The 57,671-nt window shown below is 72.4% G+C and carries 49 protein-coding genes and 2 pseudogenes; 37 read left to right on the forward strand and 14 right to left on the reverse strand.

From position 1 onward, the window contains the following. The 12 genes from BU198_RS35080 to BU198_RS35135 form a co-directional block, all read left to right on the forward strand. The coding region (locus tag BU198_RS35080; protein ID WP_188300885.1) for a hypothetical protein at positions 1-1,209 on the forward strand (1,209 nt) is incomplete at its 5' end. Next, a complete protein-coding gene (locus BU198_RS35085; RefSeq protein WP_188298159.1) occupies positions 1,206-2,075 on the forward strand; it encodes a Scr1 family TA system antitoxin-like transcriptional regulator in 870 nt (289 codons plus the stop codon). The genes BU198_RS35080 and BU198_RS35085, both read left to right, overlap by 4 nt. Positions 2,076-2,668: 593 nt before the next feature. Beyond that, complete coding sequence (locus BU198_RS35090; RefSeq protein WP_223244642.1) at positions 2,669-4,576, forward strand: glycoside hydrolase family 15 protein; 1,908 nt, start codon at positions 2,669-2,671, stop codon at positions 4,574-4,576. Then, on the forward strand, positions 4,573-5,625 hold the full coding sequence (locus BU198_RS35095; protein ID WP_188298157.1) for an SAM-dependent methyltransferase: 1,053 nt from the start codon (positions 4,573-4,575) through the stop codon (positions 5,623-5,625). The genes BU198_RS35090 and BU198_RS35095 overlap by 4 nt, the downstream gene beginning before the upstream one ends. Further along, positions 5,622-6,605, forward strand: coding sequence for a hypothetical protein (locus BU198_RS35100; protein WP_188298156.1), 984 nt, complete (start codon positions 5,622-5,624; stop codon positions 6,603-6,605). Before BU198_RS35095 ends, BU198_RS35100 begins: the two co-directional genes overlap by 4 nt. After that, positions 6,602-6,742, forward strand: a complete 141-nt coding sequence (locus BU198_RS35105) for a hypothetical protein (protein ID WP_188298155.1) — start codon at positions 6,602-6,604, stop codon at positions 6,740-6,742. The genes BU198_RS35100 and BU198_RS35105 overlap by 4 nt, the downstream gene beginning before the upstream one ends. Then, entirely contained in the window at positions 6,739-7,494 is a 756-nt protein-coding gene (locus BU198_RS44050) for a response regulator transcription factor (protein ID WP_188298154.1), read from the forward strand. The genes BU198_RS35105 and BU198_RS44050 overlap by 4 nt, the downstream gene beginning before the upstream one ends. Next, a complete protein-coding gene (locus BU198_RS35115; protein ID WP_188298153.1) occupies positions 7,491-8,333 on the forward strand; it encodes an SAM-dependent methyltransferase in 843 nt (280 codons plus the stop codon). Before BU198_RS44050 ends, BU198_RS35115 begins: the two co-directional genes overlap by 4 nt. 104 nt (positions 8,334-8,437) lie before the next feature. After that, positions 8,438-9,286, forward strand: a complete 849-nt coding sequence (locus BU198_RS35120) for an SAM-dependent methyltransferase (protein ID WP_188298152.1) — start codon at positions 8,438-8,440, stop codon at positions 9,284-9,286. 205 nt (positions 9,287-9,491) lie between these two features. Next, positions 9,492-11,027 (forward strand): hypothetical protein, encoded by a 1,536-nt coding sequence (locus BU198_RS35125; protein WP_188298151.1) that lies wholly within the window; start codon positions 9,492-9,494, stop codon positions 11,025-11,027. Between the two features lie 186 nt (positions 11,028-11,213). After that, complete coding sequence (locus BU198_RS35130; RefSeq protein WP_188298150.1) at positions 11,214-11,801, forward strand: Scr1 family TA system antitoxin-like transcriptional regulator; 588 nt, start codon at positions 11,214-11,216, stop codon at positions 11,799-11,801. A 381-nt stretch (positions 11,802-12,182) separates the two neighbouring features. Beyond that, positions 12,183-13,535 (forward strand): hypothetical protein, encoded by a 1,353-nt coding sequence (locus BU198_RS35135; RefSeq protein WP_188298149.1) that lies wholly within the window; start codon positions 12,183-12,185, stop codon positions 13,533-13,535. Positions 13,536-13,604: 69 nt separating this feature from the next. Here BU198_RS35135 and BU198_RS35140 read toward each other — a convergent pair whose 3' ends face one another. Both BU198_RS35140 and BU198_RS42950 read right to left on the reverse strand, forming a co-directional pair. Next, on the reverse strand, positions 13,605-14,639 hold the full coding sequence (locus tag BU198_RS35140) for a transcriptional regulator (protein WP_223244640.1): 1,035 nt from the start codon (positions 14,637-14,639) through the stop codon (positions 13,605-13,607). Positions 14,640-14,759: 120 nt separating this feature from the next. Further along, positions 14,760-14,945 (reverse strand): annotated as a pseudogene (locus tag BU198_RS42950) (helix-turn-helix domain-containing protein); the annotation flags it as partial. Between the two features lie 450 nt (positions 14,946-15,395). Between BU198_RS42950 and BU198_RS35145 the strand changes: the two are divergent. The 15 genes from BU198_RS35145 (at position 15,396) to BU198_RS35215 (ending at position 31,110) form a co-directional block, all read left to right on the forward strand. After that, on the forward strand, positions 15,396-16,256 hold the full coding sequence (locus tag BU198_RS35145; protein ID WP_188298147.1) for a 2-keto-4-pentenoate hydratase: 861 nt from the start codon (positions 15,396-15,398) through the stop codon (positions 16,254-16,256). A gap of 77 nt (positions 16,257-16,333) precedes the next feature. Continuing rightward, complete coding sequence (locus BU198_RS35150) at positions 16,334-17,209, forward strand: acetaldehyde dehydrogenase (acetylating) (RefSeq protein ID WP_317620205.1); 876 nt, start codon at positions 16,334-16,336, stop codon at positions 17,207-17,209. Between the two features lie 8 nt (positions 17,210-17,217). Next, a complete protein-coding gene (dmpG, locus tag BU198_RS35155) occupies positions 17,218-18,273 on the forward strand; it encodes a 4-hydroxy-2-oxovalerate aldolase (protein ID WP_188298146.1) in 1,056 nt (351 codons plus the stop codon). A 2-nt stretch (positions 18,274-18,275) separates the two neighbouring features. Further along, positions 18,276-19,124 (forward strand): CoA ester lyase, encoded by an 849-nt coding sequence (locus tag BU198_RS35160; RefSeq protein ID WP_317620204.1) that lies wholly within the window; start codon positions 18,276-18,278, stop codon positions 19,122-19,124. A 34-nt stretch (positions 19,125-19,158) separates the two neighbouring features. Further along, positions 19,159-19,692: a MaoC family dehydratase gene (locus tag BU198_RS35165; protein ID WP_188298145.1), complete on the forward strand. Its 534-nt coding sequence runs from the start codon at positions 19,159-19,161 to the stop codon at positions 19,690-19,692. Positions 19,693-19,832: 140 nt separating this feature from the next. Continuing rightward, positions 19,833-21,014, forward strand: coding sequence for an enhanced intracellular survival protein Eis (eis, locus tag BU198_RS35170; RefSeq protein ID WP_188298144.1), 1,182 nt, complete (start codon positions 19,833-19,835; stop codon positions 21,012-21,014). A 225-nt stretch (positions 21,015-21,239) separates the two neighbouring features. Next, positions 21,240-22,139, forward strand: a complete 900-nt coding sequence (locus BU198_RS35175) for an aminoglycoside phosphotransferase family protein (protein ID WP_188298143.1) — start codon at positions 21,240-21,242, stop codon at positions 22,137-22,139. 369 nt (positions 22,140-22,508) lie between these two features. Next, positions 22,509-23,309: an aminoglycoside phosphotransferase gene (locus BU198_RS35180; protein WP_188298142.1), complete on the forward strand. Its 801-nt coding sequence runs from the start codon at positions 22,509-22,511 to the stop codon at positions 23,307-23,309. A 73-nt stretch (positions 23,310-23,382) separates the two neighbouring features. Further along, entirely contained in the window at positions 23,383-24,435 is a 1,053-nt protein-coding gene (locus tag BU198_RS35185; RefSeq protein WP_188298141.1) for an Ldh family oxidoreductase, read from the forward strand. Between the two features lie 23 nt (positions 24,436-24,458). Then, positions 24,459-25,601, forward strand: a complete 1,143-nt coding sequence (locus BU198_RS35190; RefSeq protein ID WP_188298140.1) for an LLM class flavin-dependent oxidoreductase — start codon at positions 24,459-24,461, stop codon at positions 25,599-25,601. After that, positions 25,598-27,130 carry a Gfo/Idh/MocA family oxidoreductase gene (locus BU198_RS35195; RefSeq protein ID WP_188298139.1) on the forward strand — a complete coding sequence of 511 codons (1,533 nt, stop codon included), beginning with the start codon at positions 25,598-25,600 and terminating at the stop codon, positions 27,128-27,130. Before BU198_RS35190 ends, BU198_RS35195 begins: the two co-directional genes overlap by 4 nt. Next, positions 27,130-28,128 carry a phosphotransferase gene (locus tag BU198_RS35200; protein ID WP_188298138.1) on the forward strand — a complete coding sequence of 333 codons (999 nt, stop codon included), beginning with the start codon at positions 27,130-27,132 and terminating at the stop codon, positions 28,126-28,128. The genes BU198_RS35195 and BU198_RS35200 overlap by 1 nt, the downstream gene beginning before the upstream one ends. Next, entirely contained in the window at positions 28,125-29,426 is a 1,302-nt protein-coding gene (locus BU198_RS35205) for a hypothetical protein (RefSeq protein ID WP_188298137.1), read from the forward strand. The genes BU198_RS35200 and BU198_RS35205 overlap by 4 nt, the downstream gene beginning before the upstream one ends. After that, positions 29,423-30,175 (forward strand): PIG-L family deacetylase, encoded by a 753-nt coding sequence (locus BU198_RS35210; RefSeq protein WP_317620203.1) that lies wholly within the window; start codon positions 29,423-29,425, stop codon positions 30,173-30,175. The genes BU198_RS35205 and BU198_RS35210 overlap by 4 nt, the downstream gene beginning before the upstream one ends. 545 nt (positions 30,176-30,720) lie before the next feature. Further along, positions 30,721-31,110 (forward strand): NUDIX hydrolase, encoded by a 390-nt coding sequence (locus BU198_RS35215; RefSeq protein WP_188298136.1) that lies wholly within the window; start codon positions 30,721-30,723, stop codon positions 31,108-31,110. Positions 31,111-31,227: 117 nt separating this feature from the next. Here the strand turns inward: BU198_RS35215 and BU198_RS35220 are convergent, their stop codons facing one another. Continuing rightward, positions 31,228-31,533 (reverse strand): DNA-binding protein, encoded by a 306-nt coding sequence (locus BU198_RS35220; protein WP_188298135.1) that lies wholly within the window; start codon positions 31,531-31,533, stop codon positions 31,228-31,230. 1,088 nt (positions 31,534-32,621) lie between these two features. On the opposite strand from BU198_RS35220, the gene BU198_RS35225 reads away from it, so the two are divergent. Both BU198_RS35225 and BU198_RS35230 read left to right on the forward strand, forming a co-directional pair. Further along, positions 32,622-33,992 (forward strand): integrase, encoded by a 1,371-nt coding sequence (locus BU198_RS35225; RefSeq protein ID WP_188298134.1) that lies wholly within the window; start codon positions 32,622-32,624, stop codon positions 33,990-33,992. Then, the gene (locus BU198_RS35230) at positions 33,992-34,603 is read left to right on the forward strand and encodes a hypothetical protein (protein ID WP_188300886.1); all 612 of its coding nucleotides are present in this window, start codon (positions 33,992-33,994) and stop codon (positions 34,601-34,603) included. Before BU198_RS35225 ends, BU198_RS35230 begins: the two co-directional genes overlap by 1 nt. 19 nt (positions 34,604-34,622) lie before the next feature. Here BU198_RS35230 and sigJ read toward each other — a convergent pair whose 3' ends face one another. After that, the gene (gene sigJ / locus BU198_RS35235; RefSeq protein WP_188300887.1) at positions 34,623-35,546 is read right to left on the reverse strand and encodes an RNA polymerase sigma factor SigJ; all 924 of its coding nucleotides are present in this window, start codon (positions 35,544-35,546) and stop codon (positions 34,623-34,625) included. 175 nt (positions 35,547-35,721) lie between these two features. Between sigJ and BU198_RS35240 the strand changes: the two genes are divergently transcribed. Beyond that, positions 35,722-36,165 carry a hypothetical protein gene (locus BU198_RS35240; protein WP_223245368.1) on the forward strand — a complete coding sequence of 148 codons (444 nt, stop codon included), beginning with the start codon at positions 35,722-35,724 and terminating at the stop codon, positions 36,163-36,165. 80 nt (positions 36,166-36,245) lie between these two features. On the opposite strand, the gene BU198_RS35245 is transcribed toward BU198_RS35240, so the two are convergent. The 6 genes from BU198_RS35245 to BU198_RS35270 form a co-directional block, all read right to left on the reverse strand. After that, complete coding sequence (locus BU198_RS35245; RefSeq protein WP_188300888.1) at positions 36,246-37,190, reverse strand: LLM class flavin-dependent oxidoreductase; 945 nt, start codon at positions 37,188-37,190, stop codon at positions 36,246-36,248. Positions 37,191-37,355: 165 nt separating this feature from the next. Beyond that, positions 37,356-39,407 (reverse strand): alpha-galactosidase, encoded by a 2,052-nt coding sequence (locus tag BU198_RS35250; RefSeq protein WP_188300889.1) that lies wholly within the window; start codon positions 39,405-39,407, stop codon positions 37,356-37,358. Between the two features lie 110 nt (positions 39,408-39,517). Next, positions 39,518-41,884 (reverse strand): RICIN domain-containing protein, encoded by a 2,367-nt coding sequence (locus BU198_RS35255; RefSeq protein ID WP_188300890.1) that lies wholly within the window; start codon positions 41,882-41,884, stop codon positions 39,518-39,520. A 332-nt stretch (positions 41,885-42,216) separates the two neighbouring features. Then, positions 42,217-42,783 (reverse strand): rhodanese-like domain-containing protein, encoded by a 567-nt coding sequence (locus BU198_RS35260; RefSeq protein WP_188300891.1) that lies wholly within the window; start codon positions 42,781-42,783, stop codon positions 42,217-42,219. An 84-nt stretch (positions 42,784-42,867) separates the two neighbouring features. After that, complete coding sequence (locus BU198_RS35265) at positions 42,868-43,617, reverse strand: sulfite exporter TauE/SafE family protein (RefSeq protein ID WP_188300892.1); 750 nt, start codon at positions 43,615-43,617, stop codon at positions 42,868-42,870. After that, positions 43,614-44,003 (reverse strand): rhodanese-like domain-containing protein, encoded by a 390-nt coding sequence (locus tag BU198_RS35270; protein ID WP_188300893.1) that lies wholly within the window; start codon positions 44,001-44,003, stop codon positions 43,614-43,616. Before BU198_RS35270 ends, BU198_RS35265 begins: the two co-directional genes overlap by 4 nt. 314 nt (positions 44,004-44,317) lie before the next feature. On the opposite strand from BU198_RS35270, the gene BU198_RS35275 reads away from it, so the two are divergent. Then, positions 44,318-45,703, forward strand: a complete 1,386-nt coding sequence (locus BU198_RS35275) for a rhodanese-like domain-containing protein (protein ID WP_188300894.1) — start codon at positions 44,318-44,320, stop codon at positions 45,701-45,703. Between the two features lie 333 nt (positions 45,704-46,036). Further along, entirely contained in the window at positions 46,037-47,350 is a 1,314-nt protein-coding gene (locus BU198_RS35280; protein ID WP_188300895.1) for a helix-turn-helix transcriptional regulator, read from the forward strand. Here BU198_RS35280 and BU198_RS35285 read toward each other — a convergent pair. The 3 genes from BU198_RS35285 to BU198_RS35290 form a co-directional block, all read right to left on the reverse strand. Continuing rightward, positions 47,328-49,118, reverse strand: a complete 1,791-nt coding sequence (locus tag BU198_RS35285) for a prolyl oligopeptidase family serine peptidase (protein WP_188300896.1) — start codon at positions 49,116-49,118, stop codon at positions 47,328-47,330. The genes BU198_RS35280 and BU198_RS35285 overlap by 23 nt on opposite strands. Before the next feature lie 129 nt (positions 49,119-49,247). Further along, a complete protein-coding gene (locus tag BU198_RS43570) occupies positions 49,248-49,379 on the reverse strand; it encodes a hypothetical protein (protein ID WP_262987092.1) in 132 nt (43 codons plus the stop codon). A 12-nt stretch (positions 49,380-49,391) separates the two neighbouring features. Further along, positions 49,392-50,102 (reverse strand): IclR family transcriptional regulator C-terminal domain-containing protein, encoded by a 711-nt coding sequence (locus tag BU198_RS35290; RefSeq protein WP_188300897.1) that lies wholly within the window; start codon positions 50,100-50,102, stop codon positions 49,392-49,394. A 398-nt stretch (positions 50,103-50,500) separates the two neighbouring features. On the opposite strand from BU198_RS35290, the pseudogene BU198_RS35295 reads away from it, so the two are divergent. Next, positions 50,501-51,097: pseudogene (locus BU198_RS35295) on the forward strand (NUDIX domain-containing protein); the annotation flags it as partial. A gap of 395 nt (positions 51,098-51,492) precedes the next feature. Continuing rightward, positions 51,493-51,756, forward strand: coding sequence for a hypothetical protein (locus BU198_RS35300; RefSeq protein WP_188300898.1), 264 nt, complete (start codon positions 51,493-51,495; stop codon positions 51,754-51,756). A gap of 232 nt (positions 51,757-51,988) precedes the next feature. Here the strand turns inward: BU198_RS35300 and BU198_RS35305 are convergent, their stop codons facing one another. Next, the gene (locus BU198_RS35305) at positions 51,989-53,392 is read right to left on the reverse strand and encodes a short-chain fatty acyl-CoA regulator family protein (RefSeq protein WP_188300899.1); all 1,404 of its coding nucleotides are present in this window, start codon (positions 53,390-53,392) and stop codon (positions 51,989-51,991) included. Positions 53,393-53,737: 345 nt separating this feature from the next. Here BU198_RS35305 and aceA point away from each other — a divergent pair, with 345 nt between their 5' ends. The 3 genes from aceA to BU198_RS35320 all read left to right on the forward strand — a co-directional run bounded on the left by aceA (position 53,738) and on the right by BU198_RS35320 (position 57,668). After that, positions 53,738-55,030: an isocitrate lyase gene (aceA, locus tag BU198_RS35310; protein ID WP_188300900.1), complete on the forward strand. Its 1,293-nt coding sequence runs from the start codon at positions 53,738-53,740 to the stop codon at positions 55,028-55,030. 118 nt (positions 55,031-55,148) lie between these two features. Next, positions 55,149-56,762, forward strand: coding sequence for a malate synthase A (gene aceB / locus BU198_RS35315; RefSeq protein ID WP_188300901.1), 1,614 nt, complete (start codon positions 55,149-55,151; stop codon positions 56,760-56,762). A gap of 39 nt (positions 56,763-56,801) precedes the next feature. Further along, complete coding sequence (locus BU198_RS35320) at positions 56,802-57,668, forward strand: 3-hydroxybutyryl-CoA dehydrogenase (protein WP_188300902.1); 867 nt, start codon at positions 56,802-56,804, stop codon at positions 57,666-57,668. Positions 57,669-57,671: the final 3 nt, after the last annotated feature.

Consider the following 57,671-nt stretch of genomic DNA (forward strand, 5'->3'; position numbering starts at 1 on the left):
CTCGCACCGGCCGCGGCGGCGCAGATCCCGCGCCCCGAGCAGCACACCGTGGCCGCCGCCGTGGCCCACGCCCTCGCCGGCCACGGCTCACGCGTGCTGGTGATCGCCGCCGACGGCCCGGCGTGGGACAGCGCGATGGACACCTGGACCCGCGCCCGCGCCCACGAAGGCGCCGTGGTGGGCCTGTTGTCGCGTCCCCGCAGCGTTCCGGCCCCGCAGGACGACGGTCAGCGGGCCCTGGCCTGGACACCGCGTGGCCTGGTCGACCTGGCCGGCACCCGGCAGCCGGCCACCGTCGTGGTCACACCTCAGGCCCTGGACACGCTGACCGAGCTGCACCGCGCCGCCGGCGACCGGCCCCTCGCCCCGTGGGACCTGATCGTCACCGCCTCCTCCGGGCCGGAACACTTGGGGGCGCCGCACGACGGCCAGGGGCTGCCCACCGCGGCCCGCCTCACCCTCACCTCCACCCATCCGCGTCGTCTCCCCCGGCAGGCCGGCCCCGTAGTGGTACGGCGCAGCGCGTTACTCGCCGCGCAGCAAGGCCTGATGCGCGGTCACCGGCTGCTGGCCGTCCCCCACGCGGGCGCCGCCGGGACTCCGGACAGCCTGGCGGCCCTGATCCTGGAGGTGGCCCGCCGTCACGGGCTGCGGCGCGTGCAGGTGGTGTGCGCCTCCGCGCCGGCGTGCCGTCGGCTGACGGAGGCCGTCGGCAGGGCCGCCCGGGCCCTGCCCGCATGGCTGCGCCCGGCGTCCCTGTGGACCGGCACACTCACCCCCACCCTGCCCGCCGGGAGGCGGGACGACGTGGTGTGGCAGTTCGCCCAGGGCCACGAGGACCTGCTGGTGCTGGCCGCCCACGGTCCGCACCGGGCCACCGGCGCGGACGCCCTGCTGGTCGCCGCCCCGTACGACGAACACACGGCGGGCGAGGCCGTCGAATGGGCCCTGGAGACCCGCGGGCGGCACGACGGCCTGCGCACGCTCGTCGTCCTGGTACCCCTCGCCGCCGACGGCACCGGCCGCACCGGGACCGAGGCGCTCGTGCGGGCGTGCGCCGCCCTGGACCCCGCTCTCGTCGACCGCGCCGCACAGCACCCGGCCACATCCCGGTGGCCGTGGATCGAAGGGGGACCGTACCTGGACACCGGGCAGCACCGGCATCTCGACGCAGCAGCCCGGGCCCTGACCGCGGGACAGGCGTCGTGAGCGCCGACCGGGACCCCGACGACGTCCAGGAGCCCGCCCTGCTGGTGCCGAGCGGGCCGGTCGTCGCCGGGCTGCGCCTGGCCGCGCTGCGCGAGGCGGGCAACCTCACCCTGCGGGAAACCGCCGGCGCGGCGAAGATCACCCTGCGGCAGCTCGCCGCCGTCGAAGCCGGCCGGGCGCCGGCCCCGCCGGCGCAGCGGCTGAGCCGGCTGCTGCGTGCGCTCGGCGCCGCGCAGGACCTGCCGGTCCTGGACACCCTCATCCGCCGGACCTGGACCGAGAGCACCGTCGACGACCAGACAGGCTGGGCCGGCCGCCTGGAGAGCGTCCTGTCGCAGGCCACCGCGTGGCGGACGGCAGGCGGCGGCATCATGCCAGCGGGCGTCAGGACCGCCGCCTACCACCACGCCCTCACCGCCGGCCCGGACCCGGACACAGGTGAGGCCGGGGACGAGGCCGTGTTCACGCGGCTCGCGACGACGGCACCGCCCGTACGCGTCCAGGTGTACCTCGACGAGCAGGTCCTCGACCGGGCCTGCGGCGGCCCGGCAGCCGCCGCCGCACAGTTCGACCACCTCGCGGAGCTGACCCGGCACGGCTGGGTGACGGTGGCCCTCGTCCCGGCCGTCGCCTCCCCCGGCGGCCCCGCGCTGATCCACCTCACCACCGCGGCCGGGCCGCTCGTCGTCGAGGCGGATCCAACCGGCGTCCGCTACCACACCGGAACGACGGCGCACCGCGCGATCGACACCGTCGACTCGGTCCACCACCGCGCGGGCCGGACGAACGACGCCCCCGCGTACCTGCGCGTCGCGGCCCAGTGGATGCGCGCCCGCACCACCACCCCCGCGGGGGCGACACCGTGACCGAGGCCGACACCCTGACCGTTCCCGCCGCCGGGCCACACCACGCCGTCACCACCGCCCGCGCCGCCGGCCTCCGCACGATCAGGCCCCACCCCGGCTCCCGGGGACCTGCCTGCGGGCCGAACGAAGGGCCACCGACCTGCGGCTGCGCCAGACCGCGTCCTCGATCGGCGCCACCGCCCGGAACCTGGCCGCCATCGAGCCCGGCCACCATGGCCGTGCAGTTCGGCGTGCCGGGTCTGGCCGACCAGCCCGACCCCCTCATGCGCCTGCGCGAGGAGCAGGTGATCGGCCATCGGCCGGCCACCCGGCCCGGACACCGAACCCGTCGAACTCCACCGGCTCGACGGCTCGAGGCACACGCTGCCGGCCGAGGTCACGACGAACGGCGCCATCTGCCGCGGCGGGGAGGCCGCCACCGCGCGCAGTCGCCTCACAGACGCCCGCCTCGCCCGATCCCGGCCCTGCTCCACGAGCCGGGTCCTGCTGTCCCAGGTCAGCACGCACCTGGCCACGACCCCCTGACCACACCCCCGGCTCCACATCCCTGGCCGGTCACCACCCTTGCGAACGGACGCCTTCCCTTGAGCACCATGACCATGCCCCGCTCCGCGACCAGAGCCGCCACTGCCCTCGAAGACCTCGTGCCACTGGGCGACACCCGCACCGCTGTACTGCTGTCCACCTCCGGCGTCGTCGAGTGGGGCTGCGACACCCTCGACGGCAGCGCCCACTTCGCGGCGCTGCTCGGCGGCCCCGAGCACGGACACTGGACGCTCGCACCCCAGGGCACCGGTCGGGCAACGCGCAGCGCCTGGGACGGCGACGCGCTCGTTTTGGTCCAGGAGTGGGACACCGACGACGGCAGCGTGCGGGTGACGTCGTTCATGCCGCCCCAGCCCGCGGGCTCTCGCCTCAGCCGCCTCCACCAGATCGTCGAGGGTCTGACCGGCACTGTCGCGATGGCCTCGCACTACGCGCCGGCATTCGGGTACGGACGCCTGCCCGGTCACGTGCGGTGGGTGGCCCGCCAGGGCGGCACGGACGCCCTGGCGCTGACCGCCGGGTCCGTCACGCTGCTGCTCGACGGCCCCGGGCACGAGCCGGCCGCCGCCCCCGGGCGCGGATGGAGCGCGGAGTTCACCGTCGCTGCGGGGGAGCAGCACCCGCTGACCCTGACCGTCGGCGGATCCGGCACCACGGCATGGCCCGCCCCGACGCCGAGCGTCGACCTGACCGCCACCCGCCGGGACTGGAAGTCCTGGGCCTCCCATCTGACCTACCAGGGCCCCTACCGGGAGGCGGTCCTGCGCGCCGCCGCACTGCTGCGGCTGCTGACGGTCCGCGAAACCGGCGCGGTGGCCGCGGCCCTGACCACCTCCGTGCCGGAGTGGATCGGCGGCGCCCGCAACTGGGACTACCGCTACTGCTGGCTGCGCGACTCCGCGCTCACCGTCGAGGCACTGGTGCGCCTGGGCTTCCTGGAGGAGGCCGCGCGGTGGCGGCAGTGGCTGGTGCGGGCAGTCGGCGGTGACCTGGAACAGGCCGCCATCATGTACACGCTCGACGGCGGCCGTGACCTGACGGAACGAGAGCTGGACTGGCTGCCCGGGTACGCGGGCTCCACGCCGGTGCGGGTCGGCAACGGCGCAGCCGGACAGGCGCAGCACGACGTCTACGGGGAGCTGATCCAGGCGCTCGTGGCCTGTGAGCGAGCCGGGATGCCGGCGGACCCCGACGTGGATGCGCTGATGGTCGCCCTCGGCGAGCGGATCTGCACGGTGTGGCGGCTGGAGGACGCCGGGATCTGGGAAGTCCGCGGCCCCTGGCGCCACTTCGTCCACAGCAAACTGCTGTGCTGGCAGGGCCTGGACCTGCTGGTCGGCTGGGCCAGCGACCGGGCCGCGGCCGGTGTGCCCGTCACCGCCCCCGACGCGGTCGGGCGGTGGACGCAGGCGCGCGAGGCGATCAAGGCATCCGTGTGCCGGAACGGCTACAGCGAGCAGGCCGGTGTGTTCACCCAGTACTACGGCGGGCGTGAACTGGACGCCGCCGTCCTGCTGATGGCGCCGGCCGGAGTCCTGCCCCCGGACGACAAGCGGCTGGTCTCCACTGTAGAGGCCGTCATGCGGGACCTGGTCGACGCCAACGGGTTCGTCCGCCGTTACCGGCCGCGCCCGGACGGCGCGGTCGACGGCCTGACCGACGACGAGGGTGCCTTCATCGCCTGCAGCTTCCACGCGGTCGAGGCCCTCGCGGCGCTCGGCCACACCCGGGAGGCCCGCACCCTGTTCGAACGCCTGCTGGCCCTTCGGACCCCGCACGGGGTGCTGTCGGAGATGTGGGACGCCGACCGTCAGCAGCTCACCGGGAACCTCCCTCAGGGCTTCTCCTTGTGGGCGCTGGTCTCCGCAGCGCTCGCCCTGGACCCCACGGCACCCAGCCCGCTGGTCCGCGTCCCCCGCCACCGGCGCCCCCTGGACGCGGAGGCTTCCGCATGACGCCCCCGGCCCCCGCCACCACGGCCGGCACACCGGACCGCACCACAGTGGACCAGGTCATCGAGGGCCTCCTCACCCAGGCCAGGTCCTGCCGCGTCACCGACTACTTCATCGGCGGCTCCGACTCCTTCCGGGTCGACCGCGCCACCGCACTCGCGTTCATGAGGCTGGTCTCCAACGCACCCGATCTCGCCTTCCACGCCAGGGCGTTCACTGAGCACAGCGTCGGCGCCCTCGTCCGCGAGCACGGCATCCGCCAGTTCGTCGACCTCGGCTGCGGCCTGCCCCTGCACAGCCGCCGCAACGTCCACGAGATCGCGCAGGCCATCGCCGCCGACAGCACGACGGTCTACGTCGACAACGACCCCCTGGTCCTCAATCACGCCCGCCTCTACCTGCGCACCGACCAGACGGCGGTCGTCGAAGCCGACCTCGCCGACGGGCTGCACCCGATCCTCGAACACCCGAAGGCCCGGGCGCTCCTCGACCCGGACCGGCCGGTCGCGGTCCTGCTGTGCTCCACCCTGGAGACGCTGCCCGACGAGGCACTGCCCGCCGCGCTGCTGGCCGACCTGCCCTCCCTCATGCCCGCCGGCAGCTTCGTCGTGCTCACCCACCTGGCGAGCGCCGACGAACATGCCGCCGACCGGGCCTCGGCCCTCATGCGACAGCAGATCCTGGGCGGCTGGGGACGTATCCGCTCCCACAACGAGGTGGCGGCGCTCGTGGCCGGCCTGTCCCTCCTGGAACCGGGCCTGACCGACCTGAGCACCCTGCCCCCGCCCGCACCCGCGGTCCGCACGGCCCTGCGCGAAACCGGCCCAAGCCCGGTCACCGTGCTGGGCGCCGTCGCCCGCCTCGATCCGTCACCCGCCACGCGACGGCGCGCCGCCGCTCGCGCGTTCGGCGCCCACAACGCCGCGCAGCTGGGCTATGCCGCCGTCGCCACCGGCACCGTCCAGCTCGACGCGATCCACCCCGCATGCCCCCGCCTGACCCTGCCCGATGCCCTCATCAAGACCGCGCCCCCCGCCGGAGACCCCCGATGAGCACTGCCAGAATCCCCGCGCTGTCCGCCTCACCGGCCACGCACGCCGAGCTGCTGCTGACCGACCTGCGGGGCCGAGTGCTGCTCGCCCCCGGTCCGGACGGCACGGACCCGGACCTGCCGCGAGGTCCCGTGCCGCCCGGTGAGGCGCCCTACGCGGCCGCCCGGCGAGGCGCCGAAGCCGTGACCGGACTGGCCCATCTGCTCCCCGGACGGCTGCTCGCCATGGACTGGCACCCCGCCGGCGCCCAGACCCTCGTCACCTACGACCACCCGCCCCTGACCGACGCCCAGACCGGCACGCTTGACGACGGCCGCCGCGGCGCACCGCTCCTGGTCGCCCCCGCCGATCTCGCGGCCCACGCACCGGGCGCCGCCAGGCGCATCCTGGCTCTACTTCACGCCCGGGTCGAAGGCCGCACAGCCGAACTCGTCCAGGGCAGCCTGCGCCACCCCGGTGTGCTGGACGTGCACGGGGTGCTCGCCCGCACCCGGGCCCCCGTCCCTGCCTCGTGGGAGCGGGACGGCCGCGGCGGCGAGGCGGAGGCCGGGACGGAGGTCCACGGCTGGCTCTGGCACACGGCCGGCCTCGTCCTGCTCTGCCACGACCTGGAGACCGGTCAGACCGCGTTGCCCGGCGGCCCCCTCGAGCCCGGCGAGGCGGACGTCCCGGAAGCGGCCCTGCGCCGCGTGTGCGCCGGCGGCGTCCACGCCTTCGTCAAGGGCGTCACGGTCATCGGCCGCCGCGGCGCCGGCGTCCGCGCAGTCGGCTTCCTGCCCGGGCCCGCTCTCGCGATGGCGCCCGGCTCGCGGATCCAGCGGCTGCTGGTGACCCCCGAGCAGGTCCTGGACCTGTGCGCGGGCCAGGTCTGCCGCAGGGAACTGGAGGAGGCGTGCCGGACGGTCGACCTGCCCGGGGCCGCGCAACTGCCCGACCGCCGGCCCGTCGTCGCCGTGCCCGCCGAAGGGATGCCCTGGTGACCATCGACCCGGGAGAGGGCGCGGAGCGCGCCGTGGCGGACGGGCCGGGCCTCGTGAACCGCCTGCGATGGGCCGTCAACGGCCTGATGATCGACCTGAGTGACGGTCTGACCGCGTCGCCCGGAGCCGTCCTGTGACCGTCACGGCCGCCCGGCCCTCCGGTGGCTACGTGTACCGCGAACAGCTCCCGCCGACGACCGGACGCCGATCAGGGTACACGCTCCTCGCCAGGGCGCGTCCCGCCCGCCCCGGGCCTCGCATCGCCATCGCGGCGCCGCTCCTGCAGGCAGAATCCCTGACCGTCGCGCTGCGCCTCCACGGCTGGATCGCCGGCCCGGCCCGGCCCGGCGACCGGGCCGACGTCCTGGTACTCGCCGTCGACGGCCAGACATCGTGCGAGGCACGGATCCAGCACCTGAAGCGGGCGCTGCCGGCGGCTGCGGCCCTCGCCGTCGGACCGCACGACGGCACGGTGGCCTTCGGTGCCCTGCTGGCGGGGGCGGACGGATATCTGCCCCACGACGCGGGCGTGGACGAGGCCCACGAAGCGCTCACGCTGCTCCTGTCCGGCCATGCGGCGATCGGCTCCGCTCTGCTGCACCAGGCGCTGGAGGCGGCTGACAGCCGTCCCGGGGCAGACGAGGGCACGCGGTTCGCCGTCCTGCTCACCAAACGGGAACGGCAGGCGCTGCAAGGCGCGGCCGACGGGCTGGACACCGACGGCATCTCCCGGCGTCTCGGTATCAGCCCGACCACGACCCGCAGCCACATCCAGCGGGTCATCACCAAACTCGATGCCGACAGCCGCCCGCACGCGGTCGCGATCGCCCGCCGACACCGTCTCCTGAACCCCGACTCCTCCCCGCCTCTTGAAGGGCCCCGCCCATGACCGCCACACCCGCCGAACGTCCGGACGTCTCGGTGCCCTGCGCCTTCCGCATGGCGGACTCCTGGACCTCCGGCACCGCCAGCTTCGCGCCGGACCGCCTCGCCGCGCAGGCCATCGAGGCCGCTGTACCCGGCACCGCCCGCGCGTCCCTCGCGGGCGCCGACTTCGAGTTCCGGGTGCTGGAGCATCTCGCCGACGCGGGCATCACGCAGGTCCTGCACCTGGGACACGGATACCCCTACGCCCCGGCGATCCGGGGCGTCCTCGGTTGGGAGACGGTCCAGCAGCACAACGCCGGTGCTCCCGTGGTGCTGGTCTGCACGGACCGGACCGTCTACACCCGGACCGAGATGCTGGTGCACGCCGACGCGCCGGTCGTGACCCTGTTCCGGGAGCAGCTGGGTCCGGAGATCCTCGACGATCCGAGGGTGCGGGATGTCATCGATCTCGCGCAGCCGGTCGCGGTGCTGCTCACCGGCCTCCATCACCAGCATCCCGCACCCGACCTGTCGGCGCTCGTGGGGGGTATCACCGCCTGTATGGCGCCGGGGAGCTTGCTGGCGTTGTCCCACCTGGCCGCACCCGCCCGTCGGCACCGCAGGCGGCTGACCCGGCTGATGCACGAGGCTACGGACGGCCGCTGGGGCAGGGTCCGCGCGCCCGGCGACCTGGCCAAGGCGTTGCTGGGCTTGGAGAGGGTCGGTCCCCGGCCCGGGGACGTCACCGCGTGGTCGGCGGTCGGACGTACCCTGCCCACCCACGCGAACCTTCCCATGGCGGGCCCGGCCCCGGCGGTCTTCGAGTACGGGGCCCTGGTCCGCGTCCGGGCCTGGGCCTGATGCCCGCCGTGCGTCCTGCCCGTGCCCCACTGACCTGCGCACCATCGGTCGCCGCACCGAGCGGCCAGCACGTCGAAGGAACCGTCCGTGAAGAGGCCCTGTCCATGAGCAGAATGCACGCCGGAACCTGTACCTGGGACAACCAGATACCGAACGGGCTGAGGATGACCAATCGCCTCGCCGGTCAGGAACTGAACCACTCCGCCGACCAGGTCTTGGCCGACGAGCTCTCCGGACTCGTGGACGGCGTGCGCGCCGCCGTATGCGACGCCGTCGAGTTCAAGGTCGAGGTCGCCAGGGCGGCCGTGGACAGGGGAATCCGGCAGATTGTCGACCTCGGCTGCGGGGTTCCCCAAAACCCCTATCTGTACAGGACCGTGCAGTCCCACGATCCCGACGCGCTGGTGGTGTCCGTGGAGCACGACGAGTGGGCGCTCGCATATGCCCGGACCTCACTCGACGTCAGCGATCGCACCCCGGTGATCGCGGCGTCGTACCTCTGCGCTGACGTACTCGACCACCCGGATCTGCGCTGCCGTGTCACCTGGGAACGGCCGGTGTGCGCGCTCCTCGTCTCTGCCGCGCACACCGCGCCCCTCCACGACCTCGCGGCTCTGGTCTCCGACCTCGTCGGGCGCCTTCCCCGGGGGAGCGTGCTCGCCGTCTCCCAGTGGACGCTCGACGACGAGCTCCTGCGAGGGACCGTCAACGATTTGTTGACCGAGCGCACCCGCGGCCGGTGGGGGCTGGTGCGCAGCAGCGCCGAGATCACCGCCGCGCTCGCCCCGCACCCGCTGCTCGGCCCGCCCAGCCCTGTGGCCGGGCATGCGTGGCCGGCCACAGGGCGGGTCCCGGCACCTGCCGGTGGACAGCGGGCCGCACTGGTCGAGTTCGGCGGCATCATCCACGTTGGCAACCCGCTGCTGCCGGTCGATCACCAGGACATGCCATGACCGCATCCGCACTCCGGTCTGCCGGTTCCAGGAACGCCACCCGCCCGGGGCATGGCACGGCGAGCTCTCACGGACTCCCCGCCGAACAGCCGGACCTGAAGGCCGCGACAGCCCATGAGGGCGCACGCCGCGCACCGTCCGGTGGGTGCCGACCCTCGGCCGTTCCGATGCCGAAATCCTGCGCCGACAAGGAGCACCGTCCACGATGACCAGCACGAACACCGACCCGTCGACCCGGCGCAGAGGCCGGCGACGGCTCACACAGGACGAGGTCGCGGCCCGTCTACGGGCGGCCGGGCTCGAACTCACCAAGCCGTACGAGGGTTCCACCGTTCCCGTGCACGTCCGCCACATGACGTGCGGCCATCACGACCGGGGCCTCCTCGCCGATCTCTCCGTTCTCCGGCGGCCGTGCCGTGTCTGCCACCCGCGCTCCGCCAACCGCAAGGCCCCCACCACGCGGACCTACGACCTGACACCAGACGAAGCCGTCAAACGTCTGAACACCGACGGATGGGAGCCCCTCACCCCCTACCCCGGCTCAACCGACCGACCATGGCGTATGCGGCACCGAACCTGCGGATCGGTCGAACACCACGCCCTACGAGGATTCCTCGGCCACTGCACCAGCTGTGACCCGGCTGCCAGAGCCGCCCAGGCCGAGCTGACCGGCCTCGGCTATACCCCGGTTCACCCCTACCCCAACAGCCGAACCGCGCCCTGGCACGTGCGCCACACAGCGTGCGGCCACATCGTCGCCAAGCCGCTCGACGAACTCACCCACGACAGGTGCCCCGGCTGTGCACCCCGGGGAAACGGCCCTGGCAGCCGCCCCGGGGCTCGGCCGAACAGCCGCGTCCCGCTCAGTGAGACGGCTGCCGTGGACCGGCTGCGAGCCTACGGCTACGAGCCCGCTGAGCCCTACCCCGGCGGCGTCACCCTCGCCTGGAGAGTCCGGCACATCGCGTGCGGCCACGTCTGCGTCCGAACACTGGACAAACTGCGTGCGGCCCACCGTTCCAACCGTGCCCGCAGAGAACAGGGCATCGAGAAGAAGGAAACTCTCTGCCCCGGCTGCCGGACCGCGGCCAGGACGACCACCGTTGACACCTCCGGCAGGCGCGCCTCGGTCGGTCGGCCCCGCCTCGACCACTCCGTCGTCGAGGACCGCCTCCGCGCCGCCGGCTACGAGCTCCTCCACCCGTTCGAGACGACCCGGATACCGGTCCGGGTCCGCCGCAAGGCCTGCGGACACACGGCCACCGCCAGACTCTTCCTCCTTCTCAGAGGAACACGCCCGTGTGCCGGCTGCGCCCCCTCCGCCGTCCGGACCCCGGTCAACGCCGAGGACGCCATACAACGCATCCGGGCCGCGGGCTACACGCCGATGCAGCCCTACCCCGGTAGTACCGAGAAGCCGTGGTCCATGCGGCATCTGGCCTGTGGGACGGTCGTCAGCCGGCCACTCAAGGCGGCTGCGGGCTGTGCGCACTGCCGTGTGAAGGAAGCGGTGGAAGTGATGCGTGCGGCCGGCCTGGAGCCGCTGGAGCCATACCCGGGCGTCACCATCAGGCCGTGGCGCTGCCGCTGCGGCGGGTGCGGAAGCGTCGTCACACCGAACCTGCGCAACGTGCGCCGCACCGGAAAAGGCTGCCGTCCGTGCGGCTACGAACGGCGCGACCGGGCCCGCAGGGACACGAAGCAGGTGGACCTTCCGGCGACGTCATGCCGGGCATCGTGACCTCGCCGATGACCAGCCCGCGCTACGGCATCCCAGGCCCGGACACGTGCCCTTGCCGGTCCGGTCGGCAGCCGCCGCACTCGCCGGACGTACCGCCCGGCTCGCGGTCGGGCCCCTCCCACTGCGGAACCTCACAGGGCCGGCCACGACCGAACAACGACAGCACCGAGTGAAAGCAGACCGTGAATGAGCACCACCACGACCAACGTGATCGGAGTGCCGGGTGCCAACTCCGGCCCCGCGCTCGAGGTTCCACAGCCGGCCGATTCATGGATGGCATCCCCGCCCCCTGAGGGTGCTCTGCGTGCCGACCAGATCGAGGCCGCCACGGCCATCGTGCGCGTGCTGGAGGACGAGGACCGCACCATCCTGACGAAGGCGTGCGGGACCGGGAAGACACGCACGCCCCGGCTGGCGCGGCCGGACAGTCGCGTCGTCCTGCTGCTCAACGAGACCCTGCTCCACGCCTGCGCCCAAGCTGGCACACAGCCATGGAGCGGACAGCTGCAGCACCTCACCGCGCTGGCTGAGGGCACCGGGTTGAGGGTTCGCATCGTTCCCCTGTGCAGCAGCCAGAGGATCCTCGTCGACCGCGTCGGCCTTCGCCTCGGCCGACGCCGGACCGTCACTGTCACCCCGAGCGGCGCCGAGACGTTCTACGAGGACCTGGCCGACGATCGCCTGACGGCGCAAGGCCGGGTGGCACTGGGCCACCGGGCGAGCCTGGACCTCCTGCGATGGGCCGCCGCAGGAATGCTGGAGTCACCGTGGTGACGCGTATTCGGCCCAGGTGCTGGGACATCTCGGCGCAAGGTGTGTCCGGCAGCGTGCTGAGGGACGGGACAGTACCTCGGTCACCGGCCGCTACCCTCCAGTGTCCCTTGCCCGGCTGGTGTTCGCAGTCGGCATGCGCGAGGAGTCGGTCCTCTGTGGGTCCGGCGTCTGGGCTGCACTATCACGCGTACCAACAGGCCGGGGCGCTTCGTCAGCCCCGCTCTCGTTCCTGCCCATTCGCCCACAGTGGCTGACACGACGAGGTGACTCATGTCTGCGAGGGATCAAGGTGCAACCGCACCGCCGTCCACCAGGGTCGACGACGGTCAAGCCACAGGCTCGTCCACTGCCCGGCATGGTGGTTCGTCGAAGCTCCACAAGGTGAACACCGCCCTGGGAAGCCTGATCGCGGCGGCTGATGTGAAACGGGCGTGGCTCGCGCGCGAGATCAACAGGCTGTCCCAGAACGATAGCAAGCCCACCGCCTACACCCATACCCATGTGCAGCGCTGGCTCGACGGGGCAAAGCCTGGCGAAATGACCTCCAAGCGGATTGTTCGGTTGCTTGGCGAACGTTTGAACCGGGTTGTCACTCTTGAGGATGCTGGGTTCGGGGAGTTGGCGCCGCTCGACCCCGCGGTCGGGTTGGATTTCCCCCGCGACCGTGAGACCGCTCTCGGGAACGCCATCACCTGCTGGAGGACCGTGCACCGCCGTGATGTCCTGCGCCTGCCCAGTGCCGCACCCGCCGTCCTCGGCGCGGCGACCATGCGGTGGATGGCAGTCCCAGCCGACGTCCCCGCCCCGCGTCACGGAGAACGGCGCGTCGGCAGGACCGACGTCGAGGAGGTGTGGGCGGCCGCTGCTCAGGCTCAGCTTGTGGACTCCCGGTATGGGGGTGGCGACTGGCGCGACAGCAACGTCCTGGTCTGCCTGCGGTCGGCGGCGCCGCTGCTGGCCGGCAACTACTCCGCCGAGACCGGGCAGGCGCTGCACAGCGCCGTCGCTGAGCTGTCGCGGGTCGTAGGTTGGGCGGCCATGGACGCGGGGCACCACGGCGCGGCTGACCGGCTGCTGATCCAGGCCCTGCGCCTGGCCCGGTCCGCCGGCGATGTGGGGCTGGGCAGCTATGTGCTGGCCACGCTTGCGCTGAAGACGTTCCTGGCCGGCTGGCCGTCGCAGGCCGCGGACATGGCGGAGGCGGCATACGAGCGGGGCAAGGGCCACGCCGCGCCTCGGGTGTTGGCGTTCTGCAAGCTTGCCTTGGCCAGGGCGTTGGCCAAGGACGGCGATGGTGTGGGCGCCGCCGCCGCGCTGGTTCGCTGCGAGAACCTGCTGTCCGGTATCCACCAAGGTACCTACGACCCCTCGTGGATCTCGTACATGACCCCTGAGCGGCTGGCCACCGACAGCGTCGAGGTGCACAGGGACCTCGGGCTCACGGCAGCGGCCCGGCGCTGGGCCGAGCGCGCCGGTGCGATGCCGGTGGGCCGCTACACGCGCGCGGTCGGCATCCGTCATGCTGTCCTCGGCAGCACGCATGCGATCGACCGGGACCTCGAGCAGGCGGTGACCGTTGGCTACCGGGCACTGGACATCCTCGCCGGGGTGCGATCTTCGAGGGCACACAGCTACCTCCATGACCTGGTCGGCAGGCTCGACCCATGGAGTGGTGATCCGCGGGTGCGTGAACTTGCACACCAGGTCGGTTCCGGCCTCCCACCGTCGGCTTGAGTCGCTGAGCGCCCGGGGGGATGTCACCTCCGGGCGGCGGATGCTGGTGAAGAGGCGGCCGGGAAGCGTTCAGGTGAGGACCCCGGTCCGGCGTGCGAAGTCGCGCACGCCGGCCGCGGGCATCGCTGTGTAGAGCAGTTCGGACGTGAGCGCCTGCAGTGCGGGTCGGCGGGCCTCCTCGGGGGCGACTCGGTCGACGAACCGCAGTGCGGCCAAAGTCCGCTGCTGGTCGCCGAGGCGCATCCACATGCGGGCGGTGTCGGTGCCCCAGCGCGCCTGGCGCTCCGCCGTGGGCAGAGCAGCCGGGTTGATCCGCGTCGCGTGGGGGACGGCCTGGTCCGGCTCGCCGAGCACCGTGTGCACGCCGACCCGGTACAGGTCGACCTGGGTCGGCGTAGCTTCCACAGTGAACAGCCGCTGCCGGGGGAGGCCGACCGGCAGCCGGTCGACGGCCTCGGCGGCTCCTGTCAGCAGGTCGTGGGCGCTGCCGGCGTCGTGGGCGCATGCCGCGGTGTAGGCGGCGGTCATCCATAGGCTGGCCGCGACGGCCCGCGCGGCGGGGCCGTGGTCGTCGAGGTCGCGGGCCGTGCGCTCAAGGAGCGCGACGGCCGCACCAGGACGGCCGGCACGGCGCATGGTGATGGCGAGGACGCGGACAGCCTCGCCGATGACGACCGGGTCTCCGCTCTGGCGAGCGGCCTGTACGGCCCTGTCGGCCGTGGCCCAGGCGAGGTCCGAGTGGTGCTTCGCCGCCAACTCCGTGGCCAGGACGTAGCCTCGCGCGGCAAGGGTGTGGGCCCGCTCGCGGGCGCCGCCGCTGGAGGAGTCTCGGTGGGCCTCGGCGGTCGCGATCAGGCCCGGCAGGGCGGCGCCGAGATCCCGGTAGTGCGAGGCGGTGAATTGCGCCCGGGTCGCGGCGAGCAGCCGGTCCAACTGCGGGAGCGAGGTTCCGGACACGGGCGCAGGCGGCGTGTAGAGGAGTCCTACCAGGTTGTCGGCCGGGTCGGCGGAACCGGCCTGCGCCGAGCCTGCCGCCGCGGCCTGTGGGACCGCCAGGGAAGCGGTCGCGGCGACGCCAAGCAGCAGCAAGTTCCGACGGCGCATGGGATCCTCCGGGTCCGACGTCCTGGTCGCCACGATAGCGCCGGAAGTGGCCCCGGATGGCTGTTGTGGCCTCAACGCCGCTGCCGAGACCTCGAGTTTGTACGCACCGAGGTCGATCTCCAGTACGTCCTCGAAACGCAGGAGCGAGTGGGGCGACGGCCGCATCTCACCGTTCTCGATCCTGCTCACCGCCGAAGCCGAGTAGCCGGTTTCCTTTCCCAGCTGGGCCTGCGTCATCCGCCTGGCAGCGCGAGCGCCGCGGATGACCGCTCCGAGATCACGGCTTCCTTTGGATGAAGTAGCCATTCGACTCCCCAACTCGCCTCACCTGTAAGGGTAGTGGGGTTGGCTTCCCCAGCCGGTTCACAGGATGTGCGGATCCCGCACGCCGTGTGCGGGTCATGGCCGAAGGGCTTCCCCGCCGCACACGGCTGCGGTGTGCTGAATCCCGCGCCCGGTGGGCCGAACATCGAGCAGACATGACGCGAACATGCCCAATATGTCGAAAAGTGCCCCCCTGAAAGTGCCTTCCGCCGTCCTGCGATGTGGTGTCTCCTGGGTCTCCACCCGGAACGCTCGCCCGCAGGTAGCCGCCACACGCCGCCGGCCTACATCCAGTGCGATCCAGCCTTCCCGGACCGCCACAGCCCCGCCCTGCGCGCCGCCACTTCTCCCCTCAACAGGACCTCGGTCGGCCCGACGGGCCCCGGGGCGGCGGTCGCCGCATCAGTGTTCTGTACGAAGGAGTGCCACGAGATGATCCCCTTGGATCCGCTGGGTCCCGCGACCGCGACCACGCAATCCGGGTACCGGCTTCCCGTCCCCGCCGAGGTGGGGAACGCCCAGGGCTGGGTGGAGGACGAGGCCGGCCTGCTGCGCGAGGCCGAGCGGTCCCGCCGTCCGGTCGCCCCGTTGACGAAGCGGCACCCGATGGCCGATCTGGGTGACGCCTACCGGATCCAGTGGGCCGGGGTGCAGCAGCGGTTGGGTGGGGGCGCCCGGGTCGTCGGACACAAGGTGGGGCTGACCTCGGCCGCGATGCGTGAGCAGATGGGCATCGACGAGCCGGACTTCGGAGTTCTGCTGGACGACATGGTCGTGCCCATCCGGGGCGAGCTGGCCTTGGATGGGCTGATCAGCCCCCGCATCGAGGCGGAGTTCGCATTCCGGCTCTGCCGGGACCTGGCCGGAGAATCCGTCGGGGTGCGCGAGGCTCGGGCCGCGGTGGGAGAGGTGCTGCTCGCCCTGGAGGTGATCGACACCCGCTACCAGGACTGGAACCTGGCCCTGGTCGACAGCATCGCGGACAACGCGGCGTGCGCCCGGATCGTCGCCGGCCCCGCAGTCCCGTTCCTTCCGGACCTGAACCTGCCGTCCGAGGTGCTGACGGTGACCGTGGACGGGACCGCGGTGGCCTCCGGTGCCGGGAGCGAGATCCTCGACGACCCGATCGAGTCCGTGGCGTGGCTGGCCCGCCGGCTGGCCGCCTTCGGCCTGGGCCTGAAGGCCGGTGAGGTGGTGCTGGCCGGAGCGGTGCACGCCAGCCTCCCGCTGACGCCCGGCCAGGTGAGCGTCTCGTCTGCGCACCTGCCCCCGGTGAGCGTGCAGGTCCGCTGACCCGCCGCGCACCGGCGCCGACTCCGGTCGGCTTCACCTCACCCCAAGGCACCAAGACGAACGGAAGGAGAACCATCGTGGCTGAGCCCACGAGGCGACTGAGGGCCGCGGTCCTCGGGACAGGCAAGATCGGACTGGACCTAGCCGAGAGGATCGGCAAGTCCGGCGTGCTGGAGTGCGCACTGGTCGTCGGCCGCGACCGCTCATCGAGGGGGCTGCGCGAAGCGGCCGCGATGGGGCTGGCGACCGCCGCCGACGGGATCGACTCCCTGGCCCGCAGCGGTGAGCACTTCGACGTGGTCTTCGACGCCTCCCACGCGGCGGCCCATACCGCCCACCAGGTCCAGCTGGCCGCGACCGGCGCCGTGCTGGTCGACCTCACCCCGAGCGGCGCCGGCACCAGGGTGGTGCCGAGTGTCAACGGGACCCGGGCCCTGCCGTCGCGGCACTTCAACCTGATCAGCTGCGGCGGGCAGACGGCGATCCCCGTGCTCCACGCCCTCGCCCAGGTCTGCGGGCCCACCTACATGGAGGTCGTGGCCACGGCCGCCACGGCCAGCACCGGCCGGGGCACGCGCCTGAACATCGACGAGTACATCTCGACGACCCAGGTCGCGGTGCAGGAACTTGCCTGCCAGGCGCCGGTGAAGGCGCTGCTCAACCTGACCCCGGCCGACCCGGCACCGCCGTTTCGCGTGGCGGTCGCGGCGCTCGCGCCCACCGCAGAGACCGACGCAGTGCAGGCCGCGGTGCACGCCGCGGCGGAGCGGGTCCGGGACTACGCGCCCGGCTACGCCGTCACCTCCTGCACCGTCACCGGGCAGCGGATTGACGTGGCCCTGGAAGTCACAGCCCGTTCCGGGCACATCCCGTGGTACGCGGGCAATTTGGACATCATCAACGCGGCCGCGGTGCACATGGCTGAGCAGCACGCCGCCGCCCTGACCCGGTGAGGACCCCCATGACCCAGTTGCTGGACCGCCCGCCCTCCGCACCCGAGGTGGTGCTGCATGATCCGACGCTTCGCGACGGCCACCACGCGGTGCGCCACCAACTGGACGCCGACCAGCTGCGCGCGTACGCCCGCGCGGCCGACCGAGCCGGCGTCCCCGTGGTCGAGGTCGGCCACGGGAACGGCTTGGGGGCCTCCTCTCTCCAGCTCGGCCGGGCCCGGCTCAGCGACGACGAGATGCTCACCGCGGTGCGCGAGGAGCTGCGGAACTCCCGCATGGCGGTGTTCATGGCGCCGGGCTGGGGCACGGGCAAGGATCTGCGCAACGCGGTGAAGCGCGGCGCCGACGTCGTGCGGATCGCCGCGCACTGCTCGCAGGCCGACGTCGCCGAGCGCCACCTCGGCCTCCTGGGCGACCTCGGGGTGGAGGCCCAGGCCGTGCTGCTGATGAGCCACATGGTCAGCCCCGAGATGCTCGCCGAGCAGTGCGCGCTGCTGGTCGCCTACGGCGCACACGCCGTGGGCATCATGGACTCCGCTGGCCACTACCTGCCCGCCGACGTGACCGCGCGGATCACCGCCATCGTGGACGCGGTCGGCGAGGTGCCGGTGATCTTCCACGGCCACAACAACCTGGGGATGGCGGTGGCCAATTCGGTGGCCGCCGTCGAAGCCGGGGCACGGGTCATCGACGGGTGTGCCCGCGGGTTCGGCGCCGGGGCCGGCAACACCCAGCTGGAGGTGCTGGCCGCCGTGCTGGAACGCACGGGTCACCCGACCGGGATCGACCTGTCCGCCCTGCTGAACGCCGCCGACATCGCGCAGGCCCAGCTGATGCCAGCCCCGCCGACCATCGACTCGATCAGCGTGGTGAGCGGACTGGCCGGCGTTTTCAGCGGGTTCAGGCTGCCGGTCCTGGAAGCCTCGCAGGACGCGGGCGTTGACCCTGTCGAGGTGTTCTTCGAGCTCGGCCGACGCCAGGTGATCGCCGGTCAGGAGGACCAGATCCAGGCCGTCGTCCGCGACCTGCAGAAGGCTGCGCCCCGGACACGGGGCGGTGAGTAGTGGTGAGCCCGACCACGCTGCCCGTCAGCGGGGCCTGGATGGTCACCCCGGCCGTGGCCACCGGCCGGTTCCACCGCGCCCGCACCTGCGGCGCCGCCATCACCCTCGTCGACCTTGAGGACTCCGTCGCCCTGCACGACAAGGACACCGCCCGCACGCTGGCCGCCGACTTCTTCACCACCGCCCCATCGGACGGCCCGCTGGCTGGGGTGCGGATGAACTCCCTGCTCACCCGGGACGGAATTCGGGACCTGCTCGCCATGGCCGACTACCCCAGCAGGCCCCCGCTCGTCCTGGTCCCCAAGGTCGAGTCCGCCCGCGACATCGAGATCGCCGCCACCGCCCTGGACCGCGACGGCTATACCCCGCAGATCTGGGCGCTGATCGAGACCCCGCGCGCCATCGAGGACGCGGCCTCGATCCTGCGCGCACCGCGACTGGCCGGCGCGCTGTTCGGCGCGGCGGACTACGCCCTGCTCACCGGCGGCGCCCGGACCTGGGAGGCGTTGCTGCACGCCCGCTCGGTCCTGGCCAACAGCGCCGCGGCCGCCGGCGTGGCGGTGGTCGACTCCCCGTTCTTCGAGCTGGACGACCTGGAGGGCCTTCGGCGCGAGGCCGAGCTGGCCAGGGCGCTCGGCTACGTCGGCAAGACGGCCGTCCACCCCCGCCAGGTGCCCGTCATCACCGAGGCGTTCAGGCCCAGCGAGGAGGAACTGGCCCACGCCCGGGCCATTGTCGCCGCCCGCCGGCGCAGCGGGGCCTCGATCACCTCGGTGGACGGCCAGATGGTCGGCGCGCCGTTCTATGCCGCCGCCGTGGCCCTCGCCGAGCGGGCCGACCAGCACCCGTGACCAGCAACCACACCGCATCCGAAGGAGTACATCTATGACCACCATCACCGCCTTGCAGGGCCTGCGGCCCGTCGGGGAGAACACCGTGCGGGAGAATGTCGGTGTGGGGCTCGACGAGCTCACCGTCGGCCTGGTGATCGAGCACCGGCCCGGACGGACCGTCACCGCCACCGACCACACCCTGATGCTCGCCCTGACCGGCAACCCCGCACCGGTCCACTCCGACACCCAGTTCTGCGCGGCGACCGGCCGCGAGAAGGTGCTGGTGTGCGGGATTGTCACGCTCGGCCTCGTCATCGGCATGACGGTACGCGCCACCAGTGGGCTCACCTCAGCGAACCTCGCGCTGGACGACGTGCGCTTCGAGCACCCCGTCCACGAGGGGGACACCCTCTACGCCACGACCGAGGTACTGGAGGCCCGCCCGTCCACGAGCCGACCCCACGAGGGAGTCGTGACCTGCCGCGCCAACGGCTACAACCAGGACAGCCAGCGGGTCCTCACCTTCACGCGGACCTTCCTCGTCCCCGCCGACGCCGCCACCGTCCGCAGTGCGACCAACTACTAGAAGCCCGAACGCACTTGGCACCGGAACCCCAGCGCGCCCGGCCCCGGGGCCGGGAGCTTGAGCGTCACCTCCCGGCCGCCAGCGCAGTTGGGCTCGTGAAGGCCCTGACGCAACCGAAAAGGAGAGGAAGGAGTATCACTATGGCCGCCTCGACCGTGTCGATCATGGAAGCCGACGACGAGCTGTGGAACGAGTACGACCTCCTTGCCACGCGCGCCTTCGGGCAGCCGGTTCAGGACGTGCGGCTCCTGGGCGCCCACGCGGACCGCCGCGTCGCCGTGCGCGACGGGCGGGTCATCGCCGGGGGCCTGGGCCTGCTGGTTCCACAGTACTTCGGAGGCCAGGCAGTGCCGGCAGCCAGCATGGGCTGCGGCTGCGTGGCGGTCGAAGAGCGCGGCGATCGGCTCGCCGACAAGCTCCTGACCGAGCGGCTCCGCGTACTCCAGGACCAGGGCGCGGTCCTGGCAACCCTGTGGACCGCGTCCAACGGCTACGCCCGCCGCATGGGCTGGGAGGCCCCCGCCCAGGTGTACTCCTACTCCCTGCCCACCGACGCCCTCACCCGCCTGCGCTTCGACGACCCGGGATTCGAGATCACCCAGGGCGCCGGCGAGCAGCTCCACCGACTGCAGGACGACCTGGCCCGACAGTGGAACGGGCCGTGGCAGCGCCCCGCGTGGTGGCAGGACTGGCAGCAACACCAGCACCCCGACGTGACCACCTACCGCTTCAACCCGCCCGGCGGCGAGGTGACCGGGTCGCTGTCGGTGGCCGTCGAGAACCACCCCAGCCAAGGCCGGCAGGTGAGCGTGTACGACATGTGGGCCGCCGACCACCGCACCGGTATCGCGATGCTGGCCTTCCTCGGCCGGTACAACAGCCGCGTGTCCACCGTCGCCTTCCAACGCACCGCCCTGCCGCCCGCACCGCTGCTGGCGAACCTGCTCTACCGGGGCGGCGACCTGTCGGCGCGCTCCTGGCACCCGTGGATGCTGCGCATCCTGGACCTGCGCCGAGCCGTCGAACTACGCGGCTGGCCCGCCGACATCGACCTCGTGCTGCCGCTTTCGGTCGTCACCGACGACGCCACCGCCACCGAGCAGTACACGCTGCGCATCCGCGCCGGCCACGGCGAACTGGCACCCGGCACCCGTGAAGGGCACCTCACACTGACCCGCAGACAGTTCACCCTCTGGTACGCCGGGGGCTACCGCAGCACCGCCGCAGCCACGCTGGCCGGCGTGAACGCGGACCCCGACACCGTGGCCCGGCTCCTCGCGGCCACGGCCGAGCGAGAACCCTGGCTGGCCGACTACTTCTGACCCCGCCCGCCCCATCCCCGCGCAGACCGGCTGTCCCAGCCGACGAGAGCGGAAGGCGCCTCTCGGTAATCCGGCAGGTCCGGCGGTGCACCAGCACCCGCCACCGCTCCATCGTCCGCACCCCGCCCACCCGGCGGGTATCGTCGGTGCACCGCCGCTACCCGCCGCGCAGCGCCCCGGCCGCCGGGCCACCGCTGTACCCACGCGAATCGGAGAGCACCTCACATGACCCGGAACACCCCTATCCCCTCCGACCTGCGGCGGTGGGTCACCGAGAACCTGGCGGGCGGGGACCTGGCCGCCGCCGACGTGTCCTGGCCCAAAGCGAAGTCCCAGGTGTGGCGCGTGAGCGTCGGCGACCGGATCGCCTACGTGAAGATCAGCCCGAGCGCTCCGGGCTATCAGCGCGAGATCACCGGCTACCGGCACGCCGAGCACGCCCTGGACCCCGACGGCGCGCCCCGGCTCCTGGCCGCCGACCCCGGCCTGCAAGCCATCCTGAGCTCGCCCCAGCCCGGCCGCGTCGTACGCGACCTGCCCCTGGACCCCCGCGACGAGCAGCGGGTGTACGAGCTCGCCGGCCGCTCGCTCCGCCTCTGGCACGACGCGTCCGCCCCGGTCCCGGACCGGGACCGGGAGCGCGACGCCATCGGCGCGTCCATGGCGCAGCAGGCCGCAGAGGCCGCCGCGTGCCTGGACAGCGTCGGCGACCAGCTGGACGCCGCCCAGCGCGCGCTGGTGCGGTGCGTGGCCGACGAGCTGCCGCAACTGGCCCGCCAGGTGCCCGCGGTCTACCGGCACGGCGACTTCGCCACCCGCAACTGGCTGTGGGACGACTCGACCGGTGTCCTGGGGCTGATCGACTTCGAGATGGCCGCCCACGGGCTCGCCGTCGAGGAGTACACATGGCTGTACGCCGCGGTGTGGGTGAAGCGCTCCGACCTCAAGAAGGCGTTCTTCGACGGGTACGGCCGCCCGCTGACGGCCGAGGAGGACCGGCTGCTGCGCCTGCTGACCACCCGGCTCGGCGTCTCGTACCTGAACGGCGGCTTCATCAAGAACAACTCCGTCCTCATCGACCGGGGCCGGTTCGTCCTGGCCCGTATGGCCGACCAGGACCAGTAGCCGTCCGAGGGGCCGGCCCGGGCGACGAGTTCGCGCGGCTGTCCGGCCCCGTCCGGCCACTGAGCCAGGCCCATTTCACCGGCGACGCCCGCCCGCTGTCTCCCGAAGGAGACCGGCTGCGGCAGCTGCTCACCGTCCGCCGCAGCTCCTGATGCCCGCGTGACCATCCGGTCAACGACCTCGCCGGCCTGGTGGCGCGGCCCCACCTGGGCCTCGACCGGATAGCCACCCACCGGGCCGTAGTCCGATCGGTGCGCAGCTGGCTCCGCTCCCGCCCACCGTCCCCGGATTCCCGTAACAACCTGGATCAGGAGTTACCCCATGGCCTTGGCTCCCCACCCGTTAGGCCCCACCGCTCCCACCGCCACCGTGTGGAGCGGTCTCCCGAAGCAGCTGCGCTCCGCCGTCGAAGCGGCCTGCGGTCCGGTGCTTACCGCCACCGAGGCGACGGCAGGCAGAACCGCCTGGCGGCGCCTGTCCCTGGAGATCCCCGGAGGCCTGGTGTTCCTCAAGGCCACACCGTTGTCCCACCGCCACTGCCACACCCTGGACACCGAGGCCCGCGTCGCGGCCGCCGTCCGCACGCTCGCGCCCCGCCTGCTGTACCACGGTGCCGCCGCCGACTGGCGGTGGCTGGTCTTCGAACACGTGCAGGGCCGGGCCGCCGACCTGTCCCCGGGCGCGGCAGACCTCGGCGCCGTCGCCCGCGTGCTCCGGCACCTCGCGGTGCTGCCCGCCCCCGACGCCGCCCTGCTACGGGTCGAGGATCGCTGGGAGTACCTGGGAGCCGACCTGGACCTCGGCCTCCTGGCCGGGGACCGACTCGTCCACACCGACCTGAACGCCGGCAACATCCTCATCCGACCGGACGGCACCGCAGTCCTGGTGGACTGGGCGTGGCCCGGGCGCGGCGCCGGATGGCTGAGCGCCGCCTTCCTGCTCGCTCAGCTGATCGACGCCGGCACCAGCCCGGCCGACGCCGAGAACTGGGCCTGGCAGGTACTCCCCGACTGGGCCGCGGCCCCCACCGACGCGGTCGACACCTTCGTCACCGCGCTCACCCGCCGCCGCGCCGCCCAGGCCGCCACCTGTAGCCCCGCCCGCCGTACGGAACGGGAAGGGCAACTGCGCACCGCCACGGCCTGGAACCGATTCCGCTCCCGCTCCTGACCCGCCCTCAGTCCTTCGACCGGCCGCCTGCCGCGCCCCGGTCCCACCCCGCCATGCCGTCGAACGGAGAGCCATGCCCGACACCGCCCCCACCGGTCCCGCCCGCGCTCCCGCGCCAGCCGCGCCGGCGGCCGTGCGGGTGGAGATCGCCGAACTCGAGGACCTGATGCTCCGGGCGTGCGCGGCCGCGGGCGTGCCCGACGGCGCGAGCCGCCAGGTGGTCCAGCACTTCCTCACCGGGGAGCTGCGCGGCAAGCCGTCCCATGGCATCGCCAAGTTCTGCTTCGAGGCCACCCTGTTCGCCGAACGCCAGGCCGAGCCGCTCATCGTGCGGGAGTACGGAGCCCTGGCCGTCGTCGACGCCCGGCGCGAGATCGGCCCGCTCGCCGCCCGCTACGCCGCAGACCTGGCCATCACCCGGGCCCGGGAGTTCGGCGTCGGAGCCGTGGGAACCATCAACGCCCAGCGCTACGGCATCCTCGCCGAGGTCGCCGAGCACGTCGCCGACGCCGGCATGGTCGCCATCGTCACGAACACCTCCCGGCCTGAGGCCACGCCGAGCGGCGGCCGCACTCCCGTACTCGGCGTGAACCCGCTCGCCTACGCCGTCCCCACCCTCGACGGACCTGCATCCGCGGACATGTCCACCACGCTCGCGCCGATGGGCGTGCTCTGGGAAGCCCGCCGCGCCGCCGACGAGCTCCCCGACGGCTGCTTCACCGACGCCAACGGCGAACCGACCACCGACCCCCACCGGGCCCACGCGGCAGTGATCTTCGGCGAGCACCGCGGCTTCGCGCTCTCCCTACTGCTGCAGACCCTCACCGGGAGCCTGTTCGGCTTCCCGATGGGCACCGGCGTCGACTCCACCTGGACCACCGGCTACACGGTCATCGCCCTCGACCCCACCCTCGGCGGCCAGACAGACGGAGCCCCCGCAGCGAACACCCAGCTCCTGGCCGAGATCGCCCGAGGCCGCACCCGCGACGGCCATCCGCTGCGCCTGCCCGGCCGCAGCAGCCGCGAACGCGAGCAGGCGGCTCTGCGCGAAGGCGCCATCGCCCTGCCCGCCACCGTGCACCGCCGCCTGCTCGCCCGGGCCGCCGGCGACCTCACATCCGACTGACCAGCGCGAAGAAGGGCACCCTCATGCAGTTCCACTGGTTCCTGCCGACCGGCGCCGACGGCCGCACCCTGACCACCGGGATGCGCGGCACCCACGGGCCCGGCCACGACACGGCCACCAGCAGAGTCCCGGGCTCCGACCGGCACCGCGCCCCCGACCTGCGCTACCTCACCCAGATCGCGCAAGCCGCCGAACACCTGGGCTTCGACGCGATCCTCACCCCCGCCGGCACGTTCAACGAGGACCCGTGGATCACCTGCGCCGCCCTCGCCCAGACCACTGAGCGCCTCAAGTTCCTGGTTGCGCTGCGCCCTGACGCGATATCGCCGACGCTGGCCGCACAGATGGCCGCGACCTTCCAGGGCCAGTCCCGGGGCCGGCTGCTGCTGAACATCGTCACCGGCGGCGATCCGGCCGAGCAGGCCCGCTTCGGCGACCACCTCGGCAAGGCCGCCCGCTACGCGCGCACCGATGAGTGGCTGACCGTGCTGCGCGGCGCCTGGAGTCCCGAGCCGTTCGACCACTCCGGGGCGCACTACGACGTGCGCGGCGCCGCCGTCTTCTCCCCGCCCGACCCGATGCCGGGCGTGTACTTCGGCGGCTCCTCCGACGAGGCGCTGCCGGTCGCGGTCCGCCACGCCGACGTCCACCTCACCTGGGGCGAGCCGCCCGCCGACGTCGCAGCCAGGCTGGAGCGCATCCGCGAGCTGGCCGCCCATGCGGGGCGCAGCGTCCCGCGGTTCGGGATCCGGTTCCACACAGTGGCCCGCGACACCGCCGCCCAGGCGTGGGCCGCCGCCGAGCGCCTGCTGACTGGGATCGACCCCGAGCATGTGGCCCGGGTGCAGACCACGCTCGCCGGCAGCCAGTCCACCGGGCAGGCCCGCCAGAGCGGGCTGAGCACCGCCTACCGCCACAGCGCGCGGACCTCCGACCTGGAGGTGCACCCGAACGTGTGGGCCGGGGTGGGGCTGCTGCGCGGTGGCGCGGGCACCGCGCTGGTCGGCTCCCATCAGGAGGTCGCCGACCGGATCGCCGAATACGCGGCGCTGGGGATCGAGGAGTTCATCCTGTCCGGGATCCCGCACCTGGAGGAGGCCTACGAGGTCGGCGAGGGCGTCCTGCCGCTGCTCGGCGCCGACCGCGCGGTGGCGGTGGGCCGGTGAACGCCGTCATGAACGTGCTGGTCGTCGGCGTCGGACCGCACACCCGCCTCAACCACCTGCCAGCGCTGGCCGCCGCCCAGGACACGGGCCTGGCAGGAACGGTCACCGGCGTCGACCTGTCCCACAATGCCGCCGCGGTCGAGTACGGCACACCCGACCGGCCGCGGCGCATGCCGGTTGTTGCCGTCGAGCCGTTTCCCGCCTCGCGGCGCGAGCTGCCCGGCGCGGTACGGCGCGCGCTGGAGACCGTGGTGGAGCAGGAGCGGATCGGGGCCGTCGTCGTGGCGACCGAACCGTCCGTGCACCTGCCGTACGCGCTGTGGGCGATCGGGCGGAACCTGCCAGTGCTGCTCGACAAGCCGCTGACCGTGCACCCCGCAGCGTCCACCGATCCGGCGGCGGCGATGGCGATCGCCGACGACTTCGACACCCTGTTGGACGCGTACCGGGCGGGGCGGCAGCGTGATCCGCGGATGGTGGTCAGCGTGCTGAGTCAGCGGCGCTGGCACCCGGCGTTTCGCAGGGTGCGGGAGCTGATCGGCGAGGTCGCCGAGGCGACCAACTGCCCGGTCACCTCCATCCAGTCAAGCCACGGCGACGGCCAGTGGCGGCTGCCGGACGAACTCGTCGACCTGGGCTACCACGGCTTCCGGGACGGCTACGGCAAAGCCGCGCACTCCGGCTACCACCACTTCGACATCGTGCCGTGGTGGCTGGCCGCCGCAGAGCGGCCCGGCAAGGAGCTCGACGAGATCGAGGTCCACGCCGCGTGCACCCGACCGAGCGACTTCCTCGCCCAGCTCACCGCCGCCGACCACGAGCGGTTGCTGCCCGGGTTCGCCGACCGCAACCCCTACACCGCGCAGGATCTGCACCGCCTCGCCGGCTTCGGCGAGGTCGACATGTTCCTGAACGTCGCCTACCGCAGCCACGGCCGAACGCTGGCGTTGGGCAGCCACAGCCTCGCCCACACCACCTTCTCCCAGCGCGGCGACCTCCACCCGGCACTCGGCGGCCTGTACAAGGGCAACGGCCGGATCGGGCAGGAGAGCCACATGGTCCAGCAGGGCCCGTTCCAGGCGCTGCACCTGCACGTCCTGCAGACCCTCCACGCTGATGGGGACGGCGTCGACCGGCGGGCGGCGGGCGGTGCCGACCATATCGAGCTCCACGTCTTCCGCAACGACGGGCTGGGACTGGGGTGGGAGCGGCACCGTGTGCTCGGCTTCGACGACCTCACCTGGGACAGTAGAGGCGAGGTGGTGCTGCCGACGCAGCGCTCGGCGCGCACCTGCGCCGTCACCGACTTCCTCTCCTACCTCGCCGGCCGCATTCCGCGCGCCGAGATGGCCTCTGACCTGGCCGACCACCGGCGCCCGGCCCGCCTGATGGCCGCCGCCTACCTCTCGATGGCCCGCCGCGAGGCCGGCGGCGGGCAGCCCTGCCCCCCGGTCGTCCTCGACTTTCACCCCGCCTCCGCCCCGGTGAGCCATGGTGGCAAGGCCCTCGCCACGCTGGGGGCCGCGTGATGACCGCCCCGCCCGCCGTCCCCGCCGCGCCCGCCCTGGCCCGAGTCCTCGGCCCGCACCTGTTCCCTGTCCTTGAGGCGTGCCGCCCCCACGCCGGACGCCTCACCCACATCGAGGCGTGCACCGGCGGGAACGTCAGCCACGTCTTCCGCGTCCACGGGGAGGCGGGCAGCGCGATCGCCAAGGTCCGCGGCCGCCAGTTCGCCCGGATCGCGATCGACACCGACCCAGCACTCATCGCCCTTGAGCATCGTGCCCTGACGATCTATCACGGTCTGCTGCCCGACATGTTCCCGCAGGTCCTGGCGTTCGTGCCCCAGGCACACGCCATGGTGATGAGCGACATCTTCCCTGACCGACGCACCTGGCGCGAGCATCTGGACGAGCGCGCCGCCACCACCGAGCAGTGCACCCGCCTGGGCACGGCCCTGGCCCGCATCCACCTGGCCACCGCCCACCTTCCGCCGCTGCGCGACGGCGACGGCGACGACCTGTTCCGCACCGAGCACGCCTACGGCTACTGCCTGCGCGCCAGCGGGCACCGCACCCTTGACGAGGTGTGCCGGAGCCTGGACGCCCTGCCCGGCCACCAGCTCGTCCTCGGTGACGCCAGCCCGAAGAACATCAGCCTCGCCGCAGGGCGCACCGCGTTCGTCGACCTCGACAACGTCCACACCGGCACGCCGCTGTTCGATCTCGGCTACCTCCTCGCCCACCTGGTCCTGCACCACCTCACCCGGCCCGAGCACCTGCAGCCGCTCACCACCACATTCCTCGACGCCTACACCCCGGTCAGGCCCTGGCGCAGCGACGACCTCCTCGCGGCCGTGGCGGCCGGGGTGCTGCTCTACCGGCTGGAGGCACGCACCGTCCCCTACCCGCCTACCGCCCCGCCTGCCACGACCGGCCGGATGCGCCACCGGCTGCGCCTGTTGCTGGACGCCGGGCCGTTCACCGTCCCCGACCTGGTGGAGACCGCACGGCAGGTGACAGCGTGAACCGTCCCCTCGCCCCGGCCAGTGACCGGGCGGACCTGGCAGCACTCGCCGAACTGAGCGCCCGCGGCATCCACGTCCCCGGCGTCCCGTCGCTGGCCCGAGACCAGAGCCCGTTCGCCCGCCCCACCCTCGCCTGGACCCGCACCGTCGCCCCGGGCGTCACCCTCACCGCCCGGCCGATCGACCTCAGCGCCGACTGCTTCACCAACGCCTATACCCTCACCGTCGACCTCGGCCGCGCCAGCTGCCGGCCCGTCTCCTCACCCGCCGGCTTCCACCTGCGCCACCTCGTCACCGGCCCCGCCGTCGCCGCGGCCTCCGGCGCCTTCTCCTACATCTCCGACGACCCTGCCTACCAGCCCGCCGAACCCCGCCTCGACCTCGCCGTCGGCGACCGCTGCGCCGTCAGCCTGCCGACGATCACCAAACCCGCCCTGCTCATCCACCAGGGGCGCCCGACGCTGCGCACCCTGGCCGCCACCGGCAGCGTCACCATCGCCGGCCACCCGCACACCTGGACCGGGTCCAAGGAACCCCAACCGCATCGTCACCAGCCGGGCCACCTCAACGTGTTCGGCGCGGCCAACTGCCGCATCCGCTACCGCGACGACCCGCGCACCGGCTTCCGGCGCGACGTCGACCCGGCCGCCAACACCACCCTCCGGGACCCGGCAGCCCTCGACTGCACCGTCACTCATACCCCCACCGGCCCCCGGATCACCGCGCTGCACCCCGGCGGCGGCGCAGACCTGTTCACCGGCGCCTACATCCTGCGCACCCACCGGCCCTGGCCCGCCCACCTCGCGCTCGGCGCGCCCGTCCACGTCACCGCTCTCGACACCCTCGCCACCGCCGGCATCGACAGCGGCCTGTCGCTGGGCCCGTCCGCCGCCGACGCCGCCGCCGGACACACCGCCGCCTGGGACCAGAGCCTGGGCACCAGCCCCTTCCGCCCCGACGCCCGCTACGCCCGCACCTTGCTCACCCTCGACGGCCAGCACCTGACCATCACCGTCCTCGACGGTGCGCCCCTCGCCCCAGGCTTCCAGGGCGCCACCGTCCAGGAGACCTCCGAGCTGGTGGAGCATGCCGGCCACGACCCCGCAGCGGTGTTCCACCTCGACGGCGGCCAGACCTCCAAGATCGCCCACCGGCACAGCGGCCAGGTCGACGCAGTCGGCAGCCTCCACTACCTGCGCTGGCCCCAAGATGCACATGAACCCTTCCGCTGGCAGGGCCTCGACGGCCGCCGACTGCACAGCGCCCTGCAGATCACCACCCTCCCGGAGTCCCCGTGACCACGACCCAGCTCAGCCCCGGCCGGTCCGTCCTCGCCGTCGTCGCACACCCTGACGACGCCGAGCTCGCCATGGGCATGCGACTGCTCGACCACGCCCAGGCCGGCGACCGCGTCCGCGTCCACTGTCTGAGCGCCGGGCGCCCCGGGAAGGACGGCGAGGTGCGCCAAGCTGAGTGCCTGGCCGCCGCGGAAATCCTGCGCATCGACCGGTACACGTTCTCCGCCATCCCCGACACCCGCTTCACCGACCATCGCGGCGCCATCAACGCGGCGCTGTTCGACACCGTCGCCGTCGAACGCCCCGACATCGTCTACACCCACTTCCCCGACGACCAACACCTCGACCACGGCGCTACCGGCGAGGAGGTCACGGCGGTGGCGATGCGCGAAGCCTCCGACCTGATCTACTTCCGCTCCCTCTACAGCCGGAACTTCGAGCCCAACCTGCTCTTCGTCGGCACTCCCGAACTCCTGGCTGCCAAGCAGAAGGCTCTGGCATGCTTCGCCTCGCAGCAGCAGCTCGACATGACCGTCTTCACCGGACTGAACACGCTCGCCTACCGGCAGCACGTGCACCACCGCGTCGTCGAGCGCTTCCCCGACGACGCCCACGGCGTCGAGATGTTCCGTACCGCCCGCCAGATCGTCCACGCCACCCGCCCGTGCGCCCCTATTCGCCCGCCAGCCCTCACGATATCTACAGCAGCGGCGAGTTGGCCGGGCTGGCAGGCCGACACAGTCGTCTGACGAACCCCGGAAGCAGAGCGGCGGTGACACCGACCATCGCCTGAAAGCGCTGACGACCGGCCGGCCTGTCATCGAGGAAGGCGTCAGCGTCCCGGACCGCGGCGACCGAGCCTTCCTCCCGGACGGCCAGGTGCACACCAGCCTGGTCCGCCTCGACGCCGCCAGCCTCTTCCTGTTCCCACCGCCCGACCGGCCCCAGATCGGGGGAGCCGTGATCGGCTGGCGCCCGCTGTACCGCCTGAGGTCGGGTAGCCGGGGCACGGTAACGTGACCCGGCTACCCGACCTCAAGCCCTTCCGCCGGATCCGGGGCACAGGAGAGCGGAAGTCACGTGAAATCGAGAAGGCCGCCTTCGACCCGGGCTCGCCGGGAACCGCCGGGCTTGATCGGACGACTCGAACAGCGGCAGGGTCTGCGACCTGGGCGCGGTGTCCGATTGAGTGTCAATTTCTATGTAAAACATAGTCAGTGACGGTTTCTTGCGACGCTGGGCCGCGCTGTGCTCACCTTCCAGGATAAGAGGATCTACGAATGATGACTTCGAAGTGCTGACGGCTTCCGCTTGCCACGAAGGAATCGAACATTTCGGGGTCGGCATCGTGGTACGCGACCGTTCGGGCCGGGTTCTGTTGATCCGGCGGACCGACCACGACGACCTACCCGGTTCGTGGGAGTACCCGGGTGGCGACCGCACGAATGACGAAACGGTGGAGGCCGGCGCCGCCCGCGAGCTCGCCGAGGAGACCGGCCTCACGGGCCTAGACCTGGAGTTCGCGCGCACCATCGACTACACCGACCACAAGCGCCGCCGGGTGCGGCAGTTCGTGTTCACCACCGCCGTCCCGGATGGCACGACGGCGGTTCTGTCCGGCGGCCACAACGGCCAGCAGTGGGCCCGGCCCGACGCGCTGCCGCACACCGATGTCGTACCGTAGGGATCAAGGTCCGTCAGCACCTGCGATAAGGCCAGTTCAACCCGAGTAACGAGCCGGAGTCAGTAACTCCTCGTCGCCCAGCGACGGCGCATCGCTGCAGGTAGCGTGTTCGTCTGATCAGGGGGCGACGGGTGTTTTCACAGTCGCGCGGCGAGGACTGCGTCGGCGCGGTATCGGCCGCCCCGTGCGGGGGTCGCCGGCCGAGCGCGTGGCATGGATCGCGGCGCGCTGCTCGCAGTTGGTGATGATCCGGCCGCCGCGGCCGGTCCGGCCGCAGAGCGTGGAATGGTCCCGGAGGAAGCGGCGCAGCCACGAGACGGAGCACTTCAAGACATAGGCGGTCTCCTGGACCGTCATGTACTCCTGCGCGGGGTCCTCGGGGGCAGTGGGCACTCCGTAGAGCTCGTAGGCTTTGGTGGCCATCGTCATGTCCTTTCAGGCTGGTGTGCTTCGTCCGGATGCGGCGCGAGGCGGTCGTCGGTGGTGCCGAGGGCTGCCCGGAGGGTGATGTGTAGTGGGGCTCATGTATCTACGAGTGCCGCTTTCGAGGTGAGGGAGGCGGCTATCCCCGCCTGTGGTGCCAGCTGTATACGCGTTCCGTGCGGCTCGCGCCCCCGTCAACCCTGCAGGTCAACGGTTGGTGCACCCCAGCAACCTAACCTTAGTCGGCCTCGATTGTATAGACCCAGATAGCCTTCTCGTGGACTATCTGGTGGACTGTCTGGTGTAGTTGAATGGATCTGGATGGTCTTGTCGGGGGTCTTTTGATCAGTAGTCGGCCTTTCTCGTGGATGGGTCTAGCTGGCGACAGCTGGCCCTGTGAGGATGCCAGTATGGGGACTCGCGATCTCGCCCGACTTGCGTCACGTGTCACGGCGCACCGACTGGGGCTCTGCCCCTGGCGCTTCGCGGTCATCGAGGCGGCAGGTATCTCCAAGGGCATGGGGCGACGAGTTGAGGAGGGGGTAGATGCTCGCGAGGTGGCCTGCGCAAAGGTCGACCGGGCGCTCGGGTGGGCTGCGGGGGCTGTGTTGCGGGGACTGAAGGCGCCGAGCCAGTCCTTGTTGGCACTGCTGGCGGCGAGTCGGCATCGACCGGGGTCGGGCTAAGTGTGTATGCCGTCCGCGTAGCTGTGTTCAATGCTGCGAGAAAGGTGATGCCGAGCGTATCGATCGGGGAGCTTGACGCTTTTAGTGAGCAGTTCGTGGAGGCGCTGCGGAGGTTGGGCGATATGTTGGAATGGAAAGGATTCGCTTCAATTCCCGTATAATCTTTGGGCCTTACCGCGACTCAAGTAAAAGAGAGACGGTGTGCGTCCTGCCGTCCGGGAGTTCCGGAGATCACGTGGTTCGAAAGCGCGTGAGGCAGCTCATGGAGGCCCAGGGCCGTGATTGTCTGTCATGCCGTGGATGCCTGACCGGGCGTTCACGGTAGGACGGGTGGCGGAAGGAATCAGCGAATGGAGTGTCTGCCGGCGCCTGCGCGCCGATCATCGAAGTGGGAGATGACAGATGCCGTACACGGAAGTCCGCGGGAACAGCATCCGCGTGAAGTGGTGGACCGGGCAGTACAAGCTGGACGACGGCGGCAAGCCGACGACCACGAAGCTGTACAGGTCCGCGTCCAAGAATCTGGACGGTATGCCGTTCGCGCATGAGGATGAGGCGTTCACCTTTGGCCTCGACCGGGAGTCCGACGTGCGGAACCGTCGGGGCCAGAAGGTCGCCGCCCCGATCAATATGGCAGACTACTGCGACCTCTGGTTCGCGGGGGTCAGTCTGCGCAGCAATTCCATGATGGCGTACAAATACCGGCTGTCGGCTGTGATTCGCCCGTATTGGGCGCAGAACAGGGTGGACGCGATCACGCCCATCCAGTACGACGCGTTCAGGGAATTCGTGCAGGCCAAATACTCGCACAACTATGCGAAGGCGGTTCTGGGCACATTCAAGATGATCATGGACGATGCGGTAGTGAAGTACAAATACCGCGAGGAGTCGCCCATCGTGGAGCAGAAGCGGCGAGGCCTGTACAAGAAGAAGCAGGTGCGCCGAGTCAAGCGGCAGCTGTCCACCCGATCCGTGCACCAGGCGGCCCAGAACGCCTACTACGTCTGGGGATTCGCTGGGTGGACCTACATCTGGACCATCGCCTTCACCGGACTGCGGCCGCCGGGTGAGATGTTTGGACTGCAGCGCGGCTACGCTTCGCCGTACTGGCCCGCCTCCGAGCCGGACGCCGAGCTGCGCGTGGAGGCCCTCCAGCGGTACGAGTCCCTCCACGCTCTCCGGGTGCAGTACCAGACCTATCGGGCCGACAAGAGAGCAGTGCTGGCTGCGCCGAAGTACGACAGCTGGAGGACGATCGTCATCCCGCCGTTCCTGCACGAGATGCACCAGGCCCTCCTGGCGTCGCACGACCAGCCGTGGATGTTCCTGTCGATGCAGGGCAAGCCGCTGCTAAGCGCGAACTTCGCTAAGACCTACTGGCTCCCGATCCGGGACGGCGCCGAGGAGCGGGCGTCCCGGCCTCGGTACGAGCGGCGGGCCCGACCAGCACTGCCGGCCGTCGTGGAGATGGCTGGAGAGACCATCTACCGGCTGAGGCACTGGCACAAGGCGAAGCTGGACGAGCCGGGCGACATCCCACGGGTGGCAGTTGAGGAGCGGATGGGCCATGAACTGCCGGGAGTGGAGGGCACCTACAGCGAGGTGACACCCGTGATGGAGGCGCGGATAGTTGGGTATCTCCAGGGAGTGTGGGAGAAGGAAGTGATGGGGGCCGAGCTGTGGATGCCGCCTTTTCCCATGCCTCTCCCAGGCAGGCTCGCGAATCCGGATCCGTCGCTGTTCAGCGGCCTTCCCACTCTGGAGTACGAGTGATGCAGCAGATCAGCGGCACCGTCGCGGTGGTGGAGAGCGGCCGGTTCGTCCGGCGGCCCCCGCTGCGCCCGGTCACCCTCGACCTGCCCGGCGGCCGCCGCGGCACCGCCTACACCGTCGGCCACCCGGAGCCGGTCACCCTGCGCCGCACCCTGCGGCCCGCCGGCGCCGCGGCCAACCTGATGGTGGTCAAGGCCGGCACGGCCGCCTACCTGGACGTGCTGCGCGAGGACCTCGACGACGGCCGGCTCACCAACGAGAGCGCCGCCGCCGACCTCGACCACCCCTCCCTGCGCCGCACCCTGCGCGCCGCCGCCCGCGCCCCCCGCTTCCGCGGCCCCGGCACCCTCCCGCCGTTCTTCGCCACCGCCACCGGCACCCGCGACGGCCGCCCTGCGGTGGTCCTCGCCCACCTCGGTGGGGCGGACGCGCTGCTGGCCGACATGGCGGAGGCGACGGGCGTCCCGGCGGGACTGGGCCTGGCGCAGCTGCTGGACGGCACGGTGGGGCCGGCGGGGGTGCACCCGCCGGAGGCGGTGATCGACGGGGAGCGGTTCTTCCGGGAGCTGGCGCGGGAGTGCCCGGGGGTGGAGGCGGTGGAGGAGCTGTAGACGCGTCGGTGCGGGGGTGTCAGCCGCTCTGCGGGGCGCTCGCCGTCCACGGGCGCAGCTTGTCCGGGTTGCGGACCGCCCAGATGCGGGTGATCCGGCCGTCCGCCAGGGCGAACGCCGCCACCGTCGCGGTGACGCCGGTGTGCTGGGCGACCAGGCCGGGGCCGCCGTTGACGGACCGTTCGAGGAGCGCCAGCCCGGGGGCCTTCTCGGCGAAGTGGACCAGGTACCGGGCGATCGGCTCGCCGCCCACCACCGGGCGCAGGGCCGCGCCCGCCACGCCGCCGCCGTCGGTGGTCATCGTGGCGTCGGGGGCGAGCAGGCCGACCAGGGCCGCGATGTCCCTGGCCTCCCAGGCCTCCTTGAAGTGCCGCACCAGAGTGACCTGTTCGCCCGCCGGCGTCGTCGGGGCCGGCGCGGCGCCGATCCGGCGGCGAGCCGAGGTGGCCAGCTGGCGGCAGGCCGCCGGGGTGCGGCCGACGATCGCGGCGACCTCGGGGAAGGGATAGCGGAAGACGTCGTGGAGGACGAATGCCACCCGCTCGGCCGGGGTCATTGCCTCCAGGACCACCAGGAAGGCCATGCTCACCGACTCGTCCAGGGTGACCCAGTCCGCGGGATCGGCCGGTCCGCCGCCGGCCGAGCCGCCGATCCACTCGGCGCGGTCGGGCAGCGGCTCGGGGATCCACTCGCCGACGTAGCGCTCCCGCCTGGCCCGTGCCGAGCCGAGCAGGTCCAGACAGACCCGGGTGGCCACCGTGGTCAGCCAGGCGCCCGGCGAGGCCACGGCCTCCCGCTGCCGCCGCGACATCGCGTACCAGCGGGCGTACGCCTCCTGCACCGCGTCCTCGGCCTCGGCCAGCGAACCGAGCAGCCGGTACGCGAGGTTGATCAGCTGCCGCCGCTCGCCGACGATCACGCTCAGGTCCGGTTCGGTGCCCATGGTCGGTGCTGCTCCCTGGTTCTGCTCGTCCGTCGCCACTCCGGCCGCCCGGCCCGCCGGTGTGTGACATCGGCTCGGTACGGAACCCCGCCTCACACTTCGCGGGCCTGCGTCGTCGGATCAGCGGGACACTACCGACCGACCGCCGCGAGGCAGAAGAGGGGGACGGCACACCATGGCCATCCAGAACACGGCAGGGGCAGCGCCGGAGGCGTCGTCGAAGGCGGTGGTGGAGCAGCGCACCCGTGGTTACCTGCGGGTCTGCGTCGCGCTCCAGACCGCGGCGGTCTTCTTCCAGGCGGTCACGGCCGGCCTGCTGCTCTCCACCTCCTACGGCGAGACGCTGCACAGCGTCGGCGCCCGGGTGATGTACGGCGCCGCGATGCTGTACCTGCTCGCCGCCGTCCTGGCCTGGCGGCCTGGCGGCGGATCGCCCCGCCCGATCCTGTACGCCTCCGGCTTCCTGGTGCTCGCGTCGGCGCAGGTCGTCCTGGGCGTCGCGCACGTCCCGTCGGTCCACGTCCCGCTGGGCGTGCTCATCTTCGGCCTCAGCCTGGCCGTGCTGGCGCGGATGCCGGCCGCCCGCACCGATCAGCGGACGGCCGGACCCCGGGGCTGAGGGATCCGCGGGGCCGGCGGGCCCACCGGTCGCGAACCGTCGAGGATCCGGTCGGTGGCCGGCGGACGCCGGCACCGTGATCATCCGGCGGATCGGCGCCCGACGGGTGAGGGCGCGGCGGTGGAGTCGTGCAGCCGGCCGTGCCGCACGTCCTCGCCCCTGCCGAGTGCCCGCATCACCGCACGCAGCTGCACGAGGGGTTCCGGGCCGCAGATCCGCAGCACCACCGTCTGCGCGCCCGCCTCCCCGAGCGCATGGAGCGCCGCCACGGCCGCGGCCGCCGTTCCGCCGGCCGCGAACGTCGCGGACTCGTCGCGCCCCAGCCACTGCGCGTGCCCGGCGACGGCGTCCCGCAGGGCCGGGGCCGCGGCGTCCCCCACGCCCAGGAACGTGAAGACGGTGATCGTGTGGTCCACGCCCGCGCCACCGCGCTCCGCGGCGGCGCGGACCGCACGCAGGTCCTCCGGTCCGTGGCCCTCGGCCACGAGCGTGCCCTGCGCGGCCCGGCCGGCCAGCTCCAGGGACTTGGGCGAGACGACCCCCGCGATCACCGGAGGAACCGCGTCCTCGGCCGGCGGGTGGACCAACTCCACCCCGTCGATTCTCAGTTCACGCCCGTCCATGGTGACGCGTTCGCCGCGCAGCAGACCGCGCACCGCGGTGAGGGCCTCCTCCAGCAACGACAGCGGCGACCGCGGGGCCACACCGGCCTGACGCATCCACTCCCGCACACCGTGGCCGATCCCGGCCACCAGCCGGCCGGGGAAGACCCTGGCCAGGGTGGCCACCTCCATCGCCAGCAGCGCGGGACTACGCAGGGGCGCGGGTGCGATCCCGAGGCCGACGCGCATCCGCCCAGTCGCCGCGAGGGCCACCGCGGCAGCCGAGATCCCACCGTTCCATCCCAGGTCCTCGACGACCCACAGGTCGTCCGCCCCCAGGGCCTCGGCCTCCCGCGCGAAGGCGGGCAGCCCGGCCGGGTCCCAGGAGCGGTCGAACATCACACCAACACGAAAGGCCGTCATGACCGGTCAAGGTACCTTGATCACGGATCGCCGGTCGCCCCGCCCCGCCCCGCCCCGCCTCGGCCCGAGTCCGAGTCCGAGTCCGATTCCGACGCGGCTGAACCCGAAGGTGCCGGCCGCCCGCCTCGAAGGGCGCACGGCCGGCACCCGGGAACGGGAGGCCGCTCAGGACCCGAGCGCCCAGCTCTGGCCGGCGGCCGGGCGGGTGGTGACGGGGGCCCCGGCGGTGCCGGGGCCGGCGTCGAGGACGAGGCCGGTGGCGATGTTGGTCACGGTGACGGAGCCGGCCGGGTCCTGGGTCAGCTTCCACTCCTGCCAGGGGTTTCCGGGCGCGAGGTCGAGCAGGTAGGCGCTGTCACCGGCGGAGGCTCCGGCGGAGAGCACGGTGTGCCGATGGGTGGGGGTGTCGCAGTCGTCGCTGATCCGGACGGTGCCGTCCGGGTTGCCGGTGAACGTCCACTGCTGCGCCGGGTCGCCGCCGCGTCGCGGCTCCAGGTCGGTGATCGAGCCGAGCGGCGCGGTGCAGGAGCCGAGCAGCGAGAGGGCGAGGCCGCCGCTGGTCAGCGCGTGGTACGCGCCGTCGTCGACCACGCCCGACGGCCCGCCCGTCGACGTCGGGGTGAGCCGGTAGAGGGCCGCGCCGTGCGGCGGGAGGGTGGCGCCGAGCGGGCCGGTGACGGTCGAACTCGCGCCCGTCCACAGCTCCTTGGCCCGGTAGCCGGAGCCGCCGAGGCCCAGCTCGGTGAGACTGGTGGCGACCGTGCGCCCGGCCGAGGGGTCCTGGTTGACCAGCAGCACGGCCGTGTCGCCGTTGGCGAGCTGCCGCTTCAGCACCACCGGGGCGTGCCCGTCGGCCGGCTTGGCGCCGACCAGGGTGGCGGGCTTGGCCAGGCCGTCCTGGTCGACGGCGATCACCTCGCGGTTCTTCAGGATCGCCAGGCTCGCCTCGTCGATCCCGGTGGACCAGGTGTGGCCGTCCTCGCTGCGCCGGGACTGCGCGGCGGTGCGCAGGTCGGCGCTGGAGATCAGCGGCGCCGCGAGCATGGCGAGGACCGAGGTCTCGGTGCGGGACTCGTCGTCGGTGAAGGGCTTGTGGCAGGGGCAGGTGTCGGTGGTGCCCCACAGGCCGTAGACGTCGTGCCAGCCGGTGAACATCAGGTCGAGGTCGTTCCAGCTGCCCGGGCGGACGTTGCCCGGGTACGCCAGCGCGGTCGGCAACTGCCCGTTCCAGAGCACCGCGTCGAGATCGCTGCTCCGGTCGCCGCCGATCCGGCAGAGGTTGGCGACCTGGCCGCACCAGATTCCGGTGGGCGCGTAGCCGGGGGCGTGGAAGGGGGCCGTCCCGGCGGCCTGGACCACCGGGTCGGTGCGGGCCGGGTCGTCGGCCGCGAGCAGGGGCGGGACACCGGTGTGGACGGGCTGGGCGGAGACGCTGAGGGTGACATTGGGCCTGCCCTGGGCGGCGGAGGCGGCGTCCAGCGCGTGCTGGAAGGTCTGCACCCGGGCGTAGATCGAGCGGGTCAGCTCCTTGCCCTCGCCCTGCGTCCCGTAGTCGTGGCCGTCCGGGCCGGTGATCTTCGGACCGTACGGGCAGTCGTCGTACTTGACGAAGTCGACGCCCCAGGAGACGAAGTCGGCCGCGTCGGTGCCCTCGTGGCCGAGGCTGCCGGGGTGCATCTGGCAGGTGAGGTAGGTGTCGGTGGCGTAGAGGCCGAACTTCATGCCCTTGCCGTGGGCGTAGCGGGCGAGGTACTCGATGCCGTTGACGGTGTGCCCGTCGACGGTCTGCGCGGGGAAGTGGTCGGGGCGCGGGATCAGGTGGCCGGACGTGGGGTCGTTGCCGGCTCCGTCGGTGCCGCTGACCGGGTTCCCGGCGGCGTCGTACAGCTGCATGCCGCCGTCGGCGTTGCGGACCAGGTCGGTGGTCTGGCCGTCGCGGTGCCACTGCGACCAGCCGTCGTCGATGGTGACGGTGTCGTAGCCGGCCGCCACCAGGCCGTTGGCGGCCATGAAGTCGATGGTCTGGACGACCTGTTCCTGGGTGACCTCGGTGCCGAGGGAGTTCCAGGAGTTCCAACCCATGGGCGGGGTCAGGGCGTTGCCGTTGCCGAGCGCGGCGGCCGGGGCGGCGGTGCCGAGGCCGACGGCTCCGAGGCCGGCGGTGGCGAGGGCGAGGGACAGCAGGGTTGCCGCGAGACGGCGGCGGGTTCGGCGCATGTGCGCCCTCCTGAGGGGGTGGGGTATCGAAATTGATGGACCGTCAGGAAGCGGAGGGGGTGCGGCCGGCCGGGTGGGGCCGGCCGGCCGCGGGTGGTGCGGTGTGGGGGTCAGTCGGTGACGGCCGCGGTCGCGGAGCGTCCGGGGGCCAGGGTCACGGTGGTGGAGGTGTAGGTCACGCCGTCGACGGTCGTGGTGCGGGCCTCCCGCGGCTCGCCGTCGACGGTGACGCGGGCGTGCCGCCCGGGGATGCGGGCCTCCCAGGTGAGCGGCTCGGCGCCGGTGTTGGTGACGGTGCTGCGCCGGGCACCGTCGTGGCGGACGGTCACCGTGCCGCCGCCCACCGGGATGCCCGCGACCTGGAGCCAGCCCATCGAGGCGGGCAGCTGCGGGGTGGTGGCGAGGGCGTGGCCGGCGGCGTCCGGGGTGACGCCGAGCAGGCCCTGGACGGTCTGGGAGAGCAGGGTGAACGGGACCTCGGGGTAGTCGCCGTTCAGCATCGCGCCGCTGGCGTGCTGCTCGCCGGTGCTCCGGTGGATCTGCCGCATCCACTTCCAGGCGGTGGTGCCGTCGTGGTTCGCGAAGAACGCGTCGGGCAGGTAGGTGTAGGCCTCCAGGTTGGCCGAGCGCTCCGGGCCCGAGTCGGCGGCGTCGATGGCGGCGAGGAAGGCGTCCCGGCGCGGGCCGGGGTCGAGCAGCTGCTTGACGGGCATCAGCACGCTCGCCTCGTAGCCCCAGCCGGTGACCGGCTTGCCGGTGGTGTCGTAGCCGTGCACGACCTCGCCGGGCTGTGAACCGTCCACGCTCCAGGTGGAGTTGACGTAGCCGCGCAGGTCCTCGGCGGCCTTCCGGTAGCCGGTGGCGGAGGCGGCGTCGCCCCGGGCGTCGGCCAGCGTCGCGGCGGAGAGGTAGGCCTGGTACTGGGCGCCGATCGCGTCGCCGGCCTCGGCGTAGGTGCGGGTGGCGTTCTCGGCGTAGCTGGCGGTGCCGGCGAAGATGCTGCGGCTGGTGGCCTGCGGGATCGGCAGCCCGCGGTTGTCGACCGGGCCGGGGTGGGCGGCGATGAACGGGCCGAGGGTGTTGCGGACGTACCGGCCGAGCCCCGGGTCGTCGGCGTAGTCGCGGTCGCCGGTCCAGCGGAAGGCCTCGCCGGCCTGCTGGACGAGCTCGAACGGCGCGGGCAGCTCGCGGACGAAGCGCTCGGGGCTCCGGTAGTCGATGGCGGCGTAGCTGCGGGCGTCGAAGTCGAGCGCCCAGACCGGGTAGAGCTTGTTGACCTCGGTGGCGGAGCCGGCGAAGCCGCGCAGCATGGTCTTGTTCTCGGCGTCCAGGCCGAGCAGGTGGGCGCCGACCAGCTGGTGGGCGAAGTCGCGACTGTAGAAGGCGGAGCGGAACGGGTAGCCGGCCCAGTAGGTGGCGTCGTACGTGGTGGTGCCGGTGCCGCCGGGGTGGTTCTCGTCCTGGTCGAGCACGCCGGTGGTGCCGGCCTGCTGCACCCAGCTGTTGGCCTTGGTCTTGGCCCAGTCGAAGAGCGCGACGACCTCGGGGTCGGAGGAGCTGATGGCCGGGTCGTTCGGGGCGGACGGCGCGACGGCGGCGTCGTCCACGTTGATCCAGCCGGCGGGGGAGGAGTCGACGGTGAGGGTCAGCCGGTCGCCGGGGGAGACCGGCACCCGGGGGAGGGAGTACTTGGCGTAGACGGTCTGCTCGGGCAGCGGGAGGGAGCGCACCACGGTGCCGTTGACGCTGACCGAGAGGCTGCCGCCCGCGCCGCCCGTCGCGATCCAGGCGGACAGGTCGTAGCTGCCCGCGGTGACGGCGGTGACCTGCTGGCTCACCGCGTACCCGGGCCCGGCGTCGAGGTAGGCGAGGCGGCTGCCGCCGTGCGGGTTGTTGGTGGCGGTGCCGGTGTGGGCGGTGAAGGTCCAGCCGTCCGAGCCCTGTTCGAAGCCGGGGTCGGCGAGGACCAGCGGCTCGGTGCGGGTGAGCGTCCACCGGTGGGCGGGGCGGGCGTCGCAGTGGTGGCGCACCGGCGTGGCGTCGGCGGTCAGACAGGCGCCGGTGCCGCGGGCGGTGAGGGTGTACGTGCCCTGCGGTGCGCGGGAGACGGTGAAGCGCTCGGCCTCGGGGGAGGCGCCGCAGTCGGCGGTGGCCGGCCGGGGCTCCGGGCCGCCGAGGGTGAGGCAGCGGCCGGTGGCCGCGTTGACCAGCAGGTAGGCGTCGCCGGTACGGCGCAGCTGCCAGCGCTGGCTGAGCAGCCGTCCGCAGGCCGCGCCGGTCACCGGGATACCGGGGGCGGGCTGGGCGTACTGCGGGCCGAGGCAGTTGCCGTCCAGGGCGGAGCCCAGGAGGTAGCTGCCGCCGTCGACGAGCGGGGTGCCGGAGGCGGCCGGGGCCGGTGCGGCGCCGAGGGCCTGGGCGGCGAGCACGGCCAGCAGGGCGACACCGGTCGGTAAGGCGCGGGTGCGGGGCGGCATGGCTTGGCTACCTCCGGTCAGGGGACGGGGCGATGCGGTTTGAACGTTCAAATCGGATGAGGTTCAGGGTTAAGATGCATCGCATGTGATGGGTGACATTTCACATGGTGGGCGCGATCGCGTCAACGGGCCGCACGGTGACGGCTTCCGGGAGGTGATCGGCGGGAAAGGTGAAGGCCCCTGCCCGACGGGGGTGGGCAGGGACCTTCACCTTCTCGGGGGCGGCCCTGGCCCCGTGACGGTCGGGGCCGGGACCGGGTTCAGTGGCGCACCGGCTCAGTGGGTCGGCGGGTCAGTGGCTCGGTGGGTCACTGGCTCGGCGAGCCAGTGCTTCAGCGCTTCAGGGTGGCGAGCGTCTCGTCCAGGCCCGGCGCGCCGGGCCGGGGCCGGTTGAACGGGAGCTTGGAGAGCATCGAGCCCATCGCGCAGGTGTTGGTCAGCGCCGAGAAGGCCAACCCGGCGCCCACGGCCGCGGAGACCCAGCGGGCGCCCGGCAGGGCGAGGTCGACCAGCAGGCCGGCCAGCACCAGCGAGCCGGCCACCATGCGGACCTGGCGGTCCATCGCCCACGTCCGGCGGGCGCCGGCCACCTGGTCCAGCGGTCGTCCGGCGCTCGCCCAGGCGTTGGTGCCACCGGTCAGGGTGAGGGTCGGGATGCCGGCCTCGGCGAGCCGGCCGCAGGCGTTGTCGGCGCGCGGCCCGGCGGCGCAGACCACGGCGATCTCGTTGTGGCCGGCGGCCTCGCGCAGCGCCGGCAGGGCGCGGTCCAGCTGGTCGAGCGGGACGTTCAGGGCACCGGGGATGTGGCCCGCGGCGTACTCGCCGGGGGAGCGGACGTCGATGAGGGTGAGCTGTCCGAGGCGGGGCTGGAACTGCTCGACGGTCAGCGGCGTGGTCATGGGGATGCGGGTCCTCTCGGGGAACGGTGGGGGTGTCCGGGTGTCGGGGAGGGGGCTGTGGGGGCGCGGGGCCTGGTGCCGTGATCAGGTCAGCGTGGTGACCAGCATCAGCGCGGCGACGCCGAGCAGGGCGACGGCGAAGACCTTCTGCAAGGTGCGCCCGTTGAGCTTGTCGGCCAGCCGCTTGCCGTCCCAGGCGCCGAGGATCGCGGCCCCGGTGAAGGGGGCGGCCACGGCCCAGTCGATGGCGCCGGTCGCGCCGAGGCGGGGCAGCAGGGCGGCGAGCGAGTTGGCGGAGATGACCAGCAGGCTGGTCCCGACGGCCTCGGCCATGGTGAAGGCGAGCACCGAGACCAGGGCAGGTACGGCGAGGAAGCCGCCGCCGACGCCGAGCAGTCCGGTGACGGCGCCGAGCCCGGCGCCCGCCGCCGTGGAGCGGCCGAGGCCTGAGGCGGAACGTTCCTGCGCTTGCACCTTGGGCGGTACCAGCATCCGCCAGGCCGCGAGCGCCGCCAGCACCGCGAAGGCTCCGGTCAGCAGCGCGCCCGGCAGGTGGGCGGACAGCGCCCCCGCCGCTGCGGCGAGCGGTAGTCCGGCGGCGGCGAACAGCGCGCCGGTGCGCCAGCGGACCCGGCCCGCCCTGGCGTGGGCGAGCAGCCCGGTCAGCGAGGTCGCCGCGACGATCACCAGGCTGGCCGTGGTGGCCAGCGCCGGGCTGAAGCCCAGCAGGTAGACCAGCGCGGGCACGGCGAGCATGCTGCCGCCACCGCCCAGCCCGCCCAGCGCGAGCCCGACCACCGCACCGGCGGCGAGCGCCAGGAGCAGCGTGGTCATATCACGTGCCCGGCGCTGCCTCCGGGCGTGGTGACCGGCAGACCGGCCAGCGCCCAGGCGCGCATGCCGCCGGCCACGTTCAGCACCTCGACACCGCGCTGCGCGAGCAGCTCCGCCGCGCGCTGGGAGCGGTTGCCGGAGCGGCAGACCGCCAGCACGGTCCGGCCGGCCGCCTCGGGCGGCAGCGGCACACCGGCGACCAGGGCGATCAGCGGCTGGTGCAGTGCGCCGGGAGCGTGGCCGGTGGTGAACTCGGCAGCCTCCCGGACGTCGAGCAGGACGGCGGCGCCGGTGCGGGCGAGCTCCTGGGCCTTGGTGGGGGTGGTCTGCCCGGGGGTGCTGTGCCCGTCGGGGCCGGGCCCGTGGGCGTGCGGCAGCAAAGGCATGGGGTGTCTCCAGTGGTGCAGGCCGGACCGCGGCGGTCCGGCGGATCGGGGGCGGCGCCGGTCGCACGGGTGTCCGTACGGGCCCGGTGGCCCGGTACGGCGGCGTGGCCGGCGCTTCCTCGGCCCCGCCCGTACCTGGCTCGGTGGCGGCGGCCGTCCCCCTCGACGTCCACCATAGTACCCCCGGGGGTATTATCGAAATCGTTCACCGATACCCCCGCCCGTATCAGCCTCGGAGGCCGTATGCTGGCAAATATACCGAGGGGGGTATCAAGACGGCGCTGCGGCGCCCGACGCAGCCCAGGAGGGTTCCCGTGTACTTCGCTCAGTTCTACCTCGACTGCCTCTCCCAGGCCTCGTACCTGATCGCCGACGAGCGCACCGGCCGCGCCGTCGTGGTCGACCCGCGCCGCGACGTGGACGAGTACGTCGCCGACGCCGAGGCCCACGGGTTCACCGTCGAGGCGGTCATCAACACCCACTTCCACGCCGACTTCCTGGCGGGTCACCTGGAGCTGGCCGACCGCACCGGCGCGTGGATCGGGTACGGGCGGCGGGCGGAGACCGAGTACCCGATCCGCAAGCTCGCCGACGGAGAGCGGATCGAGCTGGGCGACGTCACCCTGGAGATCATGGAGACCCCCGGGCACACGCCCGAGTCGATCAGCATCCTGGTCTTCGAGCAGCCCGACGACACCGTCCCGTACGGCGTGCTCACCGGCGACGCGCTGTTCATCGGCGACGTCGGCCGCCCCGACCTGCTCGCCTCGGTCGGAGTCACCGCCGAGGAACTCGGCGCGATGCTCTACGACAGCGTGCACCGCAAGCTGATGGCCCTGCCCGACGAGACCCTGGTCTTCCCCGCCCACGGCGCCGGTTCGGCCTGCGGCAAGAACCTCTCCACCGAGAAGCGGTCCACGATCGGCGCGCAGCGCCGGACCAACTACGCCTGCCGGCCCATGGACCAGGACGAGTTCGTCCGCATCGTCACCGCCGGCCAGTCCGCGGCCCCCGCCTACTTCGGCCACGACGCCGCCCTCAACCGGCAGGACCGCCCGCTGCTCGACCGCGCGAACGCCGCCCGCCCGCTGTGCCCCGAAGGCTTCAGGCAGGCCCGCACCGCGGGTGCCGTCGTCCTCGACGCCCGCAGCCCCGAGGACTTCGGCGCGGGACACGTCCGCGGCGCCGTCAACGTCCCCCTCGACGGCCGCTTCGCCGAACAGGCCGGCACCGTCCTCACCCCGGACAGCACCCTCGCGATCATCGCGCCGCAGGACCGCGAGGACGAGGTCATCACCCGCCTCGCCCGCATCGGCTTCGACCACATCGCCGGCTACCTGCGCAACCCCGGCAACGTCCTGCCCGCCCTCGCCGACGACCTGACCCCCGCCAGCCGCCTCACCGCCGACCGGCTCCGCACCGCCCTCGCCGGCGAGCAGCCCCCCACCGTCCTGGACGTGCGCACTTGCGGCGAACGCGAAGCGGGCTCCGTCGAAGGATCCCTGCACATCGCCCTGGCCGAACTCCCCGCCCGCCTGGCCGAGATCCCCACCGACCGCCCCCTGGTCGTCCACTGCGCCGGCGGCCACCGCTCCTCCATCGCCGCCAGCCTGCTCCGCCACCACGGCCACCCCGACGTCTCCGACCTCCTCGGCGGCTACACCGCCTGGGACGCCCTCACCCAGCCCGCCCGACCTTGACCTCGGCGCCTTCCACCCGGGCCTTGGAAGCTCCCGAAGGCAGTGCCTCACCGCATGGCCTCAGGGCCCCACTTCGGTCTGGAGTGGGGTGCCGGCTGCTGACCTTTCGCTGGTTGTTCTGATGCGGCGTACGGTTCTGCTGCGCGGAGGGCGGCTCAACCCAAGGAGCAAAATCCTTGGGGGCCATACGGAAGCACCTCCCAATCCCACTGCAACAGTGCAGACTTGTTGCACCACTCGGCAGTGATGTTGAAAGTGTGCCGATGACCTGCGCGGTTGATGGACCAAAGAATTCTCGGGAGAACGCGATGGCGCGAATGGGGACCGCTTGCCGTGCAGCGCAGGGCCGCCGGCTACACCCAGGAGCATCTGGCCAAGCAGATGGATGTCGACCGCACAACAGTCCATCGCTGGGAGAAGGGCGCGGCGACACCGCAACCCTGGCAGATGCCGAAGCTCACCCGACTCCTGAAGGTCTCCGCAGCTGAGTTGCGCTCCCTTCTTCCCGGAAGTACGGATACCGTCGCCGAGTCGGCAGCCGCCCCGGAGGGTGGTGGCGGCGGCCGATCGGAGGTGTTGAAGCAGTACGGCCAGGACGAGCAGGTGAAGCCGCACGTGGCGTCTCCGTTGGCTCAGGTCGGCGGCCTGGTCACCGACTGGTTGTCCGTCAACTTCAGTACTGGAGCCAGCGCGACGTTGCTGCCCGTGACCGAGGCGGACACCCATGTTGCCGAGGGAATGCTCGACATGTTTCGTCAGCTCGACCATACGCACGGGGCCCGGCAGTACCGGAGGCAGGTCAGCTCCTACATCGACAACGAACTCGAAGCACTCCTCCGTCGCCCGGCCTCGGACGAGCAGGTCGCGCGTCGACGCGCGCGACTAACGGCCGGATTCTGCGAACTGGCCGGATACCAGGCGGTCGACACGGGCAGTCCCGACCAGGCCCAGGCGTACTACCAGCGTGCCCTCACCCTGACGGCGGTGAGCAACGACCAGGCGTACAGCGCCTACCTCGTGGCGGTGAACCTCGGGCACCTCGCACTGCACTGCGGAGATCCGGAGACGGCCCCGCAGTGGGCGACCTCGGCTCAGGCAGCGGCCGGGACGGCCGTGAGCCCGGCGATCCGGGCAGCCATCGCCGCGGTCGTGGCACGCGCGAACGCCAGGATGCGCAGGGAGAGTGAGGCGACCCGGCTGATCGTGCAGGCCGAGCAGCTACTCGACAGCGCGGACCGTCAGGACGAACCCGACTGGATCCGCTACTTCAATCACGCCTACCTGGCGGACGAGGTGGCCCACTGCCTTCACGACCTCGGTCGCGCTCCGGCCGCGAGGAGCCAGCTTGCTGAGGCTCTCAGCGGCGTGGGGGAGGACAGGGGCCGCCGACGCGCCATCGACGCCGCGCTGCTCGCCGCCACCTGGCTGCGGAGCGGGGACCTCGACCGAGTGTGCGCAGCAGGCCGTGAGGCCGTCGCCTACGCGGCCAGGACAGGGTCGGGCCGATGCATCGAGCGGGTCGCCGGTGTCCTGGCTGACGTGCAGGTCCACTCCGACTACGCCCCGGTTCGGGAACTGCGTGAGTTCGCCCGTGCCGTGCTTCCCGAAGCCGACGACGTGGCTCTCACTCTTTCGGGTGGTGCATGATGCGGTGATAGAAGTCGAGTTCAGCGCGGAGAGCCTGCTCGCGTGCGGCGGGCGCCGAGAGGTAGTGGTCGCCGCCGTCCAGCAGGAGGCCGGCGTGGTCACCGCCCAGGTCGGCCAGCTCCTGGGCGAACTGCAGCGCCTCCTCGGCGGATGTGATCGTGTCGGCAGCGCCGTGGATCACCAGTACGGGGCAGAGGATCCGGTCCGGCACCGCCGTCCCGGCTGGTCCCCCAAGCACGGCCGCGTGAGGGCGCTGGAACGCAGGGACGGAAAGCTCCCACAGTGCGGGGTCGATGATGGCAGAGGTGGCCGTCGCACCGGCGAATGGGCCAGGGCGACTCGCCGCCTGGAGCGCTGTGTATCCGCCGGCGCTCGCCCCGCTGATGAAGATGGCGTCGGGCCGCGCCACGCCGTTTGATCGCAGGTGTTCGGCCACCGCGACGCAGTCCTCGACGTCGTACTCGCCCCAGTGGCCGTGCAAGGCCTGGCGGAACGCACGGCCCTGGCCGGTACTGCCCCGGTAGAGGACTTCCGCGACGGCGAAGCCATGGCTGACGAAGTACTGGGTCACCCAGTCCAACCGCAGAGGTACGTCGTCGGTCGGACCGGGGTGCGCTCGTACGAGAAGCGGTACCGGCCTCGCCGCCCCCGTCGGCTGGTGCAGCAGGAAGCGCACACGATCTCCCGCGCCTGGCGCGGCATCGATCGACGGAGGGACGGGTGTCCAGGGCGGAGCGGGCTCGGAGGCCACGCCCAGCGGGACTGCGGGGGCGTTGGCTTGTGCCGTGAGGTCGAGTGACCACAGACCTGGAGCGGACGACGGAGTCGAGCCGATCACGGCGACCCGTTCGCCGTCGACCGCGATGTACGGCTTCACGGAGGTGAGGTTCGCGGCGAGCCGACGTCGGCCGCCCGTGGGATTGACAGCCACCAGCTCGGTGGAGAAGCCGTCCAGGACCGTCAGGAGGACGGTGCCGTCAGGGGCGAATCCGTACGACCGGTAGCCCCCTTCCCACGGCGCCGGCGCGCAGTCCGCGTCGATCGCGAGGACCGCCGTCACCTCGCCACCGCGAAGCCGGTACAGGTTCCACCAGCCCGTCCGATCGGAGAAGAAGTACAGCGATCCGTCCGGACCCCAAGAAGGCTGGAGCACGGACTCCGAGTGGCCACCGGTCATGACACGGCCCGGCCCGATGGCACTCGATCGGACATCTGTCAGCAGGAGACGGCTACTGTCCCACGGCATCTGGTCTCGACTCCACGCCAGGTACGCCAGTTCCTCTCCTGCGAGCCGAGGGCAGGAGAGGAACTCGGAGGAGCGGACCAACACCCGAACGGATCCGGACGCAGACACTGCGACGATCTCGTCCGCAAGGCCGTCGCCACGAACGGCGAGCACACCACCGTCGTCGGCCGGTGCGAGGTCCCCGTACTGTCCAGGGCCACGGACGGGCGCGATCCGGTCGGCCGCGCAGCCGAAAGGTTGGTAGAAGAGGGAACCGTCGTCGCCGACGAACCACACTCCGTCCGACGCCACGACGAAGCTGCCGCCGCCGTACGCGTGGAGCTGGCTTCCCACGGAGAATTCGGGTGGGGTCACCGCGAAGGCCGTGCCCGTGCGATCCGTACGCATGACGCGTCGGACTCCGCCGTGGTCAGGATCGGACTGTAGCCACCACAGCGAGCCTGCCGCGACCTGGAGTTCGTCGTAGGCGACGACCTGACGTGCGACCCATGCCGGTGACAGCCCGCTGCCGTGAGAGCTCATGGAATGGATCCTGCCCGAATGACGCACGTAAGTGCCAATGCCGCGGGGCTGAGGTTACGCGCGGACCTCGACGCTGCCGCCCGGCGCGATGTCCGGGCGGCAGCGCGTGGCCGGCTCGGCTGCCGTGGGTCAGATGGCGGCCGCGAGCGGGCTCGTGGTCAGCTTGCTGATGCTCTCGGCGGCCTTGCGGGTGTGGTAGATCAACGGGCGGAGGTCGGCGGGCATTTCGGCGGTTCGCCGGAGCAGGAGGACGGCGCCCATGATGGAGTCGTGTCACAGCACCGGGGCAGCTACGGAGTCCCAGCCGGGCATGCACTCCTGGCGGCCGACGCCGAAGCCGAGCCGGCGGATCTCGTCCAGGGAGGCGGCGAGGGCGTCGTTGTCGCGGATCACGCCGGGGCCGGCGGTGGGCGGGACCTCCTCGGCGAGGACCAGGTCGCAGATGCTCTGGGGGAGGTGGGCGAGGATGACGCGTCCGAAGGCTCCGGTGCGCAGGGAGCGGGAGACGGAGACGACGTCCTCGGCGGACATGCCGAGCTCGGCGGGGTCCAGGCCGCCGATGACGTAGTCGGTGCACAGCCGCTTCGCGCCGCCGAAGGGGGAAAGGACGGAGAGCAGGGCGAGGCCGCCGGTGGTGGCGTGGAGGCCTTCGAGGATCCTGTGGGTCGAGGCGGCACTGGGGGAGTGGGCCATGGCCTGGACACCGGCACGGGCGGTGCCGGTGCCGAAGCGGTAGCGGCCCCGGCCGACCTGTTCGAAGGCGCTGTCGGTGACGCCGGTCTTCAGGATGCGGTGGGTGGTGGCGTCGTCGAGTCCGGCGGCGCCCGCGATGGCGCGTAGGGAGGGGACTTCGCCGGGGAGTTGGGTGAAGGCGGCCTGGACGGCGAAGGCGCGGGCCGCGAGTGAGGATGCTGGCTTGCTCGGCGATTCGTCCTGGTGCTGAGCGGGCGCGGCGTCGGACGTGGTGGTGCTGGTGAGGGTCATGGATCCGGCTGGGTCCGCGGTGAGTTGCACTGGCCGCCTGAGTACGCTGTCGATCACCGTGACCCTCGTCCGACGGCGGACGTCTACGGATTCGGAGCGACCACGATCTTCGCGGTGACCGGCCGATATCCTCGTTACGGCGCCGATCTGACGGCGATGCTCCCGTCCGGCTGGGCGGGCGTTCTGGCATCGCTGGTGGCGCACGAGGTGGCCGACCGACCACCGACGAGCACGGCCGCCCACCGGTTGTGCAACTGGGCGCGTTGACGAAAGAGGAGGACCATGGCTCGCGTACGAGTCGCGGTGTACGTCACGAGGCCCACGGCGAGTGGACCGGAACTCCTGTCCTTCGCTCACCGGGACTTCCCTGATGCCGGAATCCAGGTGCCGGCGGGGGAGTCGAACCGGGAGAGGACCTGGAGAGCGCGGCGCGGCGCGAGTGCCTGGAGGAGACAGGGATCGCGGAGATCCGCGACCTGTACGCCCTCGGGGTCGACCAGTCGCCGCACCCGGAGACGGGGGTCGAACGGGTCACGGTGTTCTTCCACGCCGAGCTCGGCCAGGCGGCACCCGATCAGTGGCGCCATGTCGTCGGCGGCGTTGGCACCGACGACGGCATGGTGTTCGACTGCCGCTTCGCTCCCCTCGGCGAGGTGGGTCCCACACTCGTGGACGGACAGGACGGTTTCATCGGGATCATTCCCACACGGGTGCGCCCTGCGGTCGACGGCGCCCGCGGCCTGCTCGCGAGGTTGCGCACGGGTACCGGTGACCTGCCGGCCTCGGCGGGAACGACCCTGCTGGAGCGGTCCGGCCAGGTCCTGCGGACCCTTGATCGTGTTCGGGTCACCGAGATCGGCGCCCGCGAGCAGGCCGAGTCCCACACCGAGCCCCGGGCTGTGTCTGTCGACCTGTCCTCGGGAAACCCGGGCCCGGGGCTGCTGCCGGACATGGCCAGGCTGACCGCCGAAGCCGAGCGGACCCCGCTCCTCTAGGGTGAGCCCCGGGTGCTCCCGGAGTTCACCGACGCCGTCACGACCTATGCCCGGAGCCAGGGCCTGCCGGTTTCCGGCCTGCTGCCGCTGCTGCGTTCCTTCGGACTGGCCGAGGTCCCGATCCCGGTAGACCGGCACGGGATGGATCCGGAGGCCCTGCGCGCCGTCGTAGGCGGTGTACAGGCCGTGCTGATGCGGCCCAGGGCCCAGAACCCGACGGGTGCGGCTCTTTCACCCGAACGAGCCGACGCCCTGCGGGATGTGCTGGCCGGTTCGGACGTCCTGGTGCTCCTTGAGGACCACTGCGGGCCGGTCGCGGGTGCGCCCTTCCACCTGCCGGTCGACGCCGGGTACCCCACCGGCTCTCCGGAGATCGTGCCGTCCGTCTCTACAACGTGGACGTCTGCCTGGAACTGTCGTTGCCCGGCTCGGGAACGGAGATCCCCACCAGCGAGATCCTTTCCCGTGCGCGCCGCGTCGAGATCGGCGCCGCCGACACCCTCGCGGCCTGCCCGGAGGACCTGGCACTCGACCTGTGCGCGCACTCGTTCAAGGAGTCGACCACTCTCCGGTACCTGCACCGCCTCAAGCATCAGCGCTTGGTCCAGTACTCCGACCTGCGCGAGGTGATCCGGAGGGAGGGGAGCGCTTTCTCCTAGACGGTGCTGACCCGACGGGCGGAAGACTACGGCGCCCGGCCACCGGTGTTCTTCGTCCTCACCCATCTGGAGCCCCTGGCGGGGTGGGAGTCAAGGGGGCGTGCGGGGGAGAGGGCTGCCTCGCCGGCGGCCAGGCCCAGGGCCAGGGGGTTGCCGGGTTCGTGCGGAGCCGGTCGCTGCCCGAGCCCTCGCCCGCGCCTGCGAAGGGGTGCCCGCGCTCCGCTCGTTGCTTTCAGCTTCCGGGGTCGGGTACGGCGGCGTAGGGGACGAAGGTGCTGGTGCGCTCGTCGACGGCCAGTGGGCGGCCGATGGCCGGGGCGGAGCGCTGTGGGCAGGTGGGGCGTTCGCAGACCTTGCAGCCGAGGCCGATCGGGGTGGCGACGGTGTCGTCGCCGAGGTCGAGGCCGGCCGAGTACACCAGCCGTCCGGCGTGGCGGATCTCGCAGCCGAGGCCGATGGCGAAGGTCTTGCCGGGGCGCCCCCAGCCGCCGGGGGAGCGGGTGACGGCGCGGGCGGTCCACAGGTAGCGGCGGCCGTCGGGCATGGCGGCGACCTGGACGTGGACCCGGCCGGGCGAGGCGAAGGCGTCGTAGACGTTCCAGAGCGGGCAGGTGCCGCCGGTGCGGGAGAAGTGGAAAGGCGTGGCGGACTGCCGCTTGGAGACGTTGCCGGCCCGGTCGACGCGGACGAAGGAGAACGGGACGCCGCGCAGCCGTGGGCGCTGGAGGGTGCTGAGGCGATGGCAGACGGTCTCGTAGCCGACGCCGAAGTGGTCGGCGAGGTGCTCGATGTCGTAGCGGGCGGCCTCCGCCTGGGCATGGAAGGCGGTGTACGGCAGGACGAGGGCAGCGGCGAAGTAGTTGGCGAGCCCGATCCGGGTGAGGGAGAACGCGGTGGAGCCTTCCGGGCTTTCCTGGACGGTGAGTTCGGACAGCAGGGAGTCGTGTTCCAGGTAGGCGAGCTGGGTGGCCATCCGGAAGGCCTGCTGGCCGGGGCGCAGCCGATCCGACAGGTGCAGGGTCCGGGTCTGCTCGTCGTACCGGTGCAGTTGTCCGTTTCCGGTGGCGATCCGGACCCGGTGCGTGGTGGCGAGCCGTTCGGTCAGCGCCTCCCTGACCCCGCCGCGCCTCAGGTTGATGGAATCCGCCAACTCCTCTGCGGTCGTGTCGAGTTCGTGGAGGTAGTTGCGGCGGTTGTAGAAGAACTCCCGGACCTGTTCGTGCGGAGTGCGGGCGTCGGCCTCGGGGCCGCGGTCCCCGGCGAGGACGGCGAGCTGTTCGGCGGCGTCGCGGCGGCCGCGCGCGAGGTCCGCCAGCAGCCGTGCCACGGCGGGCAGTCGGGCAGCCAGCTCGTCGAGGTCGCCTGCGGTGACCCGTCCGACGGTGATCTCCTCGCCGAGCGCGTCGCGCAGTTCGGCGGTGAGCCGGGCGCTGTCGGGCGGGGCGAAGTAGCCGGCCTCGATTCCGAAGGCCTCGGTGAGCCGAAGCAGCACGGGGACGGTGAGCGGCCGGGCGTCGTGTTCCAGCTGGTTGACGTAGCTGGGCGAGAGGTCGATCAGCCTGGCGAGGGCGGCCTGGCTGAGGCCGCGTTCCTCGCGCAGGCGGCGCAGCCTGGCACCGGCGAAGGCCTTCCCCATGTCGCTCCCTCCACTGCGCCCGCCCTGGGCGGATGCGGTGGGGGCAGCTTAGCCGCCGGGGCGGGCGCAGGATCGTCGCAACCTTCGCAGATTTGCTGATGGTCGTTCGCGGAAGTTGGCATTGGTCCACCGGTGACGGCGGCCCGGCAAGCTGCCAGAGTCGGTGGTGCGGCCGGGAGGTGCGCAGGACAGCAGTGAAACACCAGGTCGGTCGCGGTCTGGTGGGCTGTCCGGGCATCCACGTCCCGCGGTGCACCACCGCAGCCCGGCACCGTCCGGCCGCCCACTTACCCGAGCGGTGAAGTGCCTCACACCCTTCGCAACGAGCATCCCCGGGAGCAGACCATGACGACGTCGGTTCGGCAGCAGCAGGAACAACGCGCGGCGGAACTCGCGGCCCGGTGGGCCTCCGACCCCCGCTGGGCGGGCATCGAGCGCACGTACACGGCGGCCGACGTGCTCCGGCTGGCGGGCACCGTGCGCGAGGAGCACACCCTGGCCCGGCGCGGCGCCGAGCGGCTGTGGCGGCAGCTGCACGAGCAGGACTACGTGCACGCCCTCGGCGCGCTGACCGGCGGCCAGGCCGTGCAGATGGTGAAGGCCGGGCTGCAGGCCGTCTACCTGTCCGGCTGGCAGGTCGCGGCCGACGCCAACCAGGCCGGGCAGACCTACCCCGACCAGAGCCTCTACCCCGCCAACTCCGTGCCGCAGGTGGTGCGGAGGATCAACAACGCGCTGCTGCGGGCGGACGGGATCGACGCCGCCGAGGGCAACGAGGGCCCGGACTGGCTGGTGCCGATCGTCGCCGACGCCGAGGCCGGCTTCGGCGGCCCGCTGAACGCCTTCGAACTCACCAAGGGCATGATCGCGGCCGGTGCGGCGGGCATCCACTACGAGGACCAGCTCGCCTCCGAGAAGAAGTGCGGCCACCTCGGCGGCAAGGTGCTGGTGCCCACCGCTCAGCACGTCCGCACCCTCAACTCGGCCCGCCTCGCGGCCGACATCGCCGACGTGCCGACCCTGATCGTCGCCCGCACCGACGCGCTCGCCGCCAACCTGCTCACCACCGACGTCGACGAGCGCGACGCCCGCTTCTGCACCGGCGAGCGCACCGCCGAGGGCTTCTACCGGGTCGAGCCCGGCATGGCCCCGGTGATCTCGCGCGGCCTCGCCTTCGCCCCGTACGCCGATCTGCTATGGGTCGAGACCGGCACCCCGGACCTTGACCAGGCCCGGGAGTTCGCCGAGGCGATCAAGGCCGAGCACCCGGACAAGATGCTGGCCTACAACTGCTCGCCTTCCTTCAACTGGAAGGCCGCCCTGGATGACGACCGGATCGCCAAGTTCCAGCGGGAGCTGGGCGCGATGGGCTACCGCTTCCAGTTCATCACGCTGGCCGGCTTCCATGCGCTCAACCACTCGATGTTCCAGCTCGCCCGCGGCTACGCCGAGCACGGCATGACCGCCTACGTGGACCTCCAGGAGGCCGAGTTCGCGGCCGTGCAGGACGGCTACACCGCCGTGAAGCACCAGCGCGAGGTCGGCACCGGCTACTTCGATCTGGTCTCCACCGCGCTGAACCCGAACGCCGAGACCCTGGCGCTCACCGGCTCCACCGAGGCCGAGCAGTTCCACTGAGCCACCCCGGCGGTCTCGTCGGGGACGAGCCGCCTTCCACCCCACCGCCCGGGGCCTCGTTGAGGGACGAGGCCCCGGGCGGCCTCCCACTCGCCTCCTTCGTCTCCTGGAGCACCGGATGACCCAGCCCAGCCGCATCGAGATCCTCGGCGAGCACGAGGACCGCTTCGACGAGATCCTCACGCCCGACGCGCTCGCCTTCCTCACCCGTCTGCACGAGGCGTTCGCCGGCCGCCGCACCCTGTTGCTCGCCGAACGTGACCGCCGCCGCGCCGAGTTGACCGCCGGGGGAGTCCTCGACTTCCTCCCGGAGACCCGCGCCGTCCGGGAGGACCCCACCTGGCGCGTGGCCGGCGCGGGGCCGGGCCTGCACGACCGCCGGGTGGAGATCACCGGCCCGCCCGAGCGGCGGATGACCGTCAACGCCCTCAACTCCGGCGCGAAGGTGTGGCTGGCGGACTTCGAGGACGCCACGGCCCCCACCTGGCACAACCTCGTCGCCGGCCAGCTCAACCTGCTTGACGCGATCGAGCGTCAGATCGACGACACCACTCCGGAGGGCAAGCGGTACTACGTCGGGAACGACCCGGCCACCATCGTCGTCCGCCCCCGCGGCTGGCACCTGGACGAGCAGCACCTCCTGATCGACGGGCGTCCCGCAGTCGGCGCGCTGGTCGACTTCGGCCTGTACCTGTTCCACTGCGGCCGGCCACAGATTGCGGCCGGCTCCGGCCCGTACTTCTACCTCCCCAAGCTGGAGGACCACCGCGAAGCGCGTCTGTGGAACGAGGTCTTCGCCTTCGCCCAGGCCGACCTCGGCATCCCGCACGGCACGATCCGCGCCACCGTGCTGATCGAGACCATCACCGCGGCCTTCGAGATGGACGAGATCCTCTACGAGCTGCGCGACCACGCGGCCGGCCTCAACGCGGGCCGCTGGGACTACCTCTTCAGTCTGATCAAGAACTTCGCCCAGCACGGCCCCCGGTACGTCCTGCCCGACCGCGCCACCCTGACCATGACCCAGCCGTTCATGCGCGCCTACACCGACCTGCTGGTGCGCACCTGCCACCGGCGCGGCGCGCACGCCATCGGTGGGATGGCCGCCGCGATCCCGCAGCGTGACCCGGAGGCCAACGCCGTCGCGTTGACCAAGGTCCGTGCCGACAAGGAGCGGGAGGCGGGCGACGGCTTCGACGGCTCCTGGGTCGCTCACCCCGGCCTGGTGGCCACCTGCCGCACCGCCTTCGACGCCGTCCTCGGAGAGCACCCGAACCAGCTCGACCGCACCCGGGAGGACGTCGAGGTCACCGCCGCCGACCTGCTGGGCGTCCAACGGCTCTCAGCCGGCCTGCCCACCGAGCCGGGCGTGCGCTCCAACGTCGCGGTCGCGCTGCGCTACCTGACGGCCTGGCTGGGCGGTGCCGGCGCGGTCGCCGTCTTCGGGCTGATGGAGGACGTCGCCACCGCCGAGATCGCCCGCTGCCAGCTCTGGCAGTGGCAACACCACTGCACCCGCCTCGCCGGTGGCTCACTCGCCACCCCCGACCTGGTGCGCCGGCTGATCGACCGGGAACGCGCCACGCTGCTCGCCGAGGGCTCCGACCCGGCGCTGGTGGACGACGCGGTGCGGATCCTGGAGGACACCGCCCTCGGCGCCGACCTGCCTGCCTTCCTCACCACCGAGGCCTACGCCCGCCACCTCGTGCGCACCACCGCCCCGGCAGCCTGACCCACCCCCGTCCGCATCCATCCCGAAGAGGGCAACCGCATGAACGACATCCGCCGTGTGGCCGTCGTCGGCGCCGGGCAGATGGGCTCCGGCATCGCCGAGGTCTTCGCCCGCGCGGGCCTGGACACCATCGTCTGCGAGAACGGGGCGGCCGCACTGCGGGCCGCCCGCAGCCGGATCGACCGCTCCCTGCACCGCGCCGTCGACCGGGGCCGGATCAATGAGCAGCAGCGCACCGACGCCTGGGCGCACCTGCTGTTCGCCGACGACCTGGAGGCGCTGGCCGACCGTCAGCTCGTCGTCGAGGCCGTCGTCGAGGACGAGGGAGTCAAGAGGGAGGTCCTCGGCACCCTGGACAAGGTGTTGTTCGCCGAGGACGCCGTCCTGGCCACCAACACCTCGGCCATCCCCGTCACCCGCCTGGGCATCACCACCGGCCGGGCCTCCCACGTGCTGGGCCTGCACTTCTTCAACCCGGCCCCGGTGATGCCGCTGGTCGAGCTGGTCTCCTCCCTGCACACGGCCCCGGCCGTCCTCGACCGGGTGGAGACCTTCGCGGCCGAGGTGCTCGGCAAGCGCGTCGTCCACTCCCGGGACCGGGCCGGCTTCGTCGTCAACTCCCTGCTGGTGCCCTACCTGCTGTCCGCGATCCGGATGGCCGAGGCCGGCCACGCCACCCCGGCGGACATCGACGCCGGCATGGTCCACGGCTGCGCCCACCCCATGGGCCCGCTCCAACTCGCCGACCTGATCGGCCTGGACACCGTCGAGGCGATCGCCCGCTCGATGTACGACGAGTACAAGGAGCCGCTGTACGCCCCGCCGCCGCTGCTCTCCCGCATGGTCGAGGCCGGTCTGCTCGGCCGCAAGAGCGGACGCGGGTTCCACTCGCACCGAGCGGTGTAGCGA

It is taken from the genome of Streptomyces sp. CBMA156 (assembly GCF_014596515.1).
GTDB lineage: Bacteria > Actinomycetota > Actinomycetes > Streptomycetales > Streptomycetaceae > Kitasatospora.

What these genes read in the sequence shown, in the direction of transcription:
- BU198_RS35090 (WP_223244642.1), top strand. Translation starts at nt 2,669, where the DNA reads ATGACCATGCCCCGCTCCGCGACCAGAGCCGCCACTGCCCTCGAAGAC.
- BU198_RS35095 (WP_188298157.1), top strand. Translation starts at nt 4,573, where the DNA reads ATGACGCCCCCGGCCCCCGCCACCACGGCCGGCACACCGGACCGCACC.
- BU198_RS35100 (WP_188298156.1), top strand. Translation starts at nt 5,622, where the DNA reads ATGAGCACTGCCAGAATCCCCGCGCTGTCCGCCTCACCGGCCACGCAC.
- BU198_RS35115 (WP_188298153.1), top strand. Translation starts at nt 7,491, where the DNA reads ATGACCGCCACACCCGCCGAACGTCCGGACGTCTCGGTGCCCTGCGCC.
- BU198_RS35120 (WP_188298152.1), top strand. Translation starts at nt 8,438, where the DNA reads ATGAGCAGAATGCACGCCGGAACCTGTACCTGGGACAACCAGATACCG.
- BU198_RS35125 (WP_188298151.1), top strand. Translation starts at nt 9,492, where the DNA reads ATGACCAGCACGAACACCGACCCGTCGACCCGGCGCAGAGGCCGGCGA.
- BU198_RS35130 (WP_188298150.1), top strand. Translation starts at nt 11,214, where the DNA reads ATGAGCACCACCACGACCAACGTGATCGGAGTGCCGGGTGCCAACTCC.
- BU198_RS35140 (WP_223244640.1), bottom strand. Translation starts at nt 14,639, where the DNA reads ATGCGCCGTCGGAACTTGCTGCTGCTTGGCGTCGCCGCGACCGCTTCC.
- BU198_RS35145 (WP_188298147.1), top strand. Translation starts at nt 15,396, where the DNA reads ATGATCCCCTTGGATCCGCTGGGTCCCGCGACCGCGACCACGCAATCC.
- dmpG (WP_188298146.1), top strand. Translation starts at nt 17,218, where the DNA reads ATGACCCAGTTGCTGGACCGCCCGCCCTCCGCACCCGAGGTGGTGCTG.
- BU198_RS35165 (WP_188298145.1), top strand. Translation starts at nt 19,159, where the DNA reads ATGACCACCATCACCGCCTTGCAGGGCCTGCGGCCCGTCGGGGAGAAC.
- eis (WP_188298144.1), top strand. Translation starts at nt 19,833, where the DNA reads ATGGCCGCCTCGACCGTGTCGATCATGGAAGCCGACGACGAGCTGTGG.
- BU198_RS35175 (WP_188298143.1), top strand. Translation starts at nt 21,240, where the DNA reads ATGACCCGGAACACCCCTATCCCCTCCGACCTGCGGCGGTGGGTCACC.
- BU198_RS35185 (WP_188298141.1), top strand. Translation starts at nt 23,383, where the DNA reads ATGCCCGACACCGCCCCCACCGGTCCCGCCCGCGCTCCCGCGCCAGCC.
- BU198_RS35190 (WP_188298140.1), top strand. Translation starts at nt 24,459, where the DNA reads ATGCAGTTCCACTGGTTCCTGCCGACCGGCGCCGACGGCCGCACCCTG.
- BU198_RS35200 (WP_188298138.1), top strand. Translation starts at nt 27,130, where the DNA reads ATGACCGCCCCGCCCGCCGTCCCCGCCGCGCCCGCCCTGGCCCGAGTC.
- BU198_RS35220 (WP_188298135.1), bottom strand. Translation starts at nt 31,533, where the DNA reads ATGGCCACCAAAGCCTACGAGCTCTACGGAGTGCCCACTGCCCCCGAG.
- BU198_RS35225 (WP_188298134.1), top strand. Translation starts at nt 32,622, where the DNA reads ATGCCGTACACGGAAGTCCGCGGGAACAGCATCCGCGTGAAGTGGTGG.
- BU198_RS35230 (WP_188300886.1), top strand. Translation starts at nt 33,992, where the DNA reads ATGCAGCAGATCAGCGGCACCGTCGCGGTGGTGGAGAGCGGCCGGTTC.
- sigJ (WP_188300887.1), bottom strand. Translation starts at nt 35,546, where the DNA reads ATGGGCACCGAACCGGACCTGAGCGTGATCGTCGGCGAGCGGCGGCAG.
- BU198_RS35240 (WP_223245368.1), top strand. Translation starts at nt 35,722, where the DNA reads ATGGCCATCCAGAACACGGCAGGGGCAGCGCCGGAGGCGTCGTCGAAG.
- BU198_RS35245 (WP_188300888.1), bottom strand. Translation starts at nt 37,190, where the DNA reads ATGACGGCCTTTCGTGTTGGTGTGATGTTCGACCGCTCCTGGGACCCG.
- BU198_RS35250 (WP_188300889.1), bottom strand. Translation starts at nt 39,407, where the DNA reads ATGCGCCGAACCCGCCGCCGTCTCGCGGCAACCCTGCTGTCCCTCGCC.
- BU198_RS35255 (WP_188300890.1), bottom strand. Translation starts at nt 41,884, where the DNA reads ATGCCGCCCCGCACCCGCGCCTTACCGACCGGTGTCGCCCTGCTGGCC.
- BU198_RS35260 (WP_188300891.1), bottom strand. Translation starts at nt 42,783, where the DNA reads ATGACCACGCCGCTGACCGTCGAGCAGTTCCAGCCCCGCCTCGGACAG.
- BU198_RS35265 (WP_188300892.1), bottom strand. Translation starts at nt 43,617, where the DNA reads ATGACCACGCTGCTCCTGGCGCTCGCCGCCGGTGCGGTGGTCGGGCTC.
- BU198_RS35270 (WP_188300893.1), bottom strand. Translation starts at nt 44,003, where the DNA reads ATGCCTTTGCTGCCGCACGCCCACGGGCCCGGCCCCGACGGGCACAGC.
- BU198_RS35285 (WP_188300896.1), bottom strand. Translation starts at nt 49,118, where the DNA reads ATGAGCTCTCACGGCAGCGGGCTGTCACCGGCATGGGTCGCACGTCAG.
- BU198_RS43570 (WP_262987092.1), bottom strand. Translation starts at nt 49,379, where the DNA reads ATGGGCGCCGTCCTCCTGCTCCGGCGAACCGCCGAAATGCCCGCCGAC.
- BU198_RS35290 (WP_188300897.1), bottom strand. Translation starts at nt 50,102, where the DNA reads ATGACCCTCACCAGCACCACCACGTCCGACGCCGCGCCCGCTCAGCAC.
- BU198_RS35305 (WP_188300899.1), bottom strand. Translation starts at nt 53,392, where the DNA reads ATGGGGAAGGCCTTCGCCGGTGCCAGGCTGCGCCGCCTGCGCGAGGAA.
- aceA (WP_188300900.1), top strand. Translation starts at nt 53,738, where the DNA reads ATGACGACGTCGGTTCGGCAGCAGCAGGAACAACGCGCGGCGGAACTC.
- aceB (WP_188300901.1), top strand. Translation starts at nt 55,149, where the DNA reads ATGACCCAGCCCAGCCGCATCGAGATCCTCGGCGAGCACGAGGACCGC.
- BU198_RS35320 (WP_188300902.1), top strand. Translation starts at nt 56,802, where the DNA reads ATGAACGACATCCGCCGTGTGGCCGTCGTCGGCGCCGGGCAGATGGGC.